The sequence below is a fragment of the Paraglaciecola sp. 2405UD69-4 genome, from assembly GCF_047525415.1.
Taxonomy (GTDB): domain Bacteria; phylum Pseudomonadota; class Gammaproteobacteria; order Enterobacterales; family Alteromonadaceae; genus Paraglaciecola.
Genome location: NZ_JBLIXM010000001.1, coordinates 288,357 through 346,027, shown reverse-complemented (window position 1 = coordinate 346,027; position 57,671 = coordinate 288,357). Strand labels below are relative to the sequence as shown.

At 40.0% G+C, this 57,671-nt stretch carries 51 protein-coding genes (2 of these 51 cut by a window edge); 15 read left to right on the top strand and 36 right to left on the bottom strand.

Annotation, left to right across the window (positions count from 1 at the left end; translation table 11 throughout):
• Positions 1-459, bottom strand: the 5' portion of a protein-coding gene (gene rsmD / locus ACMUMK_RS01565) for a 16S rRNA (guanine(966)-N(2))-methyltransferase RsmD (RefSeq protein WP_414699373.1). It extends 159 nt beyond the left edge of the window; the window shows 459 of its 618 coding nt (coding positions 1-459); it begins with the start codon at positions 457-459; the stop codon falls past the left edge of the window.
• A 74-nt stretch (positions 460-533) separates the two neighbouring features.
• Here rsmD and ftsY point away from each other — a divergent pair, with 74 nt between their 5' ends.
• Genes ftsY through ftsX form a run of 3 tightly spaced genes read left to right on the top strand, consistent with a single transcriptional unit; the run spans position 534 to position 3,547 of the window.
• Positions 534-1,793: a signal recognition particle-docking protein FtsY gene (ftsY, locus tag ACMUMK_RS01560; protein WP_414699372.1), complete on the top strand. Its 1,260-nt coding sequence runs from the start codon at positions 534-536 to the stop codon at positions 1,791-1,793.
• A gap of 26 nt (positions 1,794-1,819) precedes the next feature.
• On the top strand, positions 1,820-2,515 hold the full coding sequence (ftsE, locus tag ACMUMK_RS01555; RefSeq protein ID WP_414699371.1) for a cell division ATP-binding protein FtsE: 696 nt from the start codon (positions 1,820-1,822) through the stop codon (positions 2,513-2,515).
• Between the two features lie 51 nt (positions 2,516-2,566).
• A complete protein-coding gene (gene ftsX / locus ACMUMK_RS01550) occupies positions 2,567-3,547 on the top strand; it encodes a permease-like cell division protein FtsX (protein WP_414699370.1) in 981 nt (326 codons plus the stop codon).
• Between the two features lie 27 nt (positions 3,548-3,574).
• Here the strand turns inward: ftsX and ACMUMK_RS01545 are convergent, their stop codons facing one another.
• Both ACMUMK_RS01545 and parC read right to left on the bottom strand, forming a co-directional pair.
• Positions 3,575-4,822, bottom strand: a complete 1,248-nt coding sequence (locus ACMUMK_RS01545; protein ID WP_414699369.1) for an alkaline phosphatase family protein — start codon at positions 4,820-4,822, stop codon at positions 3,575-3,577.
• A gap of 41 nt (positions 4,823-4,863) precedes the next feature.
• Positions 4,864-7,173 (bottom strand): DNA topoisomerase IV subunit A, encoded by a 2,310-nt coding sequence (parC, locus tag ACMUMK_RS01540; RefSeq protein ID WP_414699368.1) that lies wholly within the window; start codon positions 7,171-7,173, stop codon positions 4,864-4,866.
• A 197-nt stretch (positions 7,174-7,370) separates the two neighbouring features.
• Between parC and ACMUMK_RS01535 the strand changes: the two genes are divergently transcribed.
• Complete coding sequence (locus ACMUMK_RS01535; RefSeq protein ID WP_414699367.1) at positions 7,371-10,490, top strand: 7TM diverse intracellular signaling domain-containing protein; 3,120 nt, start codon at positions 7,371-7,373, stop codon at positions 10,488-10,490.
• Between the two features lie 19 nt (positions 10,491-10,509).
• Here the strand turns inward: ACMUMK_RS01535 and ACMUMK_RS01530 are convergent, their stop codons facing one another.
• Positions 10,510-11,196 carry a DUF2982 domain-containing protein gene (locus tag ACMUMK_RS01530; protein ID WP_414699366.1) on the bottom strand — a complete coding sequence of 229 codons (687 nt, stop codon included), beginning with the start codon at positions 11,194-11,196 and terminating at the stop codon, positions 10,510-10,512.
• A gap of 363 nt (positions 11,197-11,559) precedes the next feature.
• On the bottom strand, positions 11,560-11,874 hold the full coding sequence (locus ACMUMK_RS01525; RefSeq protein ID WP_414699365.1) for a hypothetical protein: 315 nt from the start codon (positions 11,872-11,874) through the stop codon (positions 11,560-11,562).
• Between the two features lie 488 nt (positions 11,875-12,362).
• On the opposite strand from ACMUMK_RS01525, the gene ACMUMK_RS01520 reads away from it, so the two are divergent.
• Together ACMUMK_RS01520 and ACMUMK_RS01515 are read left to right on the top strand one after the other, a co-directional pair.
• A complete protein-coding gene (locus ACMUMK_RS01520; protein ID WP_414699364.1) occupies positions 12,363-13,418 on the top strand; it encodes an agmatine deiminase family protein in 1,056 nt (351 codons plus the stop codon).
• Entirely contained in the window at positions 13,411-14,304 is an 894-nt protein-coding gene (locus tag ACMUMK_RS01515; protein ID WP_414699363.1) for a carbon-nitrogen hydrolase, read from the top strand. The genes ACMUMK_RS01520 and ACMUMK_RS01515 overlap by 8 nt, the downstream gene beginning before the upstream one ends.
• A 50-nt stretch (positions 14,305-14,354) precedes the next feature.
• Here the strand turns inward: ACMUMK_RS01515 and ACMUMK_RS01510 are convergent, their stop codons facing one another.
• From ACMUMK_RS01510 to hemH, 4 genes are all read right to left on the bottom strand, one after another.
• Positions 14,355-14,963 carry a glutathione S-transferase family protein gene (locus ACMUMK_RS01510; protein WP_414699362.1) on the bottom strand — a complete coding sequence of 203 codons (609 nt, stop codon included), beginning with the start codon at positions 14,961-14,963 and terminating at the stop codon, positions 14,355-14,357.
• Positions 14,964-15,050: 87 nt separating this feature from the next.
• On the bottom strand, positions 15,051-15,464 hold the full coding sequence (locus tag ACMUMK_RS01505) for a DUF4112 domain-containing protein (protein ID WP_414699361.1): 414 nt from the start codon (positions 15,462-15,464) through the stop codon (positions 15,051-15,053).
• A gap of 2 nt (positions 15,465-15,466) precedes the next feature.
• The gene (locus ACMUMK_RS01500; RefSeq protein ID WP_414700308.1) at positions 15,467-16,711 is read right to left on the bottom strand and encodes a DUF819 domain-containing protein; all 1,245 of its coding nucleotides are present in this window, start codon (positions 16,709-16,711) and stop codon (positions 15,467-15,469) included.
• A gap of 201 nt (positions 16,712-16,912) precedes the next feature.
• Positions 16,913-17,989, bottom strand: a complete 1,077-nt coding sequence (gene hemH, locus ACMUMK_RS01495; protein WP_414699360.1) for a ferrochelatase — start codon at positions 17,987-17,989, stop codon at positions 16,913-16,915.
• Between the two features lie 245 nt (positions 17,990-18,234).
• Between hemH and ACMUMK_RS01490 the strand changes: the two genes are divergently transcribed.
• Genes ACMUMK_RS01490 through ACMUMK_RS01475 form a run of 4 tightly spaced genes read left to right on the top strand, consistent with a single transcriptional unit; the run spans position 18,235 to position 23,259 of the window.
• Positions 18,235-18,765, top strand: coding sequence for a hypothetical protein (locus ACMUMK_RS01490; protein ID WP_414699359.1), 531 nt, complete (start codon positions 18,235-18,237; stop codon positions 18,763-18,765).
• A gap of 8 nt (positions 18,766-18,773) precedes the next feature.
• Positions 18,774-20,567 carry an OmpA family protein gene (locus ACMUMK_RS01485; protein ID WP_414699358.1) on the top strand — a complete coding sequence of 598 codons (1,794 nt, stop codon included), beginning with the start codon at positions 18,774-18,776 and terminating at the stop codon, positions 20,565-20,567.
• Positions 20,568-20,608: 41 nt separating this feature from the next.
• A complete protein-coding gene (locus tag ACMUMK_RS01480; RefSeq protein WP_414699357.1) occupies positions 20,609-21,100 on the top strand; it encodes a Rab family GTPase in 492 nt (163 codons plus the stop codon).
• Between the two features lie 8 nt (positions 21,101-21,108).
• The gene (locus ACMUMK_RS01475) at positions 21,109-23,259 is read left to right on the top strand and encodes a putative bifunctional diguanylate cyclase/phosphodiesterase (protein ID WP_414699356.1); all 2,151 of its coding nucleotides are present in this window, start codon (positions 21,109-21,111) and stop codon (positions 23,257-23,259) included.
• Here the strand turns inward: ACMUMK_RS01475 and ACMUMK_RS01470 are convergent.
• From ACMUMK_RS01470 to ACMUMK_RS01425, 10 genes are all read right to left on the bottom strand, one after another.
• Positions 23,256-23,642, bottom strand: coding sequence for a DUF1304 domain-containing protein (locus tag ACMUMK_RS01470; protein WP_414699355.1), 387 nt, complete (start codon positions 23,640-23,642; stop codon positions 23,256-23,258). The genes ACMUMK_RS01475 and ACMUMK_RS01470 overlap by 4 nt on opposite strands.
• A 153-nt stretch (positions 23,643-23,795) precedes the next feature.
• Positions 23,796-24,677 carry a protease modulator HflC gene (gene hflC / locus ACMUMK_RS01465; protein ID WP_414699354.1) on the bottom strand — a complete coding sequence of 294 codons (882 nt, stop codon included), beginning with the start codon at positions 24,675-24,677 and terminating at the stop codon, positions 23,796-23,798.
• Between the two features lie 3 nt (positions 24,678-24,680).
• On the bottom strand, positions 24,681-25,838 hold the full coding sequence (hflK, locus tag ACMUMK_RS01460) for an FtsH protease activity modulator HflK (protein WP_414699353.1): 1,158 nt from the start codon (positions 25,836-25,838) through the stop codon (positions 24,681-24,683).
• Between the two features lie 84 nt (positions 25,839-25,922).
• Complete coding sequence (hflX, locus tag ACMUMK_RS01455; RefSeq protein WP_414699352.1) at positions 25,923-27,212, bottom strand: ribosome rescue GTPase HflX; 1,290 nt, start codon at positions 27,210-27,212, stop codon at positions 25,923-25,925.
• Between the two features lie 17 nt (positions 27,213-27,229).
• Positions 27,230-27,475, bottom strand: a complete 246-nt coding sequence (gene hfq / locus ACMUMK_RS01450) for an RNA chaperone Hfq (RefSeq protein WP_414699351.1) — start codon at positions 27,473-27,475, stop codon at positions 27,230-27,232.
• Between the two features lie 77 nt (positions 27,476-27,552).
• Positions 27,553-28,524, bottom strand: a complete 972-nt coding sequence (gene miaA / locus ACMUMK_RS01445) for a tRNA (adenosine(37)-N6)-dimethylallyltransferase MiaA (RefSeq protein WP_414699350.1) — start codon at positions 28,522-28,524, stop codon at positions 27,553-27,555.
• On the bottom strand, positions 28,503-30,332 hold the full coding sequence (mutL, locus tag ACMUMK_RS01440) for a DNA mismatch repair endonuclease MutL (protein WP_414699349.1): 1,830 nt from the start codon (positions 30,330-30,332) through the stop codon (positions 28,503-28,505). Before mutL ends, miaA begins: the two co-directional genes overlap by 22 nt.
• 28 nt (positions 30,333-30,360) lie before the next feature.
• On the bottom strand, positions 30,361-31,695 hold the full coding sequence (locus ACMUMK_RS01435) for an N-acetylmuramoyl-L-alanine amidase (protein ID WP_414699348.1): 1,335 nt from the start codon (positions 31,693-31,695) through the stop codon (positions 30,361-30,363).
• A gap of 9 nt (positions 31,696-31,704) precedes the next feature.
• Positions 31,705-32,196: a tRNA (adenosine(37)-N6)-threonylcarbamoyltransferase complex ATPase subunit type 1 TsaE gene (tsaE, locus tag ACMUMK_RS01430; RefSeq protein ID WP_414699347.1), complete on the bottom strand. Its 492-nt coding sequence runs from the start codon at positions 32,194-32,196 to the stop codon at positions 31,705-31,707.
• Positions 32,193-33,746: an NAD(P)H-hydrate dehydratase gene (locus ACMUMK_RS01425; RefSeq protein WP_414699346.1), complete on the bottom strand. Its 1,554-nt coding sequence runs from the start codon at positions 33,744-33,746 to the stop codon at positions 32,193-32,195. Before ACMUMK_RS01425 ends, tsaE begins: the two co-directional genes overlap by 4 nt.
• On the opposite strand from ACMUMK_RS01425, the gene queG reads away from it, so the two are divergent.
• Positions 33,740-34,885, top strand: a complete 1,146-nt coding sequence (gene queG, locus ACMUMK_RS01420; RefSeq protein WP_414699345.1) for a tRNA epoxyqueuosine(34) reductase QueG — start codon at positions 33,740-33,742, stop codon at positions 34,883-34,885. The two genes, ACMUMK_RS01425 and queG, sit on opposite strands and share 7 nt — an antisense overlap.
• 71 nt (positions 34,886-34,956) lie before the next feature.
• Here queG and ACMUMK_RS01415 read toward each other — a convergent pair whose 3' ends face one another.
• From ACMUMK_RS01415 to ACMUMK_RS01395, 5 genes are all read right to left on the bottom strand, one after another.
• Entirely contained in the window at positions 34,957-35,505 is a 549-nt protein-coding gene (locus ACMUMK_RS01415; RefSeq protein ID WP_414699344.1) for a hypothetical protein, read from the bottom strand.
• A gap of 90 nt (positions 35,506-35,595) precedes the next feature.
• A complete protein-coding gene (locus tag ACMUMK_RS01410; RefSeq protein WP_414699343.1) occupies positions 35,596-37,395 on the bottom strand; it encodes a hypothetical protein in 1,800 nt (599 codons plus the stop codon).
• An 814-nt stretch (positions 37,396-38,209) separates the two neighbouring features.
• A complete protein-coding gene (locus ACMUMK_RS01405; RefSeq protein ID WP_414699342.1) occupies positions 38,210-38,587 on the bottom strand; it encodes a hypothetical protein in 378 nt (125 codons plus the stop codon).
• 57 nt (positions 38,588-38,644) lie between these two features.
• The gene (locus ACMUMK_RS01400; protein ID WP_414699341.1) at positions 38,645-39,367 is read right to left on the bottom strand and encodes a tRNA1(Val) (adenine(37)-N6)-methyltransferase; all 723 of its coding nucleotides are present in this window, start codon (positions 39,365-39,367) and stop codon (positions 38,645-38,647) included.
• Positions 39,368-39,985, bottom strand: a complete 618-nt coding sequence (locus ACMUMK_RS01395) for an epimerase (protein WP_414699340.1) — start codon at positions 39,983-39,985, stop codon at positions 39,368-39,370. It lies immediately after the preceding gene.
• 161 nt (positions 39,986-40,146) lie between these two features.
• Between ACMUMK_RS01395 and ACMUMK_RS01390 the strand changes: the two genes are divergently transcribed.
• The gene (locus ACMUMK_RS01390) at positions 40,147-42,366 is read left to right on the top strand and encodes a DPP IV N-terminal domain-containing protein (RefSeq protein WP_414699339.1); all 2,220 of its coding nucleotides are present in this window, start codon (positions 40,147-40,149) and stop codon (positions 42,364-42,366) included.
• A 58-nt stretch (positions 42,367-42,424) separates the two neighbouring features.
• Here ACMUMK_RS01390 and ACMUMK_RS01385 read toward each other — a convergent pair whose 3' ends face one another.
• Positions 42,425-42,799 carry a PH domain-containing protein gene (locus tag ACMUMK_RS01385; protein ID WP_414699338.1) on the bottom strand — a complete coding sequence of 125 codons (375 nt, stop codon included), beginning with the start codon at positions 42,797-42,799 and terminating at the stop codon, positions 42,425-42,427.
• A gap of 110 nt (positions 42,800-42,909) precedes the next feature.
• On the opposite strand from ACMUMK_RS01385, the gene ACMUMK_RS01380 reads away from it, so the two are divergent.
• From ACMUMK_RS01380 to ACMUMK_RS01370, 3 genes are all read left to right on the top strand, one after another.
• Entirely contained in the window at positions 42,910-43,902 is a 993-nt protein-coding gene (locus tag ACMUMK_RS01380; protein WP_414699337.1) for a serine/threonine dehydratase, read from the top strand.
• A 160-nt stretch (positions 43,903-44,062) separates the two neighbouring features.
• Positions 44,063-45,709, top strand: a complete 1,647-nt coding sequence (locus ACMUMK_RS01375) for an amidohydrolase (RefSeq protein ID WP_414699336.1) — start codon at positions 44,063-44,065, stop codon at positions 45,707-45,709.
• A gap of 132 nt (positions 45,710-45,841) precedes the next feature.
• Positions 45,842-48,199 carry a PilZ domain-containing protein gene (locus ACMUMK_RS01370; RefSeq protein WP_414699335.1) on the top strand — a complete coding sequence of 786 codons (2,358 nt, stop codon included), beginning with the start codon at positions 45,842-45,844 and terminating at the stop codon, positions 48,197-48,199.
• Between the two features lie 70 nt (positions 48,200-48,269).
• Here the strand turns inward: ACMUMK_RS01370 and ACMUMK_RS01365 are convergent, their stop codons facing one another.
• The 11 genes from ACMUMK_RS01365 to ACMUMK_RS01315 form a co-directional block, all read right to left on the bottom strand.
• The gene (locus ACMUMK_RS01365) at positions 48,270-49,133 is read right to left on the bottom strand and encodes an MBL fold metallo-hydrolase (RefSeq protein ID WP_414699334.1); all 864 of its coding nucleotides are present in this window, start codon (positions 49,131-49,133) and stop codon (positions 48,270-48,272) included.
• Positions 49,134-49,250: 117 nt separating this feature from the next.
• Entirely contained in the window at positions 49,251-49,463 is a 213-nt protein-coding gene (locus tag ACMUMK_RS01360; RefSeq protein WP_414699333.1) for a DUF1653 domain-containing protein, read from the bottom strand.
• A 134-nt stretch (positions 49,464-49,597) separates the two neighbouring features.
• On the bottom strand, positions 49,598-50,656 hold the full coding sequence (gene dinB / locus ACMUMK_RS01355) for a DNA polymerase IV (protein WP_414699332.1): 1,059 nt from the start codon (positions 50,654-50,656) through the stop codon (positions 49,598-49,600).
• 156 nt (positions 50,657-50,812) lie between these two features.
• Positions 50,813-51,046 (bottom strand): (Na+)-NQR maturation NqrM, encoded by a 234-nt coding sequence (gene nqrM / locus ACMUMK_RS01350; RefSeq protein WP_414699331.1) that lies wholly within the window; start codon positions 51,044-51,046, stop codon positions 50,813-50,815.
• 30 nt (positions 51,047-51,076) lie between these two features.
• Positions 51,077-52,105, bottom strand: coding sequence for an FAD:protein FMN transferase (locus ACMUMK_RS01345; RefSeq protein ID WP_414699330.1), 1,029 nt, complete (start codon positions 52,103-52,105; stop codon positions 51,077-51,079).
• Between the two features lie 75 nt (positions 52,106-52,180).
• On the bottom strand, positions 52,181-53,413 hold the full coding sequence (nqrF, locus tag ACMUMK_RS01340) for an NADH:ubiquinone reductase (Na(+)-transporting) subunit F (protein ID WP_414699329.1): 1,233 nt from the start codon (positions 53,411-53,413) through the stop codon (positions 52,181-52,183).
• Positions 53,414-53,434: 21 nt separating this feature from the next.
• Positions 53,435-54,043, bottom strand: coding sequence for an NADH:ubiquinone reductase (Na(+)-transporting) subunit E (nqrE, locus tag ACMUMK_RS01335; protein WP_414699328.1), 609 nt, complete (start codon positions 54,041-54,043; stop codon positions 53,435-53,437).
• Between the two features lie 3 nt (positions 54,044-54,046).
• A complete protein-coding gene (locus ACMUMK_RS01330) occupies positions 54,047-54,679 on the bottom strand; it encodes an NADH:ubiquinone reductase (Na(+)-transporting) subunit D (protein ID WP_414699327.1) in 633 nt (210 codons plus the stop codon).
• A gap of 12 nt (positions 54,680-54,691) precedes the next feature.
• Entirely contained in the window at positions 54,692-55,447 is a 756-nt protein-coding gene (locus tag ACMUMK_RS01325; protein ID WP_414699326.1) for a Na(+)-translocating NADH-quinone reductase subunit C, read from the bottom strand.
• Positions 55,437-56,654 carry an NADH:ubiquinone reductase (Na(+)-transporting) subunit B gene (locus tag ACMUMK_RS01320; protein WP_414699325.1) on the bottom strand — a complete coding sequence of 406 codons (1,218 nt, stop codon included), beginning with the start codon at positions 56,652-56,654 and terminating at the stop codon, positions 55,437-55,439. Before ACMUMK_RS01320 ends, ACMUMK_RS01325 begins: the two co-directional genes overlap by 11 nt.
• 2 nt (positions 56,655-56,656) lie before the next feature.
• Positions 56,657-57,671, bottom strand: the 3' portion of a protein-coding gene (locus ACMUMK_RS01315; protein WP_414699324.1) for a Na(+)-translocating NADH-quinone reductase subunit A. The gene runs 326 nt beyond the window's last position; 1,015 of the gene's 1,341 nt are visible here — the last part of the coding sequence; its start codon lies beyond the right edge, outside the window; its stop codon occupies positions 56,657-56,659.

The window sequence follows — 57,671 nt, the reverse complement described above, 5'->3', positions numbered from 1 at the left end:
ATCGATTACATTTGGCAATAGCTCTTTATTAAATGGAGGATCTAAGAAAACAAGATCATATGGCTGCTGCAATTGCTTCAGTACATCTAGAGCATTACCTTGCTTAATAGAAAACTGCTCAGCTGACAAAGACAACAGTTCTGCATTACTTTTTAACTGATGAGCGGCTTTAGTATCTAACTCAATATAAGTGCAATGTTCTGCGTACCTAGACAAAGCCTCAAAACCTAAACCTCCGCTGCCAGCAAATACGTCTAAACACCTAGCCCCAGCAATACTTTGCATAAGCCAGTTAAACAACATCTCCTTGTTTCTATCTGTTGTCGGCCGTAGGCCAGTTACGTCAATAACCGGAAGCTTACGTCCTCTGAATTGGCCACTAATAATGCGCACAGAGCCCGTCGTTTTGACAGCTTTTTTGCCATTGTGCCTGAATGATTGTTTTACGCCTCGCTTCATGAAAGGTAGAAATGCTATTATTAGAAATAAGATGTAAATAGTGTACTCAATTAGTCCAAGGATTTCTCACCGGTATGTCAAAGTTTTTTAAATGGCTTAAAAAAGATAAGCAGCAAAACGAGCCAGAAGCTAACAATGAAGAAGCAATTCAATCAGATAGTTCTACACAAGCACCGTTAGACACAGAAATAGAGAATTTACATTCTGATACAGTAGAGCCTACTTCCCCCAAACAAGAAGACACCATTGAGCCAGACTCTGGTAATGATGAGGTTGTGCTTGAAGCAGAGCAAGAACCAGTTGCACCCGCGCAAGCTACCGATACATCACAAACTATACCCGCAGAGCCGTCAGTTGTTGAGACAAATGAATCTACTGCAGATACAGCTTCTCAAGAAAAACAGCAAAAACAGAGCTTTTTTAGTCGCTTAAAACAAGGCTTATCTCGCACCAAAGAAAGTATTGGCAGTGGAATTGTTAGCTTATTCAAAGGTAAAACTATAGATGATGAGCTATTTGAGGAATTAGAAACTCAGCTATTAATGGCTGATGTGGGAATGAACACTACAGTCAAAATTATTAAACAGCTGACTGAAAGCTCAAGCCGTCAACAACTAAAAGACGGTGATGCCCTATATCAAGTTATGAAAACACAAATGGCCGAGATCCTAGATGGGGTTGATGCTCCCCTAACGCTAACTGCGCCATCTGGGCCTTTTGTGATCTTAATGGTAGGAGTAAACGGTGTGGGTAAAACCACTACTATTGGGAAAATGGCCAAACAATTTCAACAACAAGGTAAGAAAGTCATGTTAGCGGCAGGCGATACCTTCAGAGCAGCAGCGGTAGAACAACTGCAAGTATGGGGTGAGCGAAACAACATCCCAGTGGTAGCCCAACAAACAGGCTCGGATAGCGCATCAGTCATCTTTGATGCCTTCCAATCAGCTAAAGCCAAAAATATTGATGTATTGATTGCAGATACAGCGGGACGTCTACAAAATAAAGATCACCTGATGGAAGAGCTTAAAAAAGTGGTTCGTGTAATGAAAAAGATTTCACCGGAAGCTCCCCATGAAATCATGCTGACATTAGATGCCAGTACAGGACAAAATGCCATTAGCCAAACCAAACTTTTTAATGAAGCTGTAGGACTAAGCGGGATCAGTTTAACTAAGTTAGACGGCACGGCAAAAGGCGGGGTTATTTTTGCGATAGCTGATCAATTCGATATCCCCATTCGCTATATAGGCGTAGGTGAAGGTATTGATGATTTAAGACCTTTTAACAGCAAAGACTTTGTAAATGCTCTATTTACAGAGTCGGAAGATTAACTTTAATAGACCAATAAACCCATAATATGATTAAGTTTGAACAAGTAAGTAAAACATACCCAGGCGGCCAACAGGCATTAAGAAAAGTAAATTTTCATATTGAGCCTGGGGAAATGGCTTTTCTTACTGGGCATTCAGGTGCAGGGAAAAGTACTTTATTAAAACTAATTTCAATCATGGAACGACCAACTGTCGGTAAGGTTTTTATAAATGGTCACGACTTAGCTAGTATCCAGCGTAAACAAATCGCCTATATTCGCCGTGATATAGGCATGATTTTTCAAAGCCATCAATTGCTAATGGATAAAAGTGTTTTTGACAATGTGGCCTTACCTTTAGTGATAGAGGGCTATTCACATAAAGAAATTGCCAAACGAGTCCATGCAGCTCTTGAAATGGTTGGCTTAAGAGACAAGGTTAAAAATTTACCCATGATGCTTTCAGGCGGTGAACAGCAAAGAGTAGGCATTGCACGAGCTGTGGTCAATAAGCCTCCTTTATTGTTGGCTGACGAGCCTACCGGTAATTTAGATCCAAAGTTATCCATGGAGATCATTAGGCTTTTTGAAGATTTTAATCAGGCTGGAGTCTCTGTCTTTATCGCAACCCATGATCTTGGCTTAATTGCTCGAATGAAATATCGGACCCTTACCTTAAAGCAAGGGCAAATGATCACTGACGGCTTAACAGATGACCTAGAGAGTGACCAACTCTATGTCTAAACAAAGCTTCCTAAATACACCACTGACATTTTTTGCAGAGAAAAAATCACTATGAGTATTTTGTTTAAAGGCCGAGTACAAGGTGCGCAAGTTTCTCAAATATCACTTTATCAAAGAATTTTAATGTTCTTTATCAGCCATGTTAGGCAGGCCTTAAGTAGTTTAGGGGCCATGTGGCGCTCAAGAGCAGCCTCACTGATGACAATAGGGGTGTTAGGTTTAAGTATAACCTTACCTACAACCTTGTATGTGATGGTGAAAAATGCCGAGAATATTAGTTCTGGATGGGAAGAAGCGTCGCAAATTTCGTTGTTTCTTAAACCAAATATCAGTCAAGGTGACATAGATCAGTTACTAAAACGTATTCAGTTATGGCCAGAAATAGACGCAATTAACTTTATATCAGCAGACCAAGCACTAGATGAATTTAAGAATATGTCGGGGTTCGGGGATACTATCTCTTATCTTGATGAAAACCCACTCCCCAATGTAATACTGGTTACCCCCACCAGCAGACACGCAAGCCCAGTGACAGCTAGGGTACTGCTAGATAAATTAAGAAGTGAGAGAGAAGTTGATATTGGTAAGTTAGATATCGAATGGTTAGAACGCTTACACGCATTACTCAATGTTGTAAAAAATTTGGTGTCTGTGATAGCAATACTACTCTTTTTGGCAGTAGTACTTATCATTGGAAATACAATAAGATTAAATATTCTTAATAAAAAAGATGAAATTTTAGTTATGAAGCTAGTGGGGGCTACTGATGCTTTTATCCAGCGCCCTTTCATGTACACAGGGTTTTGGTATGGCTTGTTAGGTGGTTTGCTTGCTTGGATAGCTGTTATGGTTTTACTTTTTGGGATGAGTAGCAGTATTACAGCTGTGAGTGAGTTATATCAGAAAAACTTCCACATTACGGGTGTTGATTTCAGTACATTCTTGTCTGTGATAGGAATCTCAATCTTTTTAGGGCTAAGCGGTTCGTTATTATCTGTGAAACGCCATGTGCGAGAAATTGAACCTAAATAGCCACAAAGCAGAGGCTAATTTAAAGTCTTAATCACACTTTTTAGTTAACATTGCCTGTATGTTTTTAATCTGCCCATCATTTTTAGCTGGCTGCAAATCGAGTATACAGCTCAACATATTGTAAACTTCAATATTATCGAAGGGCTTGGCTTCAAACCCTTTCTTAAATGCCTTTCCTGAGGCAATAAAGGTTGCCTGCATTAAGGGATGTTTATTGTCATATCCATGGGTAGCAATAGAACGGCTAGAGCCCTTAAATGAGGTAGGGGCCTGTTTGCTTTTACTTGCGTATAATGTCCACCCTACATCAGCTAGCAACATAAGGTCAGGTCCTCTGTCTGGGTGGTCAAAATGATAGTCTTTGGGAAACGCACCACGGCGTAACACTTTCATATTGGGATGTTTATCCGTTAACTTGACAACTGCGCCTGCTATTTCTGCCTTGTTGCCATAAAGATTTAAAAAGGGGGCGTACACTGTATCGCTACTTTTGGACCAATCAGGCACAATAAAAGGAGATAAATCAATCCACTTGTCTAGATTAACTACTCTATCATCGGATAAATTAGCCATCCCATGATCAGAAACCACAACTAAATTTACATCATCATATAGACCTAATGCTTTTAACCCAGACATAAGCTCCCCTATATGATGGTCGACTTTTTTAATTGCAGCTAGTTCTTGCGCAGAGCCAACACCATAAACATGGGCTGCAGTATCAACCGCCGAAAAGTATAAGGTCACCAACCTAGGGCGCTCATTAGAGGGCAAAGCTAGCCAGCCTAGCACTTCTGTTACTCGCTCTGCATAATCTTTACCTTGGTTAAAAGGCTTCCAATATGTTGGCGCAATATTATCGATAGAAACTTCAGAGCCAACCCAAAAGTATGTAGCTGATATGACTCCTTGCTTTTCAGCCGTAATCCAAATTGGCTCACCCTGCCACCAGTTAGGATCTCGGGTATGTAAAGAACGATTGAAAGTTTCACTTAACTTTCTGTCGTATGGATAATTAGAAACCATGCCATGATGCTCTGGATGTAAACCAGTAGCTAAAGAATAAAAATTCACGAAAGTTTTAGAGGGCATAGCCGGATACATGTTTGCACGAACGCCCTGCTCAGCAAGCATTTGTAGATTGGGAGCAAAAGCACGCTCCAGCGAGTCAGCTCTGAGCCCATCTATCCCAATCATTAATACTATGGGCTGCTCGTGATTAGCCTTAGCAATACTGCTAACAAGAAGGCCAAGTATGCATAAAACCTTAAACATCTTGGTCTCCATACTAATATTGAACAGGGGTGTCCGACATTCTAAGCTTTGCCGTCACCGTCTTCAGCTGTTTGCTCTCCAACATCTGTAGATTGCTCTAAAAAGTCTACCTCTACACCATCAACCCGCTGTAAGCCTCTAGGTAATTTATTACCTCTACGACCTCTTTCACCTTGATAATGAGTCAAGTCAGCTGCTGACAATGTCATACCACGCTTACCAGCTAAGACTTTGACATTCGCGCCCTCTGGAACTACAACCAACTCTTTTACATATTCTTCTCTGGACTGGGCTTTAGCCGCTGGAATACTAATAAGTTTATTTCCCTTGCCTTTCCCTAAGCTGGGTAAGTCTCTTAATGGGAACATCAACATACGTCCTTCGTTAGATACAACCAAACACCAATCACTTTTCAAGTCATAGACAGGTTGAGGCTTAAATACTTTGGCGCCAGTAGATAGAGACAAGTATGCTTTACCCGCTTTATTTTTGCTGATCATATCGCTAAATTTACCAACAAACCCATATCCAGCATCTGATGCCATTAGGTATTGTTGCTCATCTTGCCCCATCACTACATGTTCTACATTTTCACCACCCACAATATTAAAGCGACCAGTCAAAGGCTCGCCTTGGCTTCTGGCGGAGGGTAAACCATGGGCATCACAAGAAAACGCCCGACCTGATGAGTCTAAAAATACAACTTGTTGATTACTTCTACCTTTAGCGCTTGCTTGATAACTATCACCAGCTTTATAACTCAAGCCTTTAACATCAACATCATGACCTTTCGCACAGCGTGCCCAGCCTTTTTCTGAGAGCACTACAGTCACGGCTTCAGATGGAATAAGCTCTTTTTCTGTTAAGGCTTTAGACTCGCCTCTTGCAACAATTGGTGAGCGTCTGTCATCACCGTATAACTCTGCTGCAGCTAGAATTTCTTTTTTAATTAAGGTTTTAAGACGACGGTCTGAACCAAGTAAAGTTTGTAATTCATCACGCTCTTTTGCTAACTCATCTTGCTCACCCTTAATTTTCATCTCTTCTAACTTAGCCAAGTGACGAAGCTTTAAGTCTAGGATGGCTTCAGCTTGAATTTCTGTTAGTGAAAACTTAGCGATCAACTCTTGTTTTGGTTTGTCCTCGTAACGAATAATACGGATAACTTCATCTAGGTTTAAAAATGCAACCATTAAACCTTCAAGAATATGTAGTCTTGCTAAAACCTTATCTAAACGAAACTGTAAGCGTCGAGTTACAGTATCTTTCCTAAAACTTAACCACTCGGTTAATATGGTTCGCAAGTCCTTCACTTGTGGGCGGCCATCAAGGCCAATCATATTAATATTGACTCGATAACTTTTTTCTAAGTCTGTTGTTGCGAACAAATGCTGCATTAATTGCTCGGTATCAACACGGTTCGATCTTGGGGTGATTAACAGGCGCGTTGGATTTTCATGGTCAGACTCATCTCGCAAGTCGCTTACCATAGGTAGCTTTTTAGCTTGCATTTGCGCCGCAATTTGCTCTAAAACTTTGCCGCCAGATGCTTGATGAGGTAAGGCTGTGATAATAATATCGCCGTTGTCCTCGGTATAAACAGCGCGCATTTTTATAGAACCACGGCCGGTTTCATAAATTTTAGCTATATCTTTCTTGGGCGTAATAATTTCGCCGTCTGTAGGGTAATCTGGTCCTTCAACAAACTCTAATAAGTCCGATAGCTCTGCTTTGCTATTATCTAGTAAATGGGCACAAGCATTAGCAATTTCTCGCACATTGTGAGGTGGGATATCTGTAGCCATGCCCACAGCAATCCCAGTAATACCATTTAGCAGTATATGAGGGAGCCTAGCCGGTAGTACTTTAGGCTCATCTAGGGTTCCATCAAAATTAGGCTGCCAATCTACTGTCCCTTGGCCCAGTTCAGATAACAATACTTCACTAAACTTAGATAATCGTGACTCGGTATAACGCATAGCGGCGAAAGATTTAGGGTCATCGGGTGCTCCCCAGTTACCTTGCCCATCAACAAGAGGATAACGATATGAAAAAGGCTGAGCCATCAAGACCATGGCTTCATAACAGGCTGAGTCACCATGGGGATGGAATTTACCCAATACATCACCTACGGTTCTGGCGGACTTTTTGTACTTTGCAGCATTATTGAGGCCCAACTCTGACATAGCATAAATGATACGTCTTTGAACCGGTTTCAAGCCATCGCCAATATGTGGCAATGCTCTATCCATGATGACATACATGGAATAATTTAAGTAAGATTCTTCTGTAAAACGGTGCATCGAGAGCTGTTCGATACCGTCTTTATTTATGATTGTGTCTTGACTCATGGGAGGCTATTTTCACCGTTTTTATTGTCGTTATAATTGTTGTTGATTTGAGCATAATATCGCGTATCTAGATTACCTTATAAATGCCACCAATTAAAATATATCAAGCATAAGGCTTTTATTAAAAATCCATAATTTGCCATCTAACCTCAACGAGTGGTTTAATAATCACAATCTTTTTCAGCCGTTGGCCTTTCATGCTAGTTCGATTTTCTACTTTTTTGCTTTTGTTACTATTAGTGTTACCTAGCCCTTCAAAAGCGCAGAGCGAGGTGCAGCTAATATCAACTCAGGCCACAGTGCAACTTTCATCAAGTTTAAAAGTCCTCAGAGAAGCAGACAAACAGTTAAGCTTATTCGATGTTAGAGATCAGTTAGGACAATTTATATGGCACCCAACTCACCAACAAAACTATGGGTTTTCATCCTCTGGTGTGTGGCTATACACCACATTGAACAATGTCACAGATGTTAATGAATGGGTCATTGATCTTGGCTATGCACAACTAGACAAGGTTGATATATATGCAATATCAGAAGATAAACTTATTGCTCAAACCAGCCAAGGAAAGCTAAGAGCAAGTGCTAAACAGCGCTTTCCTACGCTGGAGCTGTCTTTACCCTACGCCAAGCCAGTAGAACTATTTATTAGACTTGAAAGTCAACACTCGAGCCTCATCGCTCCCATAGACATACAAACTGCAGAAAAACACGCCGACGCTTTGTTTTTTGACAACCTTTTTTGGGGTGTATTTTATGGCGGCATGCTAATGCTGGCGTTATACAACCTCATGCTCTTCATCTGGATCAAAGACCGCAGTTTATTTACATTTATTGGCTATACCGCGGCAATTGTTGTTTGGCAATTTATCTGGGGGGGACATGCTCATCAAATAGTATCGTCCCCTATTTCTATATGGATATGTTCACATACCGATCTTATTTTTATTTTTTTAGGAGTGGGATCAGGTTTTTTCACTATCAGCTTTTTAGAAGGGCGACATTCAGCGCTTTATTCATGCATCATTATTCGCATTACCTTAGGAATATTTCTGCTTCTAGGCCTACTATCTATATTTGATATCTTAGAACCTGTACTTCAAACCTCTGCTGTTTTGTCTACCTATGTGCTCTCAACTGCTATATACACCTATGCGGGTATTGAAAGCAGAAAGAACAATAAAAATACGGCCTCCTATTTTATTATTGCCTGGCTTATTTTTGATGTTTGCATGTTAATAGCCTTAGGTAGCCTACTTTCTTTATACCCATCAAACGCAATTACAGCCTATGCTTTTCAAATAGGGTTATTTTCACAGGCATGGCTGTTTTCATTAGCTCTTGTGAGTAAAAGCCGATTTAAGTTAGAGGAAGAAATTGAACAAGCGACCGAGGACCTACGTAATAATATTGAATTAGTCGAAGAGCAAAATGTACGTCTTGATATAGCTCGTAAAGATGCCATTGAAGCTAGCCATGTTAAATCACAATTTCTAGCGAACATGAGCCACGAAATCCGAACCCCATTAAACGCAATACTAGGGTTTAGTAAAGAGCTTCACTCCGACTCACTTCCACCAGAGCGACAAGAGCAAGTCAGTATTATTAATGCGGCGGCTGATAACCTACTTAGCATAGTCAATGATGTACTCGACTTTTCAAAAATTGAAGCTAAAAAGCTTAAGATTAATAACCACCCATTCTCACCCACTGTCGTTCTAGAAGATATGGTGAGCATAATGGCCAAATCAGCTCATCTTAAAAACTTAGAATTTATATACGATGCCAACCCTTTACCAGAAAAGCTCATTGGCGATAGTTACCGGATAAAACAAATCCTGAACAACTTATTAGGGAATGCCCTTAAGTTTACTGACCACGGATATATAAAATTGTCAGCATCCGGTTCTGAAAAAGCCCATGGGATTTATGAGCTAGTGATTAAAGTGGAAGACACAGGTATTGGTATTAGTCGCGAGGACCAGCGTAAGTTATTTGCTGCTTTTTCACAGGTAGAAGACGCTCTAAACCGCTCATATCAAGGCACTGGCTTAGGGTTAGTTATATGCCAAGAGTTAGTTAACCTGATGCGCGGTGAGTTAACACTAAGTAGCTCTCCCGGGATCGGTAGTATATTTACGGTTACAGTACGTACCAATTTACTTAATCGTAACTTATCTCTAAGTGCAACAAGTGATTGGCTAGACAAAAATATTGTCTATTTTGACCCCTGCCCACAGGCTCGTCATGCGTCAGTAAAACTATTGAAGAATATGGGAGCCAATGTGACAGGTGCCGAATCCCTGGCCTATCTACGCTCACTGCGACAAGCCTACGACTTAGTATTTGTTAGTATTCCTAACAGCAAAGAAAACCTATTACCTAGCATTCTTGAGGCAACACGCCAGCTAGACTCTACTAATACAGTAATCTTGTATTCTGATGAAGACTCTTTATCTAAAAGAGATGATTTATCCCAATACTTCTCTCATAAAATACGCTTGCCTCTTACGCTAAGGAAACTAAATAGTCTGTTACATGCGCCAGAAGAAAGCCCAACAAATAAGCTGCAACAAAGGTTAGAAGTACTGCCAGCTGCAAAGGTATTAGCAGTGGATGACATGGAAATTAATCTAAGGCTACTTACTACCTGGTTAAAGAATACCAATCTACAACTCACCTTAGCTTTTAGTGGTATGGATGCCGTTGAGCAATGTAAGGAAACAGAGTTTGATTTAATTTTGATGGATGTGCAGATGCCAAACATGGACGGATTACAAGCGACAAAACTCATCAGGCAAACTAAGTTAAATATAGGCACACCTATCATTGCCGTGACAGCCCATGCATTTAAAGAAGAACAAGATAGATTATTATCTTCTGGTATGGATGATTACTTACCTAAACCTATTAACTTGTCAGACTTGATAGATTTAATTAAACGTTGGTGCCAAATTAATGAATCTAACGAATCTCAACTGTTAAGTTTTGACTGGGAGTTGGCGTTAAAACGAGCTAACCATAACGAAGAAGCTGCTAAAGACATTTTAGATAGGTTTGTGCAACAGCTACCAGAGTTAACAGAAGCCATTTTATTTTCCAGGCAAGAACAGTTGTATGAAGATATGTTAGCTAGAGTGCATCAGCTACACGGAGCCTGCTGTTACACTGGCGTACCAGCATTACACGCTCTATGTGAAGAAATAGAAACAGCATTAAAAAATAAACAGTACAAGGACGCATTTTATAAGGCCCCAGAGTTAAAAACTGAGTCTTTAAACTTACAGCTTGCTGTAGAGCAAGCGAAAATAATTTAAAGATAAACAACGAGACTAGCTAGTTTGAATATAAGACCTGCTCTTGGCATTGTCTTAATAAAACCACAAAGTCACTTTCAGGCCTATCTAATTCTGACACTGGTATATATAAATCATACCCCAAGCGCTGCCGTAATTTTGTCATACGGTTAGCGAACATAGCCTGTATGCCTTTATAAATTTTACCTTGATTACTTTTATAAACGTCATCCTCTAGTAACTCATCACTGTAACAACTTCCTGTGGCACAGTTATCAGACTCGGCAGGCATGTTGTGAAACAACAAAGGACGTTGCTCCATTAAGATATTACTCATCAAGCGAGGTGACATATTTTCTATTAAAGGAACATAGTCTTTCACTTTAAGGGCGACCATATTTAATGGCTTTCTTTCAAATCCAGATGTGACAACTGGTACATCAATTCTTTGAATACTGTCCCAAGGCAAAGCCCAACTACCATTTTTATGTTGATAGCGAATACTCGTTTTTGACAATAGGAAACTAAATTGAGGCTCTCTGTATTTAACCCAAGCAATTAAAAAAGCCACAATTGAAGCACTCAGTAAAAACACCCCAACTAAATAATAGGCCTCAGGTAGGCTTAGTAGCATAACCACAGCCATCACAAACAGCATGAGTCCTATTAACCCCGTGACAATAACATTGCGTTTACCATGACTACGGATTTCGATCACCTCTTCCATCCTTACCCCCAAATTAACATGTAAACCACACAAACGAAGATAGCCCAAATGACCATAGCTCGGCCCCGTTTGCACTTAATGCAATCAGTTTGCCACCAACTTTTGGCTTTATGTTCAGAAGTCATATTCAGGGATACCTTTAGTTTTATGCCTTATCCTACCAAGCATAAATTCAATAACACAATCACCAAAGATGTAAAAAGCTTGTATGGGGAGGTTTCTACTTTAATAAACGGAACTAAGACTATTAGCAATTATTACTAAAGTGGAGAGCAAAGTATGGATACTTTGTCATAAACAGCTGAAAAAATAGCCCGCTCGGCGAGCTATTTGCTCAATTTTGTGTGATTCAAACGCTGTAAATTACTTTTCATTTGCAAGAAAAGAATACACATTGGTTGCTTCGCGTTCTTTAGAAAAAGACACTAAGTCAACGCCATTACAACGCATACCGTTAGCTGCAGTTAATCGTTTCAAAACACGCTTTGAAGAACCCGCAACAACGCCAATACGGCTAGTTATACTACGCTCAAACATAGCAACGTCATCTTTTACTACAGCTTCACATAAATCTTGATAGCTTAAGTCACCAACATACTTGATGTTTTCACTGTCGCCCATTTTAGCGTTTGCACCTAGAGCAGCAAATACCAGAGATAAAGCAATTATCTTTTTCATTTCAATCCATCCTACTAAATTAACTAAAAGTTCTTAATGTAAACGACTCTGTGCCGCACTTAATTAATGACTGATCTAGAGGAAAATACTGTTCTTTTATTGTTTTCAGTAAGTGAATATCATGTAAATTACAATGCTACACTTTTATGAAAACCGTAACTAATTGATTTATATATAATTTATTAAATTATATATTTCAAAAAAGAATAAAAACAACAAAATAAATCACAAAAAACTCTATAAATAAAACAGAAAATATTTGTAATTATTGGCATGAAAACGGTTATTAACAAAAATTTACAAACAATTACACAAAAGGATACAAATATTACCGGCCTAAAATATTCTATAGTTAATTATGAGCCATTTATTTAATCTGAACTTGAAAATTTAAGTCTTGGATTTCTAGTAAATTAAATGCAGATTAAGCGAGACGCCAAGTCACCTAACGATTATAATTTACCGAAAATTTCCGTTTAAATTTAACTATGACAAACCATTATAAACTCCTACCTGAATGGGCAACTCAAGAATCAGTAATACTTGCTTGGCCAGATAAACAAACTGATTGGCAACCTTGGCTAGAACAAGCTCGAGGGGTTTATCTTGATTTAATACGGCAGCTTAATTTGGCAAGTGTCCCAGTGATTTTATTAGTTAGACAAACTGAAATCGATGCTTGTCTTGGCCTTGTACCTAAAAGTGCCAATGTCTTAATAGTAGCTGCAGATTTTGATGATACTTGGCTTAGGGATTATGGATTCTTGAGTATCTCAAACGGCGAATCTGTCACTCCTATAGAATTTACGTTTAATGGCTGGGGAGATAAGTTTGATGGGAGTAAAGATAACGGCATCAACTCCACAGTACTGCAGCATCTGTGTAAGGAAGCTATACGGAAAATAGATCTAGTACTGGAAGGAGGCGCCATTGAAATAGACCAAGCTGGCCACCTGATTTCTACTGCTTTATGTTTACAAAACCCTAAGCGCAATGGCAATAAGTCCTTAACTGACTATGAGCGAGACTTTACCTCTTACTTAGGAGCCACTGCGACAACTATTTTCCAACACGGTCATTTAGAGGGTGATGATACTGATGGTCATATTGATACATTGGTACGGTTTACACCAAACAAGGGGCTAGTCGTGCAAACTGCCTTTAACAACCCACAAGATCAACACTATGAAGGTTTACATGACCTACTGATAGAATGTAAAAGTGCATTTGCACAACACCAAATATTTGAATTGCCCTTACCTCACATAGTCAATAGTGAAGGGAAAAGGCTCCCTGCATCATATGCAAACTTTTTAATTTCAAATAAACATGTTTTATGTCCTGTTTACCAACAGCCCGAAGATGAACTTGCCTTAGAAACAATAAAAAAAGCCTATTCAGGTTTTAAGGTGATTGGCATTAACTGTTTGCCATTAGTGCAACAATTTGGCAGTTTGCATTGCATAACAATGCAAGTCCCTGAAGGGGTAATTAAGCCTGAAATATTACAAAGTGTCTCAAATGGAGTCCGTATTTATGAGTAAAGATCAACTAAAAGTAGGCGTTGTTCAGCAAGCAGTAAAAAACAACGACAAACAAAAAAACTGGCGCCACAGTAGCGAACAGATAACCAAATTAGCGGCCCAAGGGTGTGAACTGGTGTTGCTACAAGAGTTACATAGTACCTTATATTTTTGCCAGCAAGAAGATACAGACAACTTTGACTTGGCTGAGCCTATTCCTGGACCTGCAACTGACTATTTTGCAGCATTAGCTGCAAAATTAAACATAGTCTTAATCACCTCATTATTTGAAAAACGAGGCTCTGGGCTGTATCACAATACCGCTGTAGTATTTGACCGAGACCAAGGTCTTGTAGGCAAATATCGCAAGATGCATATTCCGGATGATCCAGGTTTTTACGAAAAATTCTATTTTACACCCGGCGATATGGGGTTTGAGCCTATTCAAACCAGTGTTGGCAAACTAGGCGTGCTTGTATGTTGGGATCAATGGTATCCAGAAGCGGCAAGGCTTATGGCAATGGCTGGCGCAGATATGCTTTTCTACCCTACAGCAATTGGTTGGGATAAGACTGACACTCCCGAAGAACAAACTCGTCAATATGAAGCTTGGCAAACAATACAACGCTCCCATGCCGTAGCGAACTCTATTCCTGTAGTAGTTGCCAACAGAACAGGGTTTGAACCTTCTCCTGTTGCTGGAGATCCCGGTATTCAGTTTTGGGGGCAAAGCTTTGTAACTGGGCCTCAAGGGGAAATTCTTGCAAAAGCCAGTGAAGATCAAGAAGAAAACTTAATTGTTGAAATCGATCTACAAAGAACAGAGCAGATAAAGCGTATTTGGCCTTACTTCAGAGACCGCAGAATCGACGCCTATAGTGACCTAAGTAAACGCTGGCGTGACTAAGGTACAGACACCCGATACTCTGCAGCTAAAGCTTAATGACAATATTGCCATTAAGCTTTAGCGCTAGGGCGACTGCTAACAGACGCATACCAGCGTTTTAAGTTAGGATGCTTTTCAGTTAGTTTAATATTCACGACTCGGGCAAAATCTAGCGCACATAGCGCCGTTATATCAGCGATACTATATTTATCACCAGCGATATACTCAGACTCCCCTAAACGCCTCTCTAATACCATTAAGAATCCAGTTGCGTTTTTACCTGCAACCTCCCCATACTCTTTTACGGGAGTCATTCTGTCTTTAAAATACCCTGTGCTATGCTGAAAACACATACCAACCTGCCCAAAAAAGTATAACTCCACTTGCCTATGCCACATGTCTATTTGCGCTTTTTCCAGAGCAGTGGTTCCCATCAAAGCAGGTTCGGGTTGAATCTCCTCAAAGTATCGACAGATAGACGCCCCCTCACTAATACAATTTCCATCATCTAGCTCTAATATTGGAATTTTCCCAACCGGGTTTTTGGCTCGCATCTCTGCAGATAAGTTTTCTCCTTTTTGGAGATCCACTTGGATATACTCCATTGGGATGTTTTTTTCAGCTAAAAATATTCTCACTCGCCTAGGCGATGGAGCTGTTTTAGTATCATAAATTTTCATTGCTTAACCTTCCTATACTGCATTGTTTTTAAGCTAGCGCTGCCCTTCAATAGCCCATAAATTAGATATTATGTTTACAACAGTAGATTAATTTTGAGTCTTTTCCCAAGCTGCTAACTTTTCTTGGCTATATTTTTTTATGTCCTGATGCTTACGACTCACCCACCACATTTCCATTAAGCGCACATTCTTTTCATTACTTTTATAAAAAAGGTCAAAAAAATCGCCAACAACAGGAATAAGGCCTAGTAAAAAATCAATCAAAATATTTTTTAACATACTAAAAATTAGTGACTTGGGGACTCCCATTTTCATAGCCAAACGAACTATGAACATTGAAACACAGGCCATAATAAAATCACCAACACCTGGAATTAGGCCAATAATAAAATCTAAACCGAGTCTAATTCCGATGACAGGTATACGTATTTTATTATCACTTAAATTAGCTAGCGCCTGCGCTCTTAAAAGCTCAGGGGGAGCACGAAAGTCTTCAGTCATAATTAGCCTATACTTTGTAATATTTGACCACAGAACCATGCCATATAAGTGCCAACTGTATAACCTAATACGGCCAGCATAACAGCGACTGGTGCTAAAGAAGGATGAAATGCTGACGCAACAATAGGTGCTGATGCTGCCCCACCAACATTGGCTTGGCTACCTACCGCCATATAAAAGAGTGGCGCTTTTATCAACTTCGCTACAATCAACATTAATGATGCATGTATTACCATCCAAATCGCACCGATAACAAAGAACAAGGGCTCTTCAATAATCATAGTGACATCCATTTTCATACCAATTGTTGCTATCAATAGGTACAAAAATACTGAGCCTAATTTAGATGCACCAACACTTTCTAAGTTACGCGCTTTTGTGAAAGAAAGGGCAATCCCAATGGTACTTGAGAAGATGATCATCCAGAAAAACTTACTGTGAAAACTGAATTTTGCCAAGCCAGGAAAATGCTCAACAAAATAAGGAGTTATGTTGTCAGCAAAAATATGTGCAGCCCCAGTTACTCCAAAGGCAACCGCTGCAATTAACATCAAATCTGTAACTGTGGGGATCCGAGCATGTTTTGCTTGAAAGCTACTAACCTTATCTTTCAACTCATCTATAGCACTAGTATCTGCGCCAGTCTTAGCATCGATTGCTTTAGCGTTGGCAGCCATGACTAACAATACTGCCATCCATAAATTAGCCACTATTATGTCGACTGTGACCATAGCTGAAAACATTTGGTCTCCAGCCCCATAGATTTCTTTCATTGCAGCTTGGTTTGCACTTCCTCCAATCCAACTACCAGCAACTGTTGTCATTCCCCTCCAAACAGCTTGAGGACCATCTACTCCCACTAAGTCTGGAACAAAAGTGGCTACTACCAACAAAGCAATAGGGCCTCCGATCACAATGCCTAGTGTCCCTGTAAAAAACAAAATAACAGCTTTACTACCCAGCTTTGAAATAGCTTTAAGATCAACGCTTAGGGTTAAAAGCACTAAACAAGCGGGCAATAAGTAACGAGAGGCTACAAAATAAAGTTGCGATTTCTCTCCATCAATTAATCCAAAGGTATTTAACAAAGAGGGTAAAAAGTAACAAAGCAAAACCGAAGGAACAAACATATAGAATTTGCGCCAGAAAGGCGCATTGCTGCTCGCGGTATAAAAAACCAAGCCCAACAAAATGGTGAGGATCCCCATTATGGTGGCATCGTTTGTAAAAAGAGGGGTATGAGCTATAGCTTGCTCTGCTAGTTGGGGTGTCGCCATGAAAAATTCCTGTCCTATTACTACGCCCTATAAAAGTAACGTAGTATTTATCGTTATTATTGTTTGAATGCCATGCCTACTATTTTTGGCAGTGCTAACCTTATGTTAACACAAGCTATAAATAGACGTTTATTAAGTAAAAATTTTACTTAAAGGCATTCAAAAAAACGATCAAGATTTCATTGCTTTAGCTAATTGACTTCGTAACTCTGTATCTTCTGGTTTTTCTAACCAACCGTTTAAGTTTTCAGATAAGATGCTTGTTAAGGCATCTATATGCATTGGGTCCGCATTTAAAGCTTCTATGTATTCGAATGTTTCTCCACCTGCTTCTAAGAAATAATCTCTATTCTCTTCAGCGATTTCTTCAACGGTTTCTAAGCAATCTGCAGAAAATCCAGGACATACTACTTGGACAGATTTAACCCCTTGTTTTGGAAAGGCTTTAAGAGACTCATCTGTATAAGGTGTTAACCACTCTTCGCGGCCAAAGCGAGATTGAAAGCTTGTAAAATACTCGTCTTTATTCAAACCTAGATTTTCAGCAATCAGTCTGGAGGTTTTATAACACTCACAGTGGTAAGGGTCGCCTTTTAATAGATACTTTTTGGGGATTCCGTGATAACTGAAAACAAGTTTGTCTGCAGTACCATTAACACGCCTATGTTCACGAATTTTCTCAGAAATAGCATGAATGTATTTAGCATTATCATGATAGTGAGTGATAAATCTTAGCTCGGGGATCCAGCGTCTTTTTAAAAAGCTATTTGCCACTGCATCAAAAGTTGAAGCCGTAGTTGAAGCGCAGTATTGTGGATACAAAGGTAAAACTAAAAGCTTTCTAACCCCTTGTTGCAACATTTTATCGATAGTCCCATCAATTGATGGTGAGCCGTAACGCATCGCAAATTCAACCACTATGTGCTCACCAAATTGAGAGACTAATTTTTCTCTAATTCCATTAGCTTGATCTTCAGTGTGGAACATCAAAGGAGAGCCTCGCTCTGTCCATACACCTGCATAAGCTTTTGCTGAACGACTTGGACGAATATTCAAAATAACAAGATTAAGTATCATCCACCAAATTAACTTGGGCACTTCTACTACTCTAGGGTCCGATAAAAATTCTTTAAGGTAGCGTTTAAGCTCAGCTTTTTTAGGGGCGTCAGGAGTACCTAAGTTAGTCACTAACACTCCCACTTTATCCTGCTGACTGTGGCTAAATGAAGGGTTACCTTGATATTTCATGAAAAAACTCTTGATTAAGTCTGACCAAAGGTCTCGACACGACACTTTACAATGCCTTGAATACGATTAGCCTGTCATTTTGGACCATTGCCAATAAAAATCAATCTGTGATCACTATTATCCCACAGCCTTTTTACCTTTATGATACGAAACCAGTATAATTTTAACTCAAACCTGTGCATCATTAGCAAAGGTGTAAAAAGATTCACCAAAAAGGGATCTGGATTCAAGTAGAGGGTTGCAGTATGGCAAAGAAAGACAACAACGAAGATAATCAGGTGCCACAATTATCTGAGTTAGACAGCTTAAGAAATATCGTATTTGGTGCGGCTAAAACTGAAATAGAACAACGTATTTCAGCATTAGAACAACAAACATTAGATAGCTTTAAAAACATAGAGTTATTAATAGAAAAAAATACCAAAGCCCTTAGTACTAGTATGCTTGAGGGCTTTGCCCAATTAGAAGACAAGCTAGCTTTGGCAGATCAAGGACAAGAGCAAAAAGCGGCTGAGCTCAACGCCTATGCAGATAAAATTTCGTCAGAATTAGAGATGGCTGAGACCAGCAACAAGCAAGAAAACGACGAGCTACATAAGCGAATTGATATAGAAATTAATGAACTAACGGTAAAGTTTAATCATCAATTAGAAGAAGCACTAGCACGACTTACACAAGTATCTTCTGAACTGAATGCCAGCAAAACAGATCGCAAGACCTTAGCTAAATTACTAGCTACCGTCGCCTCTAACCTTGAAACTGGTGACGACGAGTAGTCATAGTAATGCCAGAAAAAAATGCAGCTTCATCACAAGAATCTCAGCAGCAAATGCAAGCCCTGCGTCAGATAATATTAGGTGATGATGGCCAATACGTTACAGAAAAAATACAACAAAACGCTCGAGAACTCGTAAGTGAAGTTTTATCTGAAGCCCTGCACGATAGAGAAAAGCAAGATGGCTCTGTTAATACTGTATTGTTGCCTCTTGTTGAGAAGTCCGTCGAAACTTCGATTACCAATCATAGCCAGCAATTTGTAGGTTACTTATATCCAATAGTGGGTAGCTTAGTTCGTAAATCTGTTACAGCCTTTATCACTGAGTTTTTAGAAAAAACCAACACGCTTTTAGAAAATAGTTTTACTGTAAAAGGCTTAAAATGGCGCTTCAAAGCTTGGCAGGCTGGTGTTAGTTTTTCTCAATATGCTGCAAGCCAAACTTTTGCATTTAGAGTAGAGCAAGTTTTTTTAATACATAGTGAAACGGGACTCCTACTCAATTCAGTATCCTATGGTTTAGATACAGGTACAGGTACAGATGCCGATTTAATGTCCTCAATGCTAACGGCTATCAATGACTTTGTTTCGGACTCATTCCGCCCTAATCAAGATTCAAGCGAACAACACTTAAATGTAATACGAACCAATGACTTCACGTTACTGATTAAGCCTGGTCCTAAAGCTGTAGTCGTTGCCTCAATAACCGGAAATATGCCTCAAGGGGTAGCAAATCAGTTACAAAAAACCTTAGAGGAAATTCACAAACTATATGACAAGGAGTTATCCGAATTTAATGGTGATACGCTTCCTTTCGAGCATAGCCAAAACCAATTACGCACTTGCTTAGTTTCAGAATTAAAACCAGAGCACCAAGGAAAAAAGAAAAAACCTTGGTTTGCTTGGCTGTTAGTAACATTAATTATAATTTGTTTAGGTTACCTTTTAGGTAAACATTGGCAAGCTAGTGTATTGCTAGATAAAGTAAGGCAAGTCGATAACGAACCTGGCATTTTTGTTACTCAAGCTGACACGAAAGGATTGAGCAAAGTAGAAATAGAAATACTAAGAGATCCTGCAGCCCTATCAATCGAAGACTGGCTAGAACAGCAAAATATAGAGCCACAAAAATTACACATTAAAGAGCGGGCATTTTTATCTTTAGAGCCTGAGGTTATTAAACTAAAAGTACAAGGTATTGTGGAACAATACCCTAAAATCAATGTATCTTGGACAGGGGAGAAGCCCAAATTTTCTGGAAAGTTATCTATTAATGAACATGCTAGCTTAAAGCAAGGCTTGCAAAGTATAGTTGGCCTAGACTTTAAAAGTACCTGGCTAGATAAATTAGATATTCTAGCACCTCAAAATATTGAAGCAGATAATCCCTTACTCTTGAAAAATGTTTTAGACATCAAGATAGCCAGAATAAACCAAACTAAAATTGCATTTAACAATGGTGAAAGTGACCTACCTGAAAATGCCCTAGATACATTAACAATGGTGGCTCAGCAGCTTAAAGAATTAGAAACACTTGCCCAAAAACTAAACTTATCCTTAAGCCTAATAATTATGGGCACCAGTGATCCCACCGGTACAGCAAATTACAACAGAGCCCTAAGCCAATTAAGGGCAGATAATGTTAAATTTAAATTACATCAGCTTGGAATTGACGAAAACCGCTTAAATGCAATAGGATTAGGGGTAATAGATTTAAGCACTAGCCCAAAAGACGCACGGATGGTCTTACTTAATGTGGTATATTTTACAGCAGATAACCACGTCAAGAACAACCTCGAGTAGAAGATGATAAGCACACTCAGTATAGAGACTTTAAAAAGACCATGATGCAGAAAAAGATATGTTTACTTGGAGCATCTGGTGTAGGAAAAACGAGTCTAATTAAGCAATATGTAGAAGGTATATTCTCAGAAAAATACCTAACCTCTATAGGCGTAAAGATTGACAAAAAATTAGTCACAACAGATTCAAGCCCTGTCACATTAATGATTTGGGATATTGAGGGTATAGACAGATATTGCGGCTTCCAGCCTAAATATCTTAGGGGCGCAGCAGCTTATATTATCGTAGCCGATAAGACACGCTCCCAATCGCTACTAGAAGGCTGTGAAATTCAGAAAATGGTTAAAGAAGTCACAGATATACCTGGGCTACTGGCAATCAATAAATCTGATCTACCAGAAACTTGGCATTGGAGTGAAGCAGAACTTAAAGAAATTGAAAGTGGGTTTGAAAAAACATTCCATACAAGTGCAAAAACCGGGGAAAATGTTGAAGCTATGTTTACCCACCTAGCCCATTTAATAGTAGAGTAAAATAAAGCATGGATGCATCACTTCTTAATACATTGGGCCTACTAGATTGCATCATTATTCAATGTGTAGGCGATAATGACTTCGAAGTAATGCATATGCCAAAGGATTGGGGAGCAGAGTTACTGCCTGAAGCAAAAGGGATATTTAACTTTAGTGAAGATTCATCACCTTACCTCTTAGACTTTTTGATTGACGCAAACGCTTTGTGGAAATCTTCCAAAGAAGGCAAAATTGATTCAGGTATATGGTCAGAACAGCTCCCTAGTCAACTGATTAGACTAGAAGCCTCAGCTCTATTTAAAGAACAAAAGCAATTCTTAATAATTAATAAAATAGATGCCAGCTACAAACAAAAGCAACAAACCCTTCAAGTAGCTCGAGAATTAATGTTCTCAGCAGATAAAATCGCTGAGCAACATGACTATCTTCACTCACAAATGGACGAATTACTCAGTGACCCAACTGAGAGCTTCGCATTAAAACAGCAGATCACTCAAGCGTTGGAACAAACTGACTTAGGGGTCGCAATCCTTACCCCTGAATTGCAGTTATTGAATAGTAATCCAGCTTTGAAAACCTTGTTTGCTGATTCAAATATACAATTAAACTTACCTGAAGATAGATTGGTAATAGAACTTTTTAGAGCTCAATACCCTGAGTGCGAACGAGTATTCAGCACTGGAAGTGCGTGGAGCGGCGAGCTTTATTGGCTAAACCCACCTAGGTATGGCAAATGGTTAAAGATGACCATTCATCCAATCATGTCAACCAATCAGACCATACTGTATTGGCTGTTGAGTGTTAGTGATATTACACAAATTAAGTTCCTCATCAAACGAAACGAAAAATTAGTACATTTCGATTCTGTTACAGATTTACCTAATAGACAGTTCTTCTGGAAAAGACTTGAAGAAAAAGTAAATCAAAGTTCGCCTTTTTGTTTATTGTATTGCGACATAAAAAACTTCAAACGTATCAATGAGTTATACGGACATCAAATTGGAGACCAAGTCATAAAAGAACTGGCGACCAGACTCATCTCAGTATGCCGTTCGGATGACCTATTAGCGCGTGTTGGAGGAACAGAGTTTGCGGTAATAATGACGCTAGATGAAAAAAAATTTAGCCAATCTAATCATTACCAAGAGCAATGCACTTTGTTTGCAAAGGAATTGATCAATACCTGTAATATCCCATTTTATCCAAGCGCTGGACAAAAATGTGAAATAGGCTTGAATGTTGGAGCAGCACTATTTCCTTTGGACTCTAGTAGCGCTGATGAGCTAATGAAGTACGCTGATTTAGCAGTATATTCAGCCAAACAAGTCAAGACACAAATAAATAGTGTTCAATTTTACTCTCAAAAATTAATTGATGACTCTCGTAAACTAAGAGAGATGGAAAGTGCCTTACGTGTTGCCATAGAAAAACAAGAGTTTGAGCTATTCTTGCAACCAATTATTGACTTATCAAGTAACAAAATTATCAAAGCCGAAGTATTAATCCGTTGGCGCCAAGGAAGCGGAGAATTAGTTTCACCTGATGAGTTTATCCCCTTAGCTGAACAAACAGGATTAATTATTCCAATAGGCAAGTGGGTCATTGCCGAAGCTTGCCGCTTGTTGGCAGAGCTGAACAAGCAAGGTATATCGCTATCTTTATCAATCAACTTGTCGCCCCGCCAAATTAGTGACCGCCAACTTTTTGAGTTTATTCAAGCAAGTATCAACAACTGTATGGTCGACCCTCACCATATAGAGTTTGAACTAACTGAAGGGGTACTGATTGAAAACTATGAAAAGGTACACCTTTTAATTGAACAAATTCATGATTTAGGGATGAAGGTTTCTATTGATGATTTTGGGACCGGATACTGCTCTCTTTCTTACCTACAAAAGCTACATATCGACAATCTCAAAATTGATAGAGCCTTTATTAAAGAATTAAATGAGTCCAGTACCGATAATGCCAGCGCACTTATATTAGCCGTAATATCAATGGCAAATAGTTTACACTTAGAAGTCATCGCAGAAGGCGTAGAAACACAATTACAACAAAACTTTCTTATAGAAAACAACTGCCACCTAGCCCAAGGGTTTCTATTCAGCCCACCATTAGCATTTAAGCATTTTTGTAGTCTATTAAAAGATAAAAATTAAGAGAATAAACGTTGTTCACCCGCTTTACGTTTTTTATTCTTCAAAACCAATAGCAAAGCAATAAATGCTGGCAAACCTTGGATATACAGAATACTTGCTTGCGCTGTAAGACCACCAAATACACCAGCAATGACGATACAAATCAAAAGGTAAACCTTAAGGGTTTGATTGCCGGTTATTAGTCCTAACAATAAGCCTAACCCTAGAAATCCATTATACAGACCTTGATTCATGGCTAATATCTCAGAAGACTTAGCAACTTCTGCAGACATTGAAAAGATTCTCTGACCTACAGGGTGATCCCAAAAAAACATTTCGAGTACCAAAAACCCAAAGTGTAGAGCCGCTACCAGAAAAACCATAAATCCCGCAAAAAAGCCCATCTATAAATCCTTGATTCGTTTATTGTTATTATGGGTTTTATAGTGTGGTAATTTGTTTAAACTTGCAACAATAGCTCTGAATACTAAGATGAAAAGTGTCATTTATAAGCAAAAAAAAAGCGCCTTTCGGCGCTTTACATTTTCAATGGATAACTATTTACCCGACTGACCTTTCATATATCTAAAGAAGTCACTATCAGGTTCAACAACTAACACATCTTGTTTGCTGCTAAAGCTTTTCTTGTAAGCATCCATACTACGTAAGAAACTGTAAAACTCTGGGTTTTTGGTATAGGTTTCAGCATAAATTTGTGCAGCTTGTGCATCACCTTCACCTTTGAGTTTACGTAAATTACGTTCAGCATCTGCCAACATAACGGTCACTTTGGCATCGATATCTGCTTTAATAAACTCGGCTTTTTCTTTACCTTCTGACCTATGCTCTCTAGCAACCGCTTCACGCTCGGTGCGCATACGTTGGAATATAAAATTACGCACTTCAGGAGGTAGATTGATTTGCTTAACCCTAACGTCAACAATCTCAATGCCTAACTCATCAGAACTAGAAGATGCTTGTTGCATAGCTTCATCCATTAGTTCAGAACGTTCACCCGAAACAATTTGTTGAATAGTACGAGTACCAAACTCGGAGCGCAGACCATTGTTTACTTTCTGCTGAAGTAATACCTCTGCATTCCCTTTAATACCACCTGTAGCTAGGTAGTAAGTAGCAAAGTCTTTTATCTTCCATTTTACGTATAGATCTACGATTAAATCCTTCTTCTCTGAAGTAACAAAACGGTCTGGTACTTCATCTAAGGTTTGAATACGAGAATCTAACTTTACAACCCTATCAAAGAAAGGGAGCTTAAAATGTAAACCAGGTTCAAAAACAACTGTATCTCCAGTGTCAGAATCACGCTGCACTTTACCAAATTGAATTAGAATAGCCTTGCTACCCTCATCAACAACAAAGAGTGCACCAGAAGCTAATAAAGCTAAAACTACGATAATAACGCCAATAAAATTCTTCATATCTTAGTTTCTCCCACTACGTAAGCCATTACCACGAGTGGTTCTTGAGCTACTTGATACTGGTTCGCTGCCACCATCTTGGTTTTGTAAGCCTTCTAATGTACTACGAATATTAGCTGGAATACTTGGGCCAGATTGGCGCTCTAATATTTTATCTAAAGGTAAATACATCATGTTGCCGGTACCCTCAGTGTCAATCAATATTTTACTAGTATTACTGTAAACCTCTTCCAAGGTTTCTAAATAAATACGACTGCGAGTCACTTCAGGAGCTGCTATATATTGTGGTAATAACTCTTCAAAGCGGGCTATCTCACCTTGTGCTTCTAGTGTTACACGTTCTTTATATGCTTGTGCTTCTTGTGCCATACGGTTGACTTGACCACGGGCTCTAGGCTCAATTTCTCGAGAGTAGGCTTCTGCTTCATTTATAAAGCGTTGCTCGTCTTCCTGAGCTGCAATAGCATCATCAAAAGCTTCTTTTACTTCTTCGGGCGGCCTTGCGTCCTTAAAGTTTAAGTCAACTATAGTAATACCCATATCGTATGACTCAATAATCCCTATTAGCTCATTACGTACACTTTGTCTTGCCTCTTCACGACCAGCAGTTAATACACTGTCCATTTTAGAGTGGCCGACCACATAACGAATGGCACTATCAAACGCCTGACTTAAGCTTTCTTCTGGACTAGTCACGGCGAAAGTATATTTATAAGGTTCTAAAATCTTGTACTGCACTTCCATTTCAACACGAACAACATTTTCATCTTCAGTCAACATAGAGCCAGAAGACGGCATGGAACGAACAGTCTGTACATCTACAGGCACTACCTTATCTATGAAAGTGGGCTTCCACTGCAGACCAGGCTCAACGAATTTATTGAACTCACCGAATCTAAGCACTACACCACGTTCGGCTTCTCTAATAGTGTAAAAACCACTAAAGACATAAACCACGACCAAAATACCAAGTATGACAGCTAGGCCAATTCCACCTAAGCCTTTACCGCCAGTAGAGCCGCTATTACCACCTCCACCGAACTTACTGATTTTACCCATTAAGTTTTTGAACACCTCATCTAAATCAGGTGGACCTTGATCTCGGCCGCCCTTATTTTTCCAAGGATCGTTGTTATTACCACCGGGCTCATTCCAAGCCATTATTATTCTCCAACTAGTTAATTCAAAATAAGTTAAGCCTACTTACAATACGCCACTTTTAACTTTTTGATCTATATATTGTGATTAATTGTGCACTATATACGATTCTAAATCTGTATCCACTCGCTTAATCAATCTTTGCCAGTCACTTTTTTCCATTTTCACATCAACCAGCCAATCTCCATTATCATCATAACGTTGTGAAGCAATACAATTCATATCGAAAAACACCCCTCGCAAGTTACTTTTAGCGGGAGGGATCCGTAAACTGTGTTGCACCATATTCTTCCAGAGACATTCAGTTATCGCTTCGCTGAGAAGCTCAATACCAATACCTTGCTGAGCCGAAATCCAAACCCGAATCGGCATCCCGGTATCATCTCTATCTATTTTGGCGCGGACACCTTCCATACGATCAATTTTATTGCACACCACAAGTTGCTGAATTTCATGAGCATCAATTTCTTCCAATACATCATTTACTTCATCTATATTTTCTCGAAACTGATCATCAGAATAATCAACCACATGCAATAACAAGTCTGCTTGCTGCGTTTCTTGAAGTGTTGCTTTAAATGCTGCTATTAGATCATGGGGGAGATGTCTTATAAAACCAACCGTATCAGCAAGAATTGCTGACCCAACATCTTGTAACTGAATTTTTCGAAGGGTTGGATCTAAAGTTGCAAAGAGTTGGTCTGCTGCATAAACAGAAGACTCAGTAAGGGTATTAAATAAGGTCGACTTACCCGCATTTGTATAACCTACTAAAGAAACTGTAGGGATTTCAGCACGGATCCTAGAGCGTCTGCCTTGCTCTCGTTGTTTCTGTACCTTTTCTAATCGCCTTAAAATAGCCTTAATGCGTGCTCTCAGTAAACGTCTATCAGTTTCAAGCTGAGTTTCACCTGGTCCACGAAGACCTATACCACCTTTTTGCCTTTCAAGGTGTGTCCAACCACGAATAAGTCGAGTGCTGATATGCCTAAGTTGTGCAAGCTCTACCTGCAACTTACCTTCGTGGGTTCTGGCTCGCTGTGCAAAAATGTCTAATATTAAACCGGTTCGGTCTAACACTCTACATTTGCACAACTGCTCTAAATTACGCTCTTGAGAGGGAGATAATGAATGGTTGAAAATAACGATATCAGCTTGTTGTGCACGAACGGCGTTAGCTATTTCTTCTGCTTTACCGCTACCAACAAAATAACGCGCTTGCGGTGCTTGACGTGAGCCAGTTACCACATCGATTGCATTTACACCTGCAGAAGATACAAGGAGCTGAAGCTCTAATAAATCTTCTTTGCTATTTTCATCTGAAAAATCTACATGTACTAAAACTGCCTGTTCACCAGTTTCATAACGGTCAAACAAGCCGCTCTCCTACACTATTAATTTTCGTCTGATTCCGCTTGGCCTGAAGCCGGCATTGGGATCGCACGAGAAGGAACTACAGTAGAGATGGCATGTTTATACACCATTTGGCTCACTGTATTCTTCAATAAAATAACAAACTGATCAAACGACTCAACCTGTCCTTGGAGTTTAATCCCATTTACTAGGTAAATAGAAACCGGAATACGCTCTTTACGCAGCGCATTTAAGAACGGGTCTTGTAACGATTGCCCTTTAGCCATTGTATTTCCTTTTTTTTATTATTTAGAAAAAACTCCAGTGAAGATTATACAGTAAATCATATACCTGTATAGCCACACTAGCGTTGAAAATTAACTAGGGCAATCACTTTGGCCAGATTGTTTTCTTCAAAGGTATCTAGCGGTATAATATTTTCCCAGCTCCGTAGCCATGTTAACTGTCTTTTTGCTAACTGGCGAGTGGCTGCAATTGCTTTTTCAAGCATGATTTCCTCTGAAAAATCACCATCTAAGTGCTGCCACATTTGGCGATATCCTACACATCTCATTGATGGCAAGTCTAGATGCAAATCCCCTCTAGCCCTTAGTTTCTCTACTTCTTCACGGAACCCTGCTTTCATCATTAATTGAAAGCGTAAAGCTATACGTTGATGTAAAACTTTGCGATCACTGGGTGCAATACAAAATTGCGTGATGTTATATGGTATCGGGGAAGATTTTATGGCCAAGTAATCACTCATAGTGCGATTAGTTAGAAGATAAACTTCTAATGCTCTTGTTAAGCGTTGAGGGTCATTTGGATGAATTCTAGCCGCTGATTCTGGATCGACCTCTTTTAGCCTATTATGCAATGCTTCCCAACCTTGCTCTTTCGCCTGAGCATCGAGAGCTAGTCGGACATTTTTATCTGATTCAGGCAAAGGTGATAAACCATCCACAAGGGCTTTGTAATACATCATAGTTCCGCCCACTAGCAGTGGCACATTTCCGCGCTTGGTAATTTCTTCCATAGCGGACAATGCATCTCTGCGAAAATCAGCAACTGAATAGCTCTCTGCTGGATCTAAAATATCAATTAGCCGATGGGGCGCTTTTTGCTGCTCTTCCATGCTTGGCTTGGCCGTGCCTATATCCATTCCTTTGTATATTAAGGCCGAATCCACACTAATAATTTCACAGCCTAATTTTTCGCAAAGCTCAATGGCTAAATCTGTCTTACCTGACGCGGTAGGGCCCATTAAAAAAATTGCAGGGGGCAAGTCTTTGTTTTGGGCTGGTGTAAAACTAGTCACAATATACTTTTCATCCATTTTTGCATGGGCACTTCAATCGCAATGTCACTCAAAGCCCCTCTTAAATTTGTATCGTTCGATAATAATGCCAACCACATCTCATGGATTTGTTGATTAGAAAATTCTTTCGCTTCTGAGATACATGACAACAGATGCTTACGCACAGCTACAGTGTCTACGTCTTCACAGTTTAATGTTGATTCTAGTATATCCGCCCAAGGAAACTGTCTGAATTCAGACGGTACTTTACGAAGGAGAATGCGGTTAGGTGTCCAACCGATTTCTACGCTGTTGTCTAAAAGCGGTTGATATAAGGTTTTTGCTTGATTCAATAACTCAGCAGTAGCTTGAATAGACACAGGCATTAACAATGGCTGCATGGCAGGCATCTGATTGGCAAACTTGTTAACTAAAACATACTGATATAACCGGGCAATATCCAATGAATAAAAGTTGCTCTCGTTTGCTATCATGATTTGCTTATCACTCAGCCTTATCCATTGACCTAGTTCACTACTCTGGAAAGCAACACTATTTACAGGGTTGGCTCTTCCTTTAGAAATACTCGCGCCCGTGTTACTCGATTGACTGGCGGGCGTCATCAGCTGCTGATAGTTAGAGGCGGACTTGCTCACAACTTCAGCCTGATACACTTGCTTTTGTCTAGCAAGTTTTTGCCCTAAGTAATCTCTATTCGGGCTTGAGCTTGGTACCGGTTCTCGACTCGTTGGAGCTTGAGTCACTTCAGTCTGCAGGGGCACAATATAGTCATGGCTTGGCTCTGCTGGCTTTAAAACCTGAGGCTCAGAGATTTGCCTACTACCTTGAAGATATTGATTTAAAGCATCATTTAATGCTCTAAAAATGAAATCATGGACAATTCTTGCTTGATGAAAGCGTACTTCATGTTTAGCTGGGTGAACATTTACATCTACCTGCTCTGCAGGCAAAGTTAAATATAAAACATAAGCACTTTGATTATTGTCAGCCACAACTCCTTCAAAAGCCTGTCGTAAGGCATGATTAATCAACTTGTCACGCATCATACGGCCATTTACATAAAAATACTGAAAATCAGCCTGCGGTTTAGCGAATTCAGGAGGGCTAAACCATCCTGTTAAACTAAATTCCTCATATTCACTATTTAACGCTATCCCGTGTTCTGAAAATGCCTGACCACAAATAGCTGCTACCCGCTTAATTCCATTAGCGTTTGCAGTTTTAGCGGGATATTTACGCAATAACTTACCGTTATGCTTAAGTGTGAAACTAACATCAAAACGGCTCAACGCTATGCGCCGCATTAATTCATCAATATGGGTAAATTCAGTTTTTTCAGTGCGCAAAAATTTGCGTCTTGCAGGAGTGTTAAAAAATAAATCGACAACCTCCACACTGGTTCCTTTGGGGTGGGCAACAGGGTTTAACTGCACCTCCATATCACGGCCTTCGCAATGGGCTTGCCATGCTTGGGTTTGCTTATCTGGTTTCGAGCTGAGCGTTAGGCGTGAAACAGAGCTTATACTGGCTAAAGCCTCCCCTCTAAAACCTAAACTGGATATCGCTTCTAAATCATCTAATTGACTAATTTTACTCGTGGCATGCCTACTTAATGCCAAAGCCAGCTCTTCGTGGGCGATCCCATCACCGTTATCGCGAATTAAAATCCGTTTATGGCCGCCTTTTTCAATTTCTATATCAATAGAGGTTGCGCCAGAATCTAAGCTATTTTCCACCAGCTCTTTAACCACTGATGCTGGACGCTCAACCACCTCACCAGCTGCTATCTGGTTAGCTAATCTTGCAGGAAGAATTTGAATAGGCAAATTGATACCTTGTTTGGAAGTGTAAAAATTAGGTTCGTGGTATGGTCAATACCTGACCAATACGCACCACATCAGTATTTAAATTATTGGCTTTTTTAAGACTACTCACCCGCACTTTGTATCGTTGTGCCAGCAATGACAAGGACTCTCCGCTACGCACTTTGTGGGTGCGGTTCTCACTTTTCCACTTAGCCCATAAAGAACTATCTGGGGGTGAGCTTTTAAAATGCTGTTTAATGCCATCAAATATGGATTGGGCGAGTTTTTGCCTATATGCAGACCAATTAAGATTTTTTTCTTCTTTGGGATTAGAAATAAAGCCGGTCTCTACTAATACCGAAGGTATATCTGGTGATGTTAATACCGCCAAACTTGCGGCTTGTGGTTTGCTTTTATGTAATCGCGTCACTTTACCTAAATGACTGATAACATCACGGCTTAAGTCATAACTGGTCGTTAGTGAGTGATCCATAGACATATCCAGTAGCGCTTCAGCTAAATAACGTTCACTGGCAGTATCTTGAATAATTTCAGCTGCACCGCCCAATAGCTCTGAATGTCTCTCTGTTCTTTCCATCCAACGACCAAGTTCAGTATTGGCTCTTTTCATGGATAATACCCACACTGATGCACCATTAGGTTGTGGCGTTGTAAATGCATCGGCGTGAATTGACACCAGTAAGTCAGCTTTATGTTTTCTTGCCAGTTGTGGCCGCTTATTAGGTGATATGTAGTAATCACCTGTTCGAGTCATTACGGCCTTCAAGCCTTCTTCTTTATTAATAAGAGACTCTAGACGTTTGGCTATTCCAAGGGTAACGTTTTTCTCATAGCTCCCCCCTCTACCAATAGAGCCAGGGTCTTCACCACCGTGCCCCGCATCAATCACCACAATAATATCCCTGTCTGTGCCAGACTTAGCGTCCAGTACCACCTTGGGAGCTGCAGAAACAGGATCATTCAAATCTATTACCAACCTATCTCCGTATGGCGATGTGGGTGGCAGTGCAAAGATATTTTTCTCTAACTGTTTACTTAGCTCTACAACTACCCTAACAGAACCGGCTTTTTTAGCTTTACTGTAACGTACCTTTTTAACCAGCTTACTTTCATTTGTGACCTTCGAAAAATCAAAAGTCTTAGGTGTATTTTCTATATCGACAACTAAACGATAGGGGTTCTGTAATGTAAAATAGGTATATTTAGGTGTGTCAGATAAATCAAAGACTAAACGAGTAGTGTTGGGTGATGGCCAAATTCTTAACCCTTCAATAGCATTTTTAGCAAAACTTACAGGGCCAAATCCCATCAGTAAGATACTGATTAATAAAAGTTTGACTGTATTTATCCCGAACTTCTGCATTTTAAATTTCTAATGTAAACGGTTAAGTAACTGTGCGCCGGAGTCTGATTGAGCTTGCGCTGTCAAAGTACGCCCCTTCGACGTGTATTCAATTCTAATGTGTAAATCAGCCGCTGCCAATAGACCCTCGCCTTTGTCTGGCCATTCCACTAAACAAATACAATCGGGCGAAAAGTAATCTCGGATCCCCATGAACTCCAGCTCTTCTGGATCACTCAAGCGATATAAATCAAAATGGAACACTCTCCAATCCTCTAACTCATATGGCTCTACGAGTGTGTATGTGGGGCTTTTCACTTTGCCTTTATGGCCCAAGGCTTGGATAAACCCACGACTAAAAGTGGTTTTACCTGCTCCTAAATCCCCCTCCAGATAAATAGTTAGCCCTGTATCGCAATACTTAGCTAACTTACCAGCAAACGCAACGGTTGCTTCTTCATCTTCAAGTTCACAGGTATATACTTCACAATTCACTGTAGTTGGGGTCTTAATGTCTGTCATAAGTTGTTAATGGTAGCTCTTAAAGCAGGTAATAAATCTGACGCCATCATACCACGTTCTCCATATTCTCTGGCAACCTTATCTCCAGCTTGTGCATGGGCACAAGTACCGTAAACCGCCCCTTGCTCTACCTGCATACCTTGAGCTAAAAAAGAGCCTATGATTCCAGTCAAAACATCTCCCATACCGGCTGTTGCCATACCTGGGTTACCGCCATCACAAATCCAATGGGATGCTAGGCCAGTAACTTTATGACTAGCAGAGCAGATAACAGTTCCCGCCCCTTTAAGTAAACATGTGGCCTGAAATGTATTCGCCAGCGCTTTGCAGCTAGTGTAACGGTCAGCTTCAACCTCTTGAACACTTTCATTTAATAAGCGACTAGCTTCACCTGGATGTGGAGTTAAAACACAATGGGACAAGCCGGCGATATCATCTTGGATATTATCAGCATTTAATGCCAGTAAGTTTAAACCATCAGCATCAATAACTATGGGTTTATTGTGTTCCTTAACATGTGCAATAACGGTTTTAAATTGCTGTTTAGCCCACTCATCCGTTCCAAGTCCTGGCCCAATTATAATACTCGTACACCAGTCTAACGCTTCTGTTAAATGTGACGTCGACACCATTAATTCTGGTCTTGTGGTACTGACAGCAAGTGCGCTAGATTCATGACAAAATACTTTTACAAGCCCAGTTCCACTGCGCAATGCCGCTTCGGAAGATAAACGGATAGCTCCACTCATTCCCAAGTTACCGCCTACACATAATAGCTTCCCAAAATGTCCTTTATTGGCATGGACAGCTCTAGGAGCAAGGGTTTGTAGCATTTTCCAATTAACAATATTGCCTTGGGGCTTAACTAATCTAAAAAAACTCTCCCCTATGCCTAAATCATCATATTCGAGCCCCCCACACAAACTCTTGGCTTTACCAGTAACTAAACCGGGCTTGATGGCCACAAAGGTTATCGTTACATCTGCTGCAACGCATATTGGCAAAGGCGCTCCAGTATCTGCGTTCATGCCAGAAGGTAAATCCAAGCTCAGCACTTGGCGCTGCGCGTTATTAAGCTTCACTATTAGTTTTTGAAAGCTCTCTTTAACTGGGCCACTTACACCTGTACCCAGCAATGCATCGACCACTAACTCAATCCCGTCGAAAACAGCTTCTGAAAAGCTAACTGTCATGCCACCAGCCTGAACCCACTCTTGTTGAGCTTGCCGAGCAGAGCCAGATAAAAGCCGACTAGGGTTTTCGCAGGCAATGACTACCTTCATGCCTTTAAGCTTTGCAAGGGTTGCCAATATATATCCGTCACCGGCATTGTTTCCATTACCTGCCACTACTAGTATGCGAGTTACTTCGGGCCAATGGCTACACAAAACCTCAAATGCGGCTTTACCAGCTCTTTGCATCAGTTCATATAAGGTGCACCCGACAGCTAAGGCAGCCTCAGACTCAAAGCGCCTAACTTGTTCAGAACTCACTATCTTATGTGCTAAACTCGCTGCCGATTGATTGGTTAACAGGTTGGGTAATGTCATCACTTAGCGCTAAAGAATTGTCTACATTAAGTGAAAATATCAAGGCTTGGGGCAAAGCGCTAGGGTTTCAGCAAGTTGGTATTTGCGATGTTGACTTATCTAAGCACGAGGACAAGCTGCAGCAATGGCTAAATAAGGGCTATGCTGGTGAGATGACATATATGTCTGAACACGGAATGATGCGGGCTAGGCCAGCTGAATTACTCCCCGGCACTATTCGAGTCATAAGCGTTCGCATGGACTATTTACCTCCAGACGCTAAGTTTGCCCATAATCTAAAAAGCAAAGAACAAGCTTATATTAGCCGTTACGCACTTGGTCGTGATTATCACAAGCTTTTACGTTCTCGCTTAAAAAAGCTAGGCGAGAAAATACGCACAGAATGTGAAGACTTAAATTTTCGACCATTTGTCGATTCTGCCCCAGTCCTTGAGCATGCCATAGCTGAAAAAGCCGGGCTAGGCTGGACGGGTAAACACTCTCTCACCATCAATAAAGAGGCTGGCTCTTGGTTTTTCTTAGGGGAGCTATTTGTAGATATTCCCCTTCCCGTTGACCAAGCAGTTCAAGAAAACTGCAGAGATTGCACAGCCTGTATTACCATTTGTCCGACTCAAGCCATAGTAGAGCCTTATGTGGTAGACGCAAAACGCTGTATTTCATACCTTACAATCGAACAAAAAGGCGCAATCCCAGAGGAGTTTCGTCCATTGATTGGCAACAGAGTCTATGGTTGTGATGACTGCCAGTTAATTTGCCCTTGGAATCGCTACGCAAACATTACTGACGAACAAGACTTTCACCCAAGAGCTTCATTACAAGGTAAGGAACTACTGGATTTATTTGCATGGGATGAGGTCACGTTTCTTAAAAAGACAGAAGGTTCTGCAATACGACGGATTGGATATGAGCGGTGGCAACGTAATCTAGCAGTAGGCTTAGGTAACGCTCCCTACTCAGAAGAGATTGTGAACGCACTAGCATTAGCCTTAACAAACTCATCTAGTTTAGTTGCTGAGCACATTCGATGGGCGTTATTGCAACACCAAGAAAAACAAAGTGCTACAGAAGATAATACAAAGCGCACCACTTTAAGGCTAATACGCAGTATACAAAAAGGTCTACCTAGGGACGCGTAAACATTTAAGGCTAAAAAAATAACAGATCACTATGCTGACACACAGTAATCTGTTTTTAGTTTCACCGCTTTTTAGGCTTGTTTAACCACCTTAGCCAAAAGCGTAGAATGCTCATTAACTTCATGTTCCACTACTTTCACAAACTTTACCATTCCCGCTAATACAGCAGAATTGTAGTGTTCTTGGCTTGCTTTTAAAGTATCAACGGCTTTCATCATATCTTCTAAAGCAGACTTAGAGCGCTCACTCAATGCTTGCATCTCATTGAACTGGCTATTTGCGAGCTTTATCTGTTCAGCTGTTGCCTTTGAATCAACTAAGAGCAAGCTAGCTTCATTCCCTTTTTTTAAGCTATCAAACTCATTAATCACCTCATAAGAGCGCCTCACAATTCCATTTAGTTTGAGAACGGTTTCTCGCGTAAAGGCAGGTTTAAAATCTTCTGGCAAGAGCTTAACTATATGCTCAAAAGATCTTGGGTTCGCAGGCTCAAGGTTTACGCTACTACTTTTATTTACGTCAGTAGTATCAATATCATTATTAGCTGTAGCCGTGCCTAAAAATAGGAAGGCACTTACACAAGATATCCCTAAAACTATGCTTGTATTTTTATATTTCATTTCAATGTCCTGTAACTTAACTATTACAAAGAGATGGAACTACAATTAAAACCATGGCTCCTCTGTAGCCTTTATTTTGTATTGCGAGGTTTACCCGCCGTTACCACCGCCATTTCTACCATCATTACCACCACCGTCTCGGCCATCATTACCGCCACCGTCTCGGCCATCGTTACCGCCGCCATCTCGGCCATCGTTACCGCCGCCATCTCGGCCATCGTTACCACCACCGTCTCGGCCATCGTTTTGATTATTACTGCTAAAGGCAATTGTATCTTCTAGCAAGTATTGGCCAATTTGCACCCCTAGCTCTTGACCCGCAGTATCATCAAACTCCCAATGCACGCCGTTGTATATTCGACTCACACCATTTTGCTCTTGAGCGTCTGACAGTGTAGAAAAACGAACAGGAACAAAGGCCCGCGGTATATTTGGGAAAAATGGATCTACGCCTTCGCCGTTGTACTCATCAGACACAAAAGTAAAAGCAGTATTATCACCAAACATTTCACGCAATACCTCAAATGTCACAGCGCCAAAAGTTGCATGGCCAGATGGGTAAGCAGGAAATGGAGGAGTTGCTCTAATAGCCTCTTCTGTATTCACCACTGAAACTCCTATGGGATCCCAATCCTCATCAGTAACAGTCGCAACAGCGCCATCGTCAGCCCTTATGCCAGTAACAGGTCGCCAAAAATTGTAATAGTACTTGCTATCCCAAGCAGCGATCGCGGCATCCGCCATCCCCACATTGACTAAAGCCAAAACACGAGCCAAGTCAACAGCATCATCTAGTTCAGCACTGGCTATTTGCGATAAAATTTGATTGTAAACTCTAGGCGGCACACCAATTAGCGGCACCCCATCATATCCCCAGTAATTGGCTATAAAACGAGTATCGTCAGTGCTCGTACTTGGTGTAAAAGTATTTTCTAACGAGCCTCCTACTGATGCAGTAATAGCATAAGCTTCTGCGTATTCCTCGGAATCAAACTCAGGTGGCGCAGGGACTCTAAACTGATCGCCCGATTCTAAAAAGAAAGGCCTAAGCTTTCCCCAATAGGCACCTAGGGAAAGGTTGTAATCACCAGAAAAGTCTGGCGTATTAGGGTCCGGTGTCCACTCTCCCGTTAATCTAGAGCCTCCATTTACATCAGTACCGTAGTAAGTGCTAGTGCCGTCTGCTACTTCACCACCTTCCCCAAAGTTTGGTTCGTTGTGGTTAGAGCCATCCTCTGCACGAGCCAAAAGAATAGCTTCCGATATACTAGTTCCAAGTGTTTGCCCTTGGGCCTGTGGATCTTCATCAGTGAAAGATGCAATACGGCTTACATCTTCAGCTAATAGCTCAGCTAACCTTGCTGCTTGTTGAGGGTATAAAGCCACTAGGGTGTTGTAAGCTGCATATGCAATAGCTGTGTGTTCAGATGCATTTTCAAATCCTTCTAGAGCCGGAGTATAAGATTGATACTCCTGTTCAAAATGATTGAGGGCATCAAATACAGCGATTTGCACCATGGCTAGGGCTCGACTCGTTCGAGTCGGCCCCCCCTGACTTGGAGAGTAATCTTCAATGTCAGGATCAGCGGTATGGTCAAGGGCAACAGTATCAATTGCTACTGTATGCCAAAATTGCACCCGCTCTTTAACTGATTCAATATCATCATAAAAATCATCTAAATCTGCAGTTGATTGCAAAGCATCTAAGTTACCCGCCAAGATAACGCTTTCACTTAGCCGACCTAAATAACCACTGCGTTGTGTATTCGACATCCTTGAAGTTTCATTGTTTCTTTGGTTACCACCGCGATTTTGATCTTGCGCGTATACAGCGCTCGTAATCAATGGCAACACATATAAGCTTGCCACTACGCAGTTTCTAATCTTCATTTTTAACATAAATATCCTCTGGGATTTGACTACCTAAAAAATGTGCAAAAGATATCGAAATTTCGAAATACCTTTGCCAAAGCCAATTGCAAAAACATAGCCAAACCATGTATTTAAGATAAAAACAGATTCTGATTAATAGTTTGAAAACACTTATATAAAGTTACATCAGTCCCTAGAAAAACAGAGGTAAGCCTTTGTTTTTTTAAAAAATTTAAAAAAACCACCAACTTTATTAAATACCAAAATTTTACCGACCAAATGGCTGATGCCTGGATACAAACATGATGAATGAAACAAAAAACAGTTAAAATAACGCAGCTAACAGTGTGAGAAAAGCTACATAGTTTTAGATTATTAGCAGGTTTAAAAGTGAGCAGAATGAGAGCAAATGAGACAAAATACAAATGATAACCATTATCAAATAGGTGTTTATAGATAAATGAGTGACAACAATAAGCTGAATTTCAAAATGTACTTGAAAAGATACAGCAAGTTAAATGGAATACAGTTTCAGAAAACAACAAGGTATAAAAACTAGCCCAAAACTATAAATGATAACTATTCTCATAAAGTTGTCGTTTCTTCCATTCAAAAATAACTTTGTATCGCTACACGTCTTAATTTTATTGGGCTGAGAAGCTATATAAAAAATATCTAGTACTTAAACACCTGCTATTTATGGCATTTATAAAGACTTTAGTTAATTCATATGTGGCTAAGGGATGCAAAAGCAGACACGACTCAAAAGCTAACCTTATCCGCCTAAATCGTAAGAATAATCAATCATAAACAACACTAATAGTAGTTGGTGCTACAGGTAACCTTTTACTATCTGTGGCACAGCTTTATGGTGTGTTACAACTTGTATATCGGTATCGATATGATCTGCAGGGTAACCATATAATCCAAATTTATTACCACGGGCATGGCTAATAATTATGGCATATCGAGAGCCTATACTAATATCCCCCCGAAATGGATCCAAAATAGGTATTTGATAACGGCCTAAGTTGATTAAAGCTATCTTTCGCCCATGCCTAAACACAACTCGATCGAATACAGGTTGACTAATAATCGCATAGACTGCGAACTTTGGAAGTTGTACTGTGACGCCTTGCCAGGACATCTGTACGATTTGTAGCTTTTCAGTAAGTGAAGAAATTGACTTAGGTAATTCAAATGTTTTCATTATCCCTCCTAAATATAGTGTTCCTATTACATAGACAGACTAACTCACAAAAAATGCTCAAAAATTAAGATAGTAATCTTTACAGAGGAAACAATACTCTGCAGAATATTCTCCTAACTCATTGTATATATTTATTTTTTCAATAACTTTGGGGGTGATATTGGTGCTAAACGCCAATAAAATCCTAATCGCTACCTTCTCCGGCTTAGTGCTTACATGAAGCTCTTTAATACAAAAAAGTCCCATACTTTGGGCACACTCAATAAAGCCAGAAGCGAGATCAAAAGGTAATACACAATAAAAAATACCACCTAAGCTTAGGTTATTGCGTACCTGCTTCAACAATACTTGATGCTCTAACGTTAGCGTTTGCCGCGCATTAACTCTAGTACTTTTTGATTGTTTTTTATTCGCCCGTGAATTAACAGTGAAATAAGGAGGGTTACTGATAATTAAGTCATATTGATGAGTTTCTGATAGCTCTTGTAAAGGCTTATGCTCAAATGAAAGTTGCTGATACCAAGGGCTATTCCTACCATTAAGCCTCGCCTGCTCAATAGCAATCTCATCTATGTCGATTCCGTAAATATCGCACTTATCTGAGACTTTTTGGGCTAACATGATAGCCAATAGCCCGCTACCAGTCCCTATATCTAGTATACGCTGGGGTTTATTAGGCACAACCCAACTGCCGAGCATAATACTATCGGTACCTACTTTCATAGCGCAATGGGTATGCTCTATAAAGAACTGCTTAAACTGAAAACCTTGTTTTACCAATTAAAAAACCTGCAAACGGATCATTTGTCTAGCCACATCTAAAGCTGTCACTGGCTTGTATTTTCTAAGCCGGCCAACTAAAAGTGGCGACAACATAATACTAATGTAAGCACCTATTTTTTCTAAGGGGCGGGACTCTTGGCGCTCACCTAGTAATAAAGATGGCCTTACCGCCGACGCATTCTTTAACTGAGGCATACTTAATATGGCATTTTCTAACTCACCTTTTACCTTCAAATAAAAGTTACCACTGTTGGCATTAGCTCCAACTGAAGATATCCAAACAAAGCTCTGCGCTTTTCTAGCAAGCTGTGCCGCTACATGAACATATTCAAAATCCACTTTACGAAACCCAGCTTTGGTTGCAGCTTTCTTAATCGTTGTTCCTAAACAGACATAAGTGTGGGTGTTATAGAAATACCCTTGGTATTCATCTAGCTCATCGAAATCAACGACTATCAGCTGTAGTTTTTGTGACTCAACAAAAAAGTAATGCTTAGGTAATGGCTTGCGTATCAAGCAGACTATTGTGTCATACCTATCATCTGCACATAGCAGCCTAACTAGTGTTTTCCCTACTAATCCAGTAGCACCAAGAACTAACGCTTTTTTTAACATATTCTAAAGCCTTTTGGTTTTACCATTTAGGTTGAAACCCATACAATGGCGCCGATGGGTACAAGATACCAAGAAACTCTGATTTCTTATAAAAATAATAAAATTAATCTCCTCAAATCAAGGTCTACAAGACAACACTTTACTTCAGGGAAATACGATTTATGAAAAATATCGCAAGCCTTTTAATATTGGGCCTACTCCCCAATTTCGCTAATGCTGCGGATTCCCCAAAAGAATTAACTATTGAGCGAATATTTCAATCACCCGCCCTGCAAGGGACAACTCAGAAAAACTTAGAAATATCTCCTGATGGAAAACATGTCACTTTTTTACAGGGTAAAAAAAGCGATTATGAAAGACTCGATTTATGGGAATACGACATCATTAGTGGCAAAACTAAATTATTAATGGACTCAAATAAGTTGAGCTCTGGCCCTGAGGAGTTATCTGATGAAGAGAAAGGTCGCAGGGAGCGTATGCGCTTGAGTGGCTCTGGAATTGTCAGTTATCAATGGGCCGCAAACGGTAAAGCACTGCTATTTCCCCTTGCTGGCGATGCTTATTACTACCATTTAGGCGATAAAAAAGCACAGCGGCTATTACAAACACCAGAGTTTGAAACAGATTTAAAACTCTCACCTAAGGGTAACTATTTATCTTATGTTAGAGCCCAAGACTTATTTATCAAACATATTGAGACAGGCGTAGAAACTCGTTTAACCTATGACGGCAAAGGGCCAATTAAAAACGCCATGGCTGAATTCGTAGCCCAAGAAGAAATGAGCCGCAGAACTGGTTATTGGTGGTCACCTGATGAGTCCCATATTGCTTTTACTCAAATTAATGAAGCACCCGTTGCAGAAATTACCCGAAGTGAAATCTACGCTGACTCAATTAAAATGATTACCCAGCGCTATCCAAGTGCTGGCACTAACAATGTGGTAATAAAGCTTGCCACCGTTAATATCAGTAATAAGCAAAAGTTATGGATTAATTTAGGAGCAGATCCAGATATTTACTTAGCTAGAGTAAAGTGGATGAAAGATAGCAAAACCCTTACCTACCAAAAACAAAGCCGTGACCAGCAAACATTAGAACTTAACACCTTTAATATTCAAGATATGAGTGAGCGCACTTTATTAAAAGAAAACAGCAATACATGGGTAAACTTGAATGACGATCTACATTTTCTAAATGACCAAAAGCACTTTATTTGGGCGTCAGAAAAAGATGGCTTCAAGCACTTGTATCTTTATAAAAATAACGGCGAGTTAGTACGCCAGTTAACCTCTGGTAAGTGGGTGGTTGATAAAATCGAAAGCATTGATGAAGTTAATCAGCAAATTTACTTTACCGGCCGAGCTGATACGCCAACCCAGCGCCACCTATATAAAATAGGGTTAAATGGTGGTGACATTGAAAAAGTTACCCAGCGCAGTGCTTTCCACGATATCTCATTTAGCGACGATGCAAGTGTATATATTGATAGCTTTTCCACAACTAACACCCCACAGCAAGTAAGCTTACATAAAGCATCAGGCGAACAAGTCACTTGGTTAAATCAAAATCAAGTTGAAGGTAATCACCCACTAACACCTTATATGGCGGCATGGGTTGAACCCACTATATCTAACTTAGTCACTAAAGATGGCACCGAATTATACTATCGTTTATACAAACCTAAGAATATTGAAGGTAAGCACCCAGTTATTGTTTATCAATATGGTGGCCCAGGAGCACAAGTTGTTACAGATAAATGGGGAGGCAATCGAGGTTTGCTGATGCAATATTGGGTCAGCAAAGGATACATAGTATTTAGCCTAGATAACCGTGGTTCAGAAGGCAGAGGCAAGGCCTTTGAGGACCCCATTTACAAAAAGATGGGCAGCATTGAGTTAACAGATCAAATTGCAGGCGTAGAATTTTTACGCACATTACCTTATGTAGACAAAGATAGGATTGGCGTTTACGGCCATAGTTATGGTGGCTACATGACACTAATGGCAATGTTTAAAGGCGGTGATTATTTTGCAGCTGGGGTGGCAGGAGCCCCAGTTACTGATTGGACACTATACGATACCCACTACACAGAACGCTTTATGGGACACCCTAAAGTCGATGCTAGTGCATACAAAGCTTCGTCAGTATTCCCTTACGCAAAAGATTTAAAAGGCGATTTATTGATTTATCACGGAATGGCCGATGACAATGTATTGTTTACCCATAGCACTAAGCTATACAAACACTTACAAGACTTAGGAATACCATTTGAAAGCATGGATTACCCAGGCAAAAAGCATAGTATTCGAGGTAAAAACACAGGTATTCACTTATATAAAACCATTACCAACTTCTTCGATAAACACTTAGAAATGAACTAGGTTTGAGGATCGTTTCGGGGGAAGCCCCGAAACGATTATCTAAATATACTGATGTTAATTAAGCAAACATCTGGGTGGCTAGAGTTTGTTGAATACCTACTACAGAATCTTTCTTGAGTTCAGCTTCAATGGGGTTATCACGACCTGATATCCAAATTTTAAGCTCTGCATCTAAATCGAAGTGCCCTGCAGTTTCAACTTTAAAGTGAGTAATAGCACGGTAAGGAATTGAGTGATAATCAACCTTGCGGCCAGTCACACCTTGTTTATCTATCAAGATTAAACGTTTATTAGTGAAAACGTACATATCTCGAATCACTTTGAATACTTGTTGAATACTCTCTGATTCACCAATTATTGGCGCTAACTCCTCAGCAACCTCTTCTACATTTATCTCTGACGCATTGCCCATAAGGCCGTCTAATAATCCCATTTCATTCTCCCATTGAATAACTAGAGGATTAGCATAAATGTTGATGCGAAAATAGCAACCACAGGCTACTATTCCTCCGGACTAATAACTAGGTGAATCTATACCCTCTTATGCCAAATGTAACATTTTCAGATATACAAGCCGCCGAACAGCGCATTCGCCCATATGCTAAGCACACACCTATTGTGGGATCACAGCTACTCAATACATGGTTAGGCCATGAAATATTTTTTAAGGTTGAATGTTTTCAAAAAACAGGAGCTTTTAAACTAAGAGGCGCTTTGAATATGATGCTCAAAGCCCAAGAAGATGGCAGGCTAGGCCAGCGAGTGGTTGCGAATAGTTCTGGTAACCATGCCCAAGCAGTGGCTTACGCGGCTAAGATATTGGGCATCAAGGCAACTATTTTTAGTCCGCAAAATGTATCTAAAGTCAAAGCGGCAGCTACACAATATTATGGAGCAGAGTTAGATCTAAGCCCAACCCGTAAAATTGCTGATGAACGAGTAGTTAGTGCCGCAAAAGAAGAAGGAGTGTTATACGTCCCTCCCTTTAACCACCCTCACATTATGGCTGGGCAAGGCACTGTTGTCCTCGAGGCATTAAAAGAAATTGGAGAAGTTCACGCTGTTTTTGCCCCTGTAGGAGGTGGCGGTTTGGTATCTGGTTCGGCTATAAGTGCCAGAGGTTTATTCCCAAAAACAAAGATTTTCGGATCAGAGCCATTAATCGCCAATGATGCAGCCGAGTCGCTTAGGAAAGGCAGTATTCAGTCTTTACCTGAGCAGCCCAATACCTTAGCTGATGGAGCAGCTACTTTGCAGGTGGGAGTTGAAACCTTTGGACATCTACAGGCACTCGATGGTATTTACGAAATCAACGAGCGCCAAATCGCATATTGGACCCAATGGCTGCAACATTTATTAAAGGTTCATGTTGAACCTACCAGTGCAATGAGTATGGATGCCGTAACCCAATGGTTAACTAAGCAAACCAGTCCGCAAAAGGTACTCGTTGTGTTATCAGGTGGAAATATTGACCAACAGAAAATGCAAAAAATTTGGTCTGAAGATCACTTACAACTTATACCCAGCCTCAAATAGTTTACATCCTGCCCCCATGTCTTAATGGGGGCTACTTACTTAACAGCCCCTTTAGCATTCTAATTCTCACCCAATTTAATGACTTGAAGACATTGATGATTGCAAACCAATATCAACTAAGGCAAGTTAAAGCCATTCTATGTTTTACGGTTAAAAAATAATGAAACACCTGCTAGTTATTTACCTAATGTTAATCAGTCAATTAGCCATAAGTGCGCCGACTCATATTAGTAATGTCAAAGGATACACCTTAAATAATAACGGTGACCTACTTCAATTTTCTAATATTGTATTTGATGGCGGTAAGGTTCTAGCTATCGGACATAAAGAGCTAGGTTCTGCGTTTCCAGACGCCACAAAAATTGATGGTAGTAATAAAGTGATGCTACCAGGGCTAATTGATTCACACGGACATGTAATGGGTCTTGGAGAAACATTATTACAAGTAGACCTACGAGAGAGTAAATCAGCTTTAGATGCTGCCAAAATGGTACAAGCTTATGCCCAAAATCAAAAAACACTGCCTTGGATCACCGGCCGAGGCTGGAATCAAGTTCTTTGGCCAGGCAAACAATACCCCAGCGCCAATATTTTGGATGAGTTTGTCAAAAATAAACCTGTGATGCTCTCTAGAGTTGATGGTCACGCAACATGGGTAAACAGTAAAGCCTTAGAAATAGCCGATATTACAAAAGATACACTCGACCCTCCAGGAGGTAAAATTATTCGAGATGCTAATGGGGATCCAACAGGTGTACTAGTTGATAACGCTGTTGACCTTTTATATGAGCACTTACCAAAAGTATCAGAAGCGACCCTCAAATCCCAACTGGATGCTGCAGGTAAACAACTCCTTTCTGAGGGGGTGACGAGTGTTCACGATGCTGGGATAAGCAAGGCCACATATAACTACTATCAAAAACGTGTAGCAGAGCACAGCTTACCAGTGCGTATCTATCCAATGATAGGCGCTTATTCGCCGGCGCTGATAGAAATGTTAAATGCTGGACATATCCAAGATCAATATGACTGGCTATCAATAAAAAGCGTCAAAGTTTATGGGGATGGAGCATTAGGCAGCCGTGGTGCTGCACTGCTAAAACCTTACTCTGACGATCCACACAATAAAGGACTATTAGTTACCCGAGAAGCAGATTTAAAACCATTGTTTGATTTGATTTTAAGTAAAGGGTTTCAACTTAATTATCATGCAATTGGGGACAGAGCCAACCGCCTTGCATTGAATCAGTTTTCAGATAGTTTTAATGGAGTTGGAGGTAAGCATCTTCGTAACCGTGTTGAACACGCACAAGTTATTAATATTGACGATATCCCACTCTTTAAAACCCTAAACATTATCCCAGCCATGCAACCCACACATGCTACAAGTGACATGAATATGGCAGAAGACAGAGTAGGCAAAGAAAGGTTAAAGGGTGCTTATGCATGGCAAACATTTTTAAAGCAAGGTACACCTGTAGCTTTTGGTTCTGACTTTCCAGTGGAGCTGTCTAACCCATTTTATGGTTTACATGCCGCGGTCACACGGCAAGACCGCAACAACTATCCAGACAATGGCTGGATCCCCGAAGAAGCCGTAACTGTAAAGCAGGCATTCAGAGGTTTCACATTAGATGCTGCCTATGCAGCCCATCAAGATAAAATATTAGGGGGGTTAACTCCAGGTAAATGGGCTGATTTTATATTTGTTGACCAAGATATATTCAAAGTATCACCACAAAATATTTGGAAAACAAAGGTACTAGAAACCTGGATAGCCGGTGAAAAACGTTACCAAGCCCTTTAAAACACTGATATTTCAATATAGATTTTGTGTCACAGCAGTGTAACAATTGACTCATAAAAAATGAGCAAGGCTGAATACCCCCAGTAAATAATAGAGAGGTATCAGAGAATAACCCAACTAAGAGGTCTAACATTGCGCGGTTCAACTACCATAAAAGGCAGCGAAGATAGTGCTGTTATTATTAAAAAGTACAAAGTACTAATAGACAAATTGATACCTTTACAGCATGAAAACAGGCTTCTTGAAGGATTGAACAAATTTTCCGCAAAGCTTCCTCCTCAAATAAGGTCAATCATAAAAGAGGAAGTCATTCGCGTTACCTCCCTTACGAATGCAGTCGCCGACAACTCTGAATTTGCTAGATTTCCAGTATTAAAGTTCAAGCACTTTGGTATTCAAATGAAGCTGGACAAAATCGGGCAAGAAATCTTAGCCCGTGAAACCAGCCGCTTTGATGATAGATACACAGTTGGTGTGTTCGAATCGGTTATGAATTCTGAGCACTATCAGTCTCATATCAAGAAAGAACAACATCAAAAAATAGTCAAAGCATTTAAGGTAGAGTCACAAACATTTAAGGACATTGATTTTGCAACAGATTTGGCGATTCGCCCCAATTTTACGGTATCAAGTCCCGAATTTGAGCATGGGAAACAGTGCACACTAAGCTCTCTATCTCAGACAGGTATGGTAATACAAACCAAGCGGCAGCCAGCTATTGAACAAAGTGCGCTAGAAACAGCAATATTAGTATTTACCTTTCCCAAAGTAGCAGGCTTAAACGATAGCTCAATAGATATAAAATTTGAAAAGCTAGAGACCCATTTCAATAAAGAACAACTCGTCACTGAAACACACTTCAAATTTGCAAATAGTACACCCAAGCAACTTATAGAACAGTGGACCCAATACATAAAAAGCGCAGTCAATCACTTTCCACTAGAGAGAGAGCTAGAAATTGAACGAGTGTTGCAAAACCTCGAACGCGACCGTATTTTAGCCAACAGTCCATGGATACCCGTATTTTTAGGCTTTAAAAATAACCAATTAACACCCTTGTTCGAACTAAGTACCCCCAAAAATGTAGAGTACAATAAGTTATTTAGTGTAAAGCGTGACCTTCCCACAGCAAAAATTTATCAAAGTTTAATGAAGGAACTCTTAGTTCATAAAGAGACATTTTTACTAAGTGGCCAAATCAAAGGGAAAAACGAAGATGTGCACGTAGCGGTTACACATCGCCAATTAGCAACATCGGGGTTAATGAAACAGTTTATCGAACTAGCTACGCAATCAGAGCAGTTACGAGTGGTGCAACTTAGGTTACAAACGATAAAAGAAGAACACAAAAATATAGCCTTCGATATTCATGATATTGTGCCCAGTGATTACCCTGAACTCGCCAGCATCAATCATATATTGTTTTGCAAAGACGTGACTGATTGGGTTGGAAATTTGAAAATAAGCCAGCCCGAACCATTCAAACCTTTGCCAAAAGCCATTATTAAAGAAAAGAGTACGTGGCCGATTCAACTAGTGATGGAGTCCAATGCAGATAGACGACTAGAGTCTAGATACGCCATGAACACTAGCGCTAAAATCAAAACAGGTTTATTTAGCCAAATTGACGCCACCTTAAATGACTTGTCGGCCAAAGGTCTAAAACTTACGGTATCTGATCCAGCTCAATTGCAGTTAGATGGCGTAGTAAAAGTATCAGTCAAAGAACTTAAATTACAATCTCATAAATATGAAGTGGTTCACTTTGATGCAGCTTCAGGTATTTTAAGACTCAAACTACCAAAAGAGTTAGCCCCCACTGAAGGCAAAAAGCTTAAACGGTTATTTCAGAGCAACACCAAATACTTCAAGCCTAGAGATATCAGTACTAAACAAAATAATATTCACAGATTTTTATGGGAGCTAAGTATTCGTAATCAAGCTTGTGCCTCCATTTTAATCACTAATAATAGATTTACTGTAGACCGGTTAAAGACTATCTATCACAAAGAAGATTGTAGTGACTTGAAACCCTTCGCAGCCTTAGGTAACGAAGTACCCTTGCATGGTTTCTTTGCAGATAAAAATACCCAAGGACCAAAATCATCGCTGTTAGATAAAATGCTACGCAATAGCCAAAGAGATGCCCATGTTGTTCATATTGTTAGAGCAAAAGATCAGCGGATAATCTTTGTAGAAGAAGAAGAGTTTTTACATGGAAAAGTAAGAAATCAAATTAGTGATCTCGTCAAGAAAAAAGCAGCAGAAGCTTACGTATCACACTTAATTGCAATTAAGTGTACAGAACACAACACGCCACTTACAAAGAAGCGGCTTGCAGAAATATCTAAAATTGACTTAGACATTTATCAAAAACTACAAACAATGCAACAGGGTTATACCCACGTCATGTACCTCTCAAATGTATCGACTTTCCATAACGTGTTATTGAGGTTTGGCATTTATCCAGAGTTAGATACTGCTAGCTAGTTTAAAATCCGTGTACTTAATAACAACTTAGTGTAATTGCAATAAATTCAGGTTTTCTATATAGGGACCTTTACATTCCTTCGTATAAGGTAGTGATCCATCTTTCTTCGTTTATAAAACTCCAAGACCAAGACTTATATTTATCACCTAGGCCTACCGCTATTGCGTCCGCCAATGATTTACCTTCAGTCTTCATTGATGCGACAATTGCTGACGTTTCTTTAATTACAGTAAGTAACACTTCGTAATCGGCTTTATTGGCTAAGTCACCGTGACCGGGAATGATTTGGGTGTCATCATTAATGAAGTTTAGTATCTCAGTAATATTGTTTATATAACCTTGTACCGTTCCACCGCCATCAAGGTCAATATATGGAAAGCGCCCCTCAAAAAATAAGTCACCAGCGTGCAACACATTGGCGTCTTCAAAGAAAATAATACTATCACTATCAGTATGTCCTGCAGGTAAGTGCATCACCTTAATAGTTTCATTGTTGAAATGGAAAGTTATGCCTTGTTGATAGGTTACTACTGGCAAAGACGTATGGGTGTGTCCCTCTTTTTCTGCCAAACGTTTACGGACATTCTCATGGGCAAATATAGTACTGTCTTGAACTTCCCTGAAATAGGCATTTGAGCCTGTATGGTCACCATGATAATGAGTGTTAATCACATACTTCATGGGTGACTTTGCGATGTTCCCAATAGCGCTCGCTATTTTTTCGGCCAAAGGTTCAAACTGGTCATCTATTATTAAGATACCGTCCTCTCCAGCAGATACACCTATGTTTCCACCCATTCCTTGCAGCATGTGAACAGACTCACTAACTTTTTGCGATGTGATCTTTGCCTTTTCCCAACGATCTTGAGAATGACTCGAATAAATACTTAAGCTTGATATTAAGGTAACTAAGAGCAACAATTTTAAAGACATAAGATGATCCTGATAAGTTCGGTCTAAAGTTAGAAAGCTACGGTAATAAGACAGGGCGCACTGCTATAAGCTTTCATTCAATAAAATCTAATAAGCAACAAATATCTGCAGCATTAGCTAGTCACCAATATATTCAAAGCGCGATTTAACGACTCCATCACGTTCGATTTTTTCTTGAAACATAGTTAATGGTCTAACCCAAAGCCCTTGGTCACCATATAAAGGACGATAGACTACCAATTCTGATTCATCCTCAGAGTGTTTTGCAACGCCTAATACTTGATAGTCATTGCCTTTATAATGACGATATTTACCCAATTTCACTGTCATCTCTAATACTCGCTTCTGTGTTTAATTGTTCTGTACATAAATAACTACCACTTCATTTTTTGCTGCGTTATTTAGCCCTGCTATAAATTATGAGCAATTGAATATTGCTAAGTTTAGGCTTTACCTAAAAAGACTCAGCCACTAAACGGAAGAGTTAATTGCTTATTTTGTTCCGAGCCTATTAAACCCACATGTAATCCTACCAAACGAATTCCCCTTCCAGCTGTTCTAGACAACCCATCACGTAAAAGATCAAAAAAGTAGGCTTTACTCAATGTGTGGAACTTATGTTCGACTGTGGTTTGCTGAAAGTCATTAAACTTTAACTTAATCCCCTGACTTTGAATAAGTAACTGAGGACTTACTAACTGTAATCGCTCTTTTAGTTTAGGGTAAAGTAACTCAACCATCTTATAACAATCTTCATCACTGTATATATCTTCGGGCAAGGTACGCTCCACCCCCACTGACTTTCTCTTCCTTTCTATTTCTAGGCTTCTAAAATCCCTGCCGTGAGACCTATCCCAGATAGTATTACCAAACTTACCAAAGCGAGTTATTAAATCATTAAAGGGATAAGCGCGTACGTCCTTACAGGTATATAGTTCAATACTATTTAACTTACCCAAGGTAACCTTACCAACACCAGGTATCTTACCTAGGGGCAATCCCAAAACAAAATCATCTAATTGCTCTGGGGTAATGATACATATCCCATTAGGTTTATTTTCATCGCTAGCGATTTTAGCTACAAATTTACAAGGGGCTACGCCTGCAGAAGCAGTCAGCTGGGTTTCTGAAAATATAGCTCTTCGTATATCTTGTGCAATTAAGGTTGCACTGCCTGAATATAATTCACAATCAGTTACATCTAAATAGGCTTCATCTAACGATAGTGGCTCTACTTTATTTGTGTAACGAGTAAATATTTGCCTTATCTGTTTCGAAACCTCTTTATAAACTTCCATTCTACCGGGAGCTAGCGTTAAGTTAGGACAAAGTTTAAGGGCTTGTGAGGTCGGCATGGCTGAACGCACACCATATTTTCTTGCTTGATAATTACAAGTGGAGATGACACCCCGCCTATCTTTACTTCCCCCAATAGCAAGGGGGACATTACGATACTTAGGGTTGTCTCGCATTTCTACGGCAGCGTAAAAACAATCCATATCGATATGAATAAACTTACGCAAAGACTGCCTCCGACAACTGTATTAATAACCAGTATTTTGTCAGAGAACAGTAATCAATTTCAATAGGCAAGCTAAGCTTTTACATATAGAAAATTAAAACAGCTTAGTTGCCATTGTTTCTAGTAACTAAGGTTTTGTTAGCTTCAAAGGCCAAATTTAAAGTATTTGGTCTTTCTTCCACTCTTTTAGCTTTGCATCTCTAGCTTGCTCTTTTTCTAAGCGTTGCTTTTTACGGTCACATGGCTCTGGGCAATCACAGGCTTTATCTATGCCTAAAGCACCTAACCCACCACAGCTACCGGCAATTGATTTCTGTTGAAATATGTATCCCACAGACATAGCAACGGCTACGACAATAAAAAACACGAATGCGAGAATAAATGTACTCAAAACTAATCTCCAGTTAATTGAATCTTGGCATTAATGAATAGTAACCAGCTCATCGAACTTTGAACTAGTATACTCTTTAAAACCACTTTGTTCTTTAGTTATCAATAGAACCGCCAAACCACGATCTTCTGCCAATTTTAATGCTTTGTCTTTACCCATTACATTTAATGCTGTCGCCAAGCCATCAGCCGTCATAGAAGATGGATGCACAACAGTCACAGAGACAAGGTTATGATTAATGGGCTTTCCTATTGTAGGGTCTATTAAGTGTGAGTATCTAACCCCATCTTCTTCATAATAAATACGATAGTCACCTGAGGTGGCAACAGCATTATTACCAACACTGATAATACGTTCTACTGCACGCTCTTGCGATAACGGCTTTTCTATAGCAATGCGCCATTGTTGACCATTAACTTTTTTACCAGACAAGCGCATCTCTCCGCCCACCTCCACTAGATAATTCTCTATATCATGGGACGCTAGAATTTCAGCTAGTCTATCGACACCATAACCTTTAGCTATGGTAGATAAGTCTACATACAGATCTTCATGAGTTTTTTTAGCTGAAGTACTGCTAAGCTCTAGCTTCTCCAAACCTACTCTATTTTTAGCCTGTAAAACCTCAGCATCCGTAGGTATTTTATCTGGCCTAGCATTAGGGCCAAATCCCCAAAGATTAACTAATGGTCCAACAGTTACATCTAAAACCCCTTCGCTGATTTCCCCAAGACGCTTTGCTTCAGCCATAACGAATAGGGTTTGCTCTGATAAGGGAAAAGGCTCAACACTGTGCCATTGATTAAAGCGGCTGAGTTCTGAATCTTCTATATAAGTGGACATAAGCTGATTAATATCGACAAGCTCAGAATCTATTTCAGACTTTAGTTGCTCTGGCGTAACATCACTTGAAGCAACGTATTTTACATTATAAGTTGTTCCCATAGTCGGACCAGAAAAATGAACTTCACTTTTTTGCTGGCTGCACGCCACTAAAACCGTAAAACAAACCAGCATCAAACAGTAAAAATAAACCTTAATGTTTTTAAAACTCACCATAAAATTCCAATCTAAACCATAAGAAAAGGGGCCCGAGGCCCCTTTATAATTTACTAAAAGACAAATTGCCTATTACTAGCCACCGAAGTCATCTAGCATAATATTTTCGTCTTCTACACCTAGATCTTTCAGCATGTTAATAACAGCTGCGTTCATCATAGGTGGACCACACATATAGAACTCACAATCTTCTGGAGCTGGGTGATCCTTAAGATAATTTTCTAATAATACGTTGTGAATGAAGCCAGTATCCCCTTCCCAGTTATCTTCTGGTTGCGGATCAGATAGGGCAACATGCCAAGTAAAGTTGTCGTTCTCTTTTTGAAGCATATCGAAATCTTCAACGTAGAACATCTCACGTAAAGAACGAGCACCATACCAGAAGGTCATTTTACGTTTTGACTTCAAACGACGTAATTGGTCAAAGATATGTGAACGCATTGGCGCCATACCAGCACCACCACCAATGAATACCATTTCAGCATCTGTTTCTTTAGCAAAGAACTCACCAAACGGACCAGATATAGTGGCTTTATCACCTGGCTTAAGACTCCAAATGTATGAAGACATTTTACCAGCTGGCAAAGATAGGTTTCTTGGAGGAGGCGTCGCAATACGTACATTCAACATAATAATCCCTTCTTCTTCAGGATAGTTAGCCATTGAATATGCACGAATTGTTTCTTCATCAACCTTTGATTCTACATCGAAGAAACCAAAGTGATTCCAATCACCTTTATACTCTTCAGGTACATCAAAATCTTTGTATTTTACATGGTGAGCTGGTGCTTCAATTTGAATATAACCACCGGCTTTAAAGGGTACGCTTTCACCATTTGGAATTTGTAATTTAAGCTCTTTGATGAAAGTTGCTTTGTTATCATTTGAGATAACTTCACAATCCCATTTTTTAACACCAAAAATTTCTTCTTCTAGCTCAATGTTCATATCTTGCTTGATAGAAACTTGGCAAGACAAACGACAACCATGCTTAGCTTCTTTCTTGCTGATATGATCAAGCTCAGTAGGCAAAATCTCTCCGCCACCTTCGGTTATATCAACACGGCACTGACCACATGAGCCACCGCCACCACAAGCTGAAGAAACAAAAATTCCAGCATTTGCTAACGCACCTAAAAGTTTGTCACCAGGCTGTGCTGTAATAGGGTCTTGTGAACCACCATTAATGGTAATAGTCACTTCACCGTCTGGTACAAGTTTAGACTTAGCGAACATGATGATAAACACTAACGCTAATACGATAGCGATAAACATGCCTACACCAAGATATATTTCATTTGAATTCATAATAATTCCTCAGTGGGCCGGTTAAAGTGCAATGCCGGTAAATGATTGAAAACCTAGAGCCATAAGCCCAGCGATCATAAACACTGAGCCTAGACCACGTACACCTTCTGGCATATCAGCATACTTAAGTTTTTCACGAACTGCAGCAAGTAGAGTAATCGCAATTGCCCAGCCTAAACCACTTCCTACACCATAAACAACACTTTCACTTAAGTTGTATTCACGTTGTACAGCGAATGCTACACCACCGAATATGGCACAGTTAACGGTAATCAAAGGTAAGAAAATCCCAAGTGCGTTGTATAAAGCTGGGAAGAACTTATCTAAGCTCATTTCCAAGATTTGTACTAATGCAGCGATTACACCAATGAAGGTCAAAAAGCTTAAGAAGCTCAAATCAGCGTTTGGAAATCCAGCCCAAGCTAAAGCGCCAGGTGCTAGGATGTTAACAAAGATAATTTGGTTAACAGGAACTGAAATACCTAAAACCACAACAACAGCTACACCTAAACCCATAGCAGTTTTAACTTTCTTAGAAACGGCTAAGAATGTACACATCCCTAAAAATAGAGACAAAGCCATGTTTTCTATGAAAACAGATTTAATAAAAATACTAAGATAATGTTCCATGAATTACTCCTTCGGCTCGACTTGCTCTGGGCGAATAGTACGTATTGCCCAAATTAAACCACCAATCAAAAAGAATGAGCTAAATGGTAAAATCAATAAACCATTACCCTGATACCAACCACCATTTTGAATTAGAGGTAACACTTCAAAACCTAAGATAGTGCCGAAACCAAATAACTCTTTAATAGTACCAATTACAATTAACACCATTGAGTAGCCAAGGCCGTTACCAATACCGTCTAAAAACGACATTAAAGGCGGACTCTTCATAGCGTATGCTTCTGCTCGACCCATTACGATACAGTTCGTAATAATCAAACCTACGAATACCGAAAGCTGCTTAGAAATTTCATAAGAGTACGCTTTCAATACTTGGTCAACGACTATTACTAAAGAAGCGATAATAGTCATTTGAATTATAATCCGTACACTCGATGGTATCTGAGTACGAATCATAGAGATAAATAAACTAGAGAATGCCGTTACTGTCGTTAGCGCTAGCGCCATAACAAGAGCGGTTTCTAATTTAGTTGTAATTGCCAATGCCGAGCATACGCCCAGTACTTGTAGTGCAATTGGGTTATTGTCCAGAATGGGTCCAAACAATACCTTTTTCATTTCTTTAACTTCAGCCATTGTATAAACCCCTTATGATTTCCAAGTCTGGTTTTTAAGGTATGGCCCGTAGCCATTCTCGCCTACCCAGTAACTTAAAGTATTCTGAACCCCATTACTGGTAAGTGTTGCACCTGATAGAGCATCAACTGCGTACTCATTGTTAGCGTTTTCACCTTTTTTAACTTGAATAGCTACTTCGCCGTTTTCATACAACTTTTTACCATTCCACTTAGCTTTCCAACTAGGGTTTTGTACTTCACCACCTAGCCCAGGAGTTTCTTTTTGTTGGTAGTAAACCAGTTCACGGATAGTATTCCCATCTGCATCAACTGCTAACAAACCATACATTAAGTCCCATAAGCCGCTGCCGTGTACTGGTAATATAATGCGTGAAACTGCGCCAGCATCGTCTTTTACTATATATACACTTGCTACGCTTGCACGTTGTTGAAAACCAACATTGCTGCCTTCTACTTTTACAGCATACTCAGGATCTTTAGCAGCTTTGTACATGTCGTAACCTTCAGGTACTTCAACATACTCACCACTCTCAAGATCTACAAAGCGCTCTTCAACATACTTTTCAAAAGTACCGGCTATATCGCCAGCTGCTTTCTCTGTTAGTCCAGCTGCTTCGATGATATTAGACTGCTTATCTAGTGCTGCATTGTTTTGTTGTAAAGAGCGTAAGCCTACTGCTGCACCCGATACAATAATTGAACACACCAAACAAACTGCAACTACAACACCAACCGTTTTACCGAGAGTTTCTTTCTTAGCCGACACGTGCAATCCTCCGTTTAATATTGCTTTGGGCAACAAAATAATCAAACAAAGGTGCCCACAAGTTAGCGAATAAAATAGCTAACATCATACCTTCTGGGAACGCTGGGTTTATTACTCGAACCATGACACACATGAGACCAATTAATATACCGTATGCCCACTTTCCTTTATTCGTAAAGGATGCTGATACTGGATCCGTCGCCATAAAGAACATACCAAATGCGAATCCACCCGTTACTAAATGCCAATACCAAGGCATGGCAAACATAGGATTAGTATCACTACCTACTAGATTTAATAAAGTACTGAAGATTGCACAACCGGCTAACACACCCAGCACTATACGCCAGGATGCAATACGCATGTATATGATAAACAAACCACCAATCATCAAAGCTAAAGTAGAAACTTCACCAACAGAACCTTGTAAGTTACCAAAGAAGGCATCCCACCAATCGGCATTAAGACTCCAATCTGTAATGCTGCCCGATGCAGCTTGACTTAGTGCTGTTGCCCCTGAATAACCATCAGCAGCAACCCATATAGCATCACCAGAAATCTGAGCTGGGTATGCGAAGTACAAGAATGCACGACCAGACAAAGCAGGGTTTAAGAAGTTACGACCTGTACCACCGAATATTTCTTTAGCTATAACCACACCAAAAGTAATACCTAGAGCGGCTTGCCATAAAGGAATAGTGGCCGGTAGTGTTAAAGCAAATAACACTGAGGTTACGAAGAAACCTTCGTTGATTTCATGCTTACGGACAGATGCAAACAATACTTCCCAAAAACCACCCACAATAAATACTGTGGCATAGATAGGTAAGAAGAAGCATGCGCCATAAAACATTAGGCCAAGCCAACCAGTACTAGCAGTTATCTCACCACCTAAAGCTTGGAATAGACCTGCCTGCCAAAATGCAGTCGCGGTATCAGCCCAAACCGCACCATCAGCGATGGCTAACTGTGCTTGCTGACCAACGTTAAACATACCGTAAAACATAGCTGGGAATGTTGCCATCCACACCATAATCATTATACGTTTCAAATCAACACTATCTTTAACATGTGTTGTTGATTTAGTCACCGAGCCCGGTGTGTAAAAAATAGTCGCCGCAGCTTCATACAGGGCATACCACTTTTCGTATTTACCACCTGGTTCAAAATCAGGTTCAATTTTTTCTAAATAAGCCTTTAAACCCATGATTAACCCTCTTTTTCAATCTGGTCTAAACATTCACGCAAGATTGGTCCGTAGTTATATTTACCAGGACAAACATAAGTACATAGTGCCAAATCTTCTTCGTCTAGTTCCAAGCAACCTAAACTTTGCGCACCGTCTGTATCACCAGAGATTAAATCTCTTAACAATAAGGTAGGCAAAATATCTAAAGGCATAATGCGTTCATAATTTCCAATAGGAACCATAGAACGATCTGAACCATTAGTAGTGGTTGTCATGTTAAATAATTTCTTAGGACTTAAATGCCCTAAATAAGCGCGAGTCACTGAATGCTGATTAACGCCAGGCTTGATCCAACCCAAGAACTCTTTCTCACGGCCTTCACGTAAAACTGAAACCTGATTATGAAAACGCCCTAAAAACCCGTGAACGCCGTTTGCGTTGGTTCCTTGCAGTACTGAACCAGACAATGCTCGCATTTCACCTTCGTTTGTCTCTGCTGCAATTAACTCAGCAATATCCGCACCTAAGATAGTACGAACTAAACGAGGATTTTTAACTTCTGGACCAGCCAAAGACACAACCTTACGGTTATCTAATTCACCAGTAGTAAATAAAGCTCCCATAGCTAATACGTCTTGATAACCCACATGCCAAACTGTTTTGTTTTGGCCTGCACCATCAAGGAAATGGATATGCGTACCAACTAAACCTGCAGGATGACACCCAGCAAATTCATTTACTTCAACATTAGCGCTACCAGTTGCAATATCTGCCCCAGGCGCTTTGTTTACGTATATTTTGCCGTCTGTTAAACGACTCAATACTAATAAACCATTTACAAAATCTTCGCTACGCTCAGCAATAACCACTTGAGGGTCTGCTGCTAATGGATTGGTATCCATTACGCTTACAAAAATTGAATTTGGCTTAGAGTCAAGTAATGGAGATTTACTAAATGGTCGAGTGCGGATAGCAGTCCACAGACCTGAATTGACTAGGTTTTCCTGAACTTTAGCAGCATCAAGTGAAGCAAGT

Bases quoted from the DNA above. Each gene is read 5' to 3' on its own strand.
- ftsY (WP_414699372.1), top strand. From the start codon at position 534: ATGTCAAAGTTTTTTAAATGGCTTAAAAAAGATAAGCAGCAAAACGAG.
- ftsE (WP_414699371.1), top strand. From the start codon at position 1,820: ATGATTAAGTTTGAACAAGTAAGTAAAACATACCCAGGCGGCCAACAG.
- ftsX (WP_414699370.1), top strand. From the start codon at position 2,567: ATGAGTATTTTGTTTAAAGGCCGAGTACAAGGTGCGCAAGTTTCTCAA.
- ACMUMK_RS01545 (WP_414699369.1), bottom strand. From the start codon at position 4,822: ATGTTTAAGGTTTTATGCATACTTGGCCTTCTTGTTAGCAGTATTGCT.
- parC (WP_414699368.1), bottom strand. From the start codon at position 7,173: ATGAGTCAAGACACAATCATAAATAAAGACGGTATCGAACAGCTCTCG.
- ACMUMK_RS01535 (WP_414699367.1), top strand. From the start codon at position 7,371: ATGCTAGTTCGATTTTCTACTTTTTTGCTTTTGTTACTATTAGTGTTA.
- ACMUMK_RS01530 (WP_414699366.1), bottom strand. From the start codon at position 11,196: ATGGAAGAGGTGATCGAAATCCGTAGTCATGGTAAACGCAATGTTATT.
- ACMUMK_RS01525 (WP_414699365.1), bottom strand. From the start codon at position 11,874: ATGAAAAAGATAATTGCTTTATCTCTGGTATTTGCTGCTCTAGGTGCA.
- ACMUMK_RS01520 (WP_414699364.1), top strand. From the start codon at position 12,363: ATGACAAACCATTATAAACTCCTACCTGAATGGGCAACTCAAGAATCA.
- ACMUMK_RS01515 (WP_414699363.1), top strand. From the start codon at position 13,411: ATGAGTAAAGATCAACTAAAAGTAGGCGTTGTTCAGCAAGCAGTAAAA.
- ACMUMK_RS01510 (WP_414699362.1), bottom strand. From the start codon at position 14,963: ATGAAAATTTATGATACTAAAACAGCTCCATCGCCTAGGCGAGTGAGA.
- ACMUMK_RS01505 (WP_414699361.1), bottom strand. From the start codon at position 15,464: ATGACTGAAGACTTTCGTGCTCCCCCTGAGCTTTTAAGAGCGCAGGCG.
- hemH (WP_414699360.1), bottom strand. From the start codon at position 17,989: ATGAAATATCAAGGTAACCCTTCATTTAGCCACAGTCAGCAGGATAAA.
- ACMUMK_RS01490 (WP_414699359.1), top strand. From the start codon at position 18,235: ATGGCAAAGAAAGACAACAACGAAGATAATCAGGTGCCACAATTATCT.
- ACMUMK_RS01485 (WP_414699358.1), top strand. From the start codon at position 18,774: ATGCCAGAAAAAAATGCAGCTTCATCACAAGAATCTCAGCAGCAAATG.
- ACMUMK_RS01480 (WP_414699357.1), top strand. From the start codon at position 20,609: ATGATGCAGAAAAAGATATGTTTACTTGGAGCATCTGGTGTAGGAAAA.
- ACMUMK_RS01475 (WP_414699356.1), top strand. From the start codon at position 21,109: ATGGATGCATCACTTCTTAATACATTGGGCCTACTAGATTGCATCATT.
- ACMUMK_RS01470 (WP_414699355.1), bottom strand. From the start codon at position 23,642: ATGGGCTTTTTTGCGGGATTTATGGTTTTTCTGGTAGCGGCTCTACAC.
- hflC (WP_414699354.1), bottom strand. From the start codon at position 24,677: ATGAAGAATTTTATTGGCGTTATTATCGTAGTTTTAGCTTTATTAGCT.
- hflK (WP_414699353.1), bottom strand. From the start codon at position 25,838: ATGGCTTGGAATGAGCCCGGTGGTAATAACAACGATCCTTGGAAAAAT.
- hfq (WP_414699351.1), bottom strand. From the start codon at position 27,475: ATGGCTAAAGGGCAATCGTTACAAGACCCGTTCTTAAATGCGCTGCGT.
- miaA (WP_414699350.1), bottom strand. From the start codon at position 28,524: ATGGATGAAAAGTATATTGTGACTAGTTTTACACCAGCCCAAAACAAA.
- ACMUMK_RS01435 (WP_414699348.1), bottom strand. From the start codon at position 31,695: ATGCAGAAGTTCGGGATAAATACAGTCAAACTTTTATTAATCAGTATC.
- tsaE (WP_414699347.1), bottom strand. From the start codon at position 32,196: ATGACAGACATTAAGACCCCAACTACAGTGAATTGTGAAGTATATACC.
- queG (WP_414699345.1), top strand. From the start codon at position 33,740: ATGTCATCACTTAGCGCTAAAGAATTGTCTACATTAAGTGAAAATATC.
- ACMUMK_RS01425 (WP_414699346.1), bottom strand. From the start codon at position 33,746: ATGACATTACCCAACCTGTTAACCAATCAATCGGCAGCGAGTTTAGCA.
- ACMUMK_RS01415 (WP_414699344.1), bottom strand. From the start codon at position 35,505: ATGAAATATAAAAATACAAGCATAGTTTTAGGGATATCTTGTGTAAGT.
- ACMUMK_RS01410 (WP_414699343.1), bottom strand. From the start codon at position 37,395: ATGAAGATTAGAAACTGCGTAGTGGCAAGCTTATATGTGTTGCCATTG.
- ACMUMK_RS01405 (WP_414699342.1), bottom strand. From the start codon at position 38,587: ATGAAAACATTTGAATTACCTAAGTCAATTTCTTCACTTACTGAAAAG.
- ACMUMK_RS01395 (WP_414699340.1), bottom strand. From the start codon at position 39,985: ATGTTAAAAAAAGCGTTAGTTCTTGGTGCTACTGGATTAGTAGGGAAA.
- ACMUMK_RS01390 (WP_414699339.1), top strand. From the start codon at position 40,147: ATGAAAAATATCGCAAGCCTTTTAATATTGGGCCTACTCCCCAATTTC.
- ACMUMK_RS01385 (WP_414699338.1), bottom strand. From the start codon at position 42,799: ATGGGATTATTAGACGGCCTTATGGGCAATGCGTCAGAGATAAATGTA.
- ACMUMK_RS01380 (WP_414699337.1), top strand. From the start codon at position 42,910: ATGCCAAATGTAACATTTTCAGATATACAAGCCGCCGAACAGCGCATT.
- ACMUMK_RS01375 (WP_414699336.1), top strand. From the start codon at position 44,063: ATGAAACACCTGCTAGTTATTTACCTAATGTTAATCAGTCAATTAGCC.
- ACMUMK_RS01365 (WP_414699334.1), bottom strand. From the start codon at position 49,133: ATGTCTTTAAAATTGTTGCTCTTAGTTACCTTAATATCAAGCTTAAGT.
- ACMUMK_RS01360 (WP_414699333.1), bottom strand. From the start codon at position 49,463: ATGACAGTGAAATTGGGTAAATATCGTCATTATAAAGGCAATGACTAT.
- ACMUMK_RS01345 (WP_414699330.1), bottom strand. From the start codon at position 52,105: ATGGTGAGTTTTAAAAACATTAAGGTTTATTTTTACTGTTTGATGCTG.
- nqrF (WP_414699329.1), bottom strand. From the start codon at position 53,413: ATGAATTCAAATGAAATATATCTTGGTGTAGGCATGTTTATCGCTATC.
- nqrE (WP_414699328.1), bottom strand. From the start codon at position 54,043: ATGGAACATTATCTTAGTATTTTTATTAAATCTGTTTTCATAGAAAAC.
- ACMUMK_RS01330 (WP_414699327.1), bottom strand. From the start codon at position 54,679: ATGGCTGAAGTTAAAGAAATGAAAAAGGTATTGTTTGGACCCATTCTG.
- ACMUMK_RS01320 (WP_414699325.1), bottom strand. From the start codon at position 56,654: ATGGGTTTAAAGGCTTATTTAGAAAAAATTGAACCTGATTTTGAACCA.